This window comes from Streptomyces sp. NPDC024632 (genome assembly GCF_055559175.1).
The window spans coordinates 20,535-77,080 of sequence record NZ_JBVHLD010000026.1; the positions used below are offsets into that span (position 1 = coordinate 20,535).

The 56,546-nt window shown below is 71.8% G+C and carries 49 protein-coding genes and 2 pseudogenes (1 of these 51 only partly in view); 18 read left to right on the top strand and 33 right to left on the bottom strand.

What is annotated here, in order from left to right; all coding sequences use genetic code 11:
- On the top strand, positions 1-491 hold a 491-nt coding region (locus ACZ37P_RS36210; protein ID WP_467350679.1), incomplete at its 5' end, for an FG-GAP repeat domain-containing protein.
- Between the two features lie 916 nt (positions 492-1,407).
- Here ACZ37P_RS36210 and ACZ37P_RS36215 read toward each other — a convergent pair.
- From ACZ37P_RS36215 to ACZ37P_RS36225, 3 genes are all read right to left on the bottom strand, one after another.
- Entirely contained in the window at positions 1,408-2,448 is a 1,041-nt protein-coding gene (locus ACZ37P_RS36215) for an SGNH/GDSL hydrolase family protein (protein WP_467350681.1), read from the bottom strand.
- Between the two features lie 884 nt (positions 2,449-3,332).
- Positions 3,333-3,575: a hypothetical protein gene (locus ACZ37P_RS36220; RefSeq protein WP_355343450.1), complete on the bottom strand. Its 243-nt coding sequence runs from the start codon at positions 3,573-3,575 to the stop codon at positions 3,333-3,335.
- A gap of 848 nt (positions 3,576-4,423) precedes the next feature.
- The gene (locus tag ACZ37P_RS36225; RefSeq protein WP_467350683.1) at positions 4,424-5,005 is read right to left on the bottom strand and encodes a dihydrofolate reductase family protein; all 582 of its coding nucleotides are present in this window, start codon (positions 5,003-5,005) and stop codon (positions 4,424-4,426) included.
- Between the two features lie 240 nt (positions 5,006-5,245).
- Between ACZ37P_RS36225 and ACZ37P_RS36230 the strand changes: the two genes are divergently transcribed.
- Together ACZ37P_RS36230 and ACZ37P_RS36235 are read left to right on the top strand one after the other, a co-directional pair.
- Complete coding sequence (locus tag ACZ37P_RS36230) at positions 5,246-5,746, top strand: hypothetical protein (protein ID WP_467350685.1); 501 nt, start codon at positions 5,246-5,248, stop codon at positions 5,744-5,746.
- 98 nt (positions 5,747-5,844) lie between these two features.
- Positions 5,845-7,312, top strand: a pseudogene (locus ACZ37P_RS36235) (NF041680 family putative transposase).
- A 51-nt stretch (positions 7,313-7,363) separates the two neighbouring features.
- Here ACZ37P_RS36235 and ACZ37P_RS36240 read toward each other — a convergent pair.
- From ACZ37P_RS36240 to ACZ37P_RS36275, 8 genes are all read right to left on the bottom strand, one after another.
- On the bottom strand, positions 7,364-7,897 hold the full coding sequence (locus ACZ37P_RS36240) for a P-loop nucleotide/nucleoside kinase family protein (RefSeq protein ID WP_467350686.1): 534 nt from the start codon (positions 7,895-7,897) through the stop codon (positions 7,364-7,366).
- 910 nt (positions 7,898-8,807) lie between these two features.
- Positions 8,808-9,176, bottom strand: coding sequence for a VOC family protein (locus tag ACZ37P_RS36245; RefSeq protein ID WP_467350688.1), 369 nt, complete (start codon positions 9,174-9,176; stop codon positions 8,808-8,810).
- A 116-nt stretch (positions 9,177-9,292) separates the two neighbouring features.
- Complete coding sequence (nagA, locus tag ACZ37P_RS36250; RefSeq protein ID WP_467350690.1) at positions 9,293-10,465, bottom strand: N-acetylglucosamine-6-phosphate deacetylase; 1,173 nt, start codon at positions 10,463-10,465, stop codon at positions 9,293-9,295.
- On the bottom strand, positions 10,462-11,931 hold the full coding sequence (locus ACZ37P_RS36255; RefSeq protein WP_355343465.1) for a glycoside hydrolase family 3 protein: 1,470 nt from the start codon (positions 11,929-11,931) through the stop codon (positions 10,462-10,464). The genes nagA and ACZ37P_RS36255 overlap by 4 nt, the downstream gene beginning before the upstream one ends.
- A 65-nt stretch (positions 11,932-11,996) precedes the next feature.
- Positions 11,997-12,839, bottom strand: a complete 843-nt coding sequence (locus ACZ37P_RS36260; protein WP_467350693.1) for a carbohydrate ABC transporter permease — start codon at positions 12,837-12,839, stop codon at positions 11,997-11,999.
- Positions 12,836-13,816 carry a carbohydrate ABC transporter permease gene (locus ACZ37P_RS36265; RefSeq protein WP_355343472.1) on the bottom strand — a complete coding sequence of 327 codons (981 nt, stop codon included), beginning with the start codon at positions 13,814-13,816 and terminating at the stop codon, positions 12,836-12,838. Before ACZ37P_RS36265 ends, ACZ37P_RS36260 begins: the two co-directional genes overlap by 4 nt.
- A gap of 16 nt (positions 13,817-13,832) precedes the next feature.
- Positions 13,833-15,119: an extracellular solute-binding protein gene (locus ACZ37P_RS36270; protein ID WP_391051737.1), complete on the bottom strand. Its 1,287-nt coding sequence runs from the start codon at positions 15,117-15,119 to the stop codon at positions 13,833-13,835.
- Positions 15,120-15,124: 5 nt separating this feature from the next.
- Positions 15,125-16,357 carry an ROK family protein gene (locus ACZ37P_RS36275; RefSeq protein ID WP_467350695.1) on the bottom strand — a complete coding sequence of 411 codons (1,233 nt, stop codon included), beginning with the start codon at positions 16,355-16,357 and terminating at the stop codon, positions 15,125-15,127.
- 487 nt (positions 16,358-16,844) lie between these two features.
- Here ACZ37P_RS36275 and ACZ37P_RS36280 point away from each other — a divergent pair, with 487 nt between their 5' ends.
- Positions 16,845-17,678 carry a tat (twin-arginine translocation) pathway signal sequence gene (locus tag ACZ37P_RS36280; RefSeq protein WP_467350697.1) on the top strand — a complete coding sequence of 278 codons (834 nt, stop codon included), beginning with the start codon at positions 16,845-16,847 and terminating at the stop codon, positions 17,676-17,678.
- A gap of 48 nt (positions 17,679-17,726) precedes the next feature.
- Here ACZ37P_RS36280 and ACZ37P_RS36285 read toward each other — a convergent pair whose 3' ends face one another.
- A complete protein-coding gene (locus ACZ37P_RS36285; protein ID WP_467350699.1) occupies positions 17,727-19,229 on the bottom strand; it encodes a SulP family inorganic anion transporter in 1,503 nt (500 codons plus the stop codon).
- Between the two features lie 431 nt (positions 19,230-19,660).
- Between ACZ37P_RS36285 and ACZ37P_RS36290 the strand changes: the two genes are divergently transcribed.
- From ACZ37P_RS36290 to ACZ37P_RS36300, 3 genes are all read left to right on the top strand, one after another.
- Entirely contained in the window at positions 19,661-20,065 is a 405-nt protein-coding gene (locus ACZ37P_RS36290; protein ID WP_355343487.1) for a MerR family transcriptional regulator, read from the top strand.
- Positions 20,066-20,246: 181 nt separating this feature from the next.
- Positions 20,247-20,570 (top strand): DMT family transporter, encoded by a 324-nt coding sequence (locus tag ACZ37P_RS36295; protein ID WP_188282846.1) that lies wholly within the window; start codon positions 20,247-20,249, stop codon positions 20,568-20,570.
- Positions 20,567-21,103, top strand: a complete 537-nt coding sequence (locus ACZ37P_RS36300) for a TetR/AcrR family transcriptional regulator (RefSeq protein ID WP_467350702.1) — start codon at positions 20,567-20,569, stop codon at positions 21,101-21,103. Before ACZ37P_RS36295 ends, ACZ37P_RS36300 begins: the two co-directional genes overlap by 4 nt.
- Positions 21,104-21,113: 10 nt before the next feature.
- On the opposite strand, the gene ACZ37P_RS36305 is transcribed toward ACZ37P_RS36300, so the two are convergent.
- The 7 genes from ACZ37P_RS36305 to ACZ37P_RS36335 form a co-directional block, all read right to left on the bottom strand.
- Positions 21,114-21,791 carry a GntR family transcriptional regulator gene (locus tag ACZ37P_RS36305; RefSeq protein WP_355343494.1) on the bottom strand — a complete coding sequence of 226 codons (678 nt, stop codon included), beginning with the start codon at positions 21,789-21,791 and terminating at the stop codon, positions 21,114-21,116.
- A gap of 323 nt (positions 21,792-22,114) precedes the next feature.
- Positions 22,115-23,563: an aldehyde dehydrogenase (NADP(+)) gene (locus ACZ37P_RS36310; RefSeq protein WP_467350705.1), complete on the bottom strand. Its 1,449-nt coding sequence runs from the start codon at positions 23,561-23,563 to the stop codon at positions 22,115-22,117.
- A 75-nt stretch (positions 23,564-23,638) separates the two neighbouring features.
- A complete protein-coding gene (locus tag ACZ37P_RS36315; protein WP_355343503.1) occupies positions 23,639-24,568 on the bottom strand; it encodes a dihydrodipicolinate synthase family protein in 930 nt (309 codons plus the stop codon).
- Between the two features lie 10 nt (positions 24,569-24,578).
- Positions 24,579-26,120, bottom strand: a complete 1,542-nt coding sequence (locus ACZ37P_RS36320; RefSeq protein ID WP_467350706.1) for an FAD-dependent oxidoreductase — start codon at positions 26,118-26,120, stop codon at positions 24,579-24,581.
- Positions 26,107-26,367 (bottom strand): (2Fe-2S)-binding protein, encoded by a 261-nt coding sequence (locus ACZ37P_RS36325; protein WP_401314159.1) that lies wholly within the window; start codon positions 26,365-26,367, stop codon positions 26,107-26,109. Before ACZ37P_RS36325 ends, ACZ37P_RS36320 begins: the two co-directional genes overlap by 14 nt.
- Positions 26,364-27,548: an NAD(P)/FAD-dependent oxidoreductase gene (locus ACZ37P_RS36330; protein ID WP_467350708.1), complete on the bottom strand. Its 1,185-nt coding sequence runs from the start codon at positions 27,546-27,548 to the stop codon at positions 26,364-26,366. The genes ACZ37P_RS36325 and ACZ37P_RS36330 overlap by 4 nt, the downstream gene beginning before the upstream one ends.
- Positions 27,549-27,591: 43 nt before the next feature.
- Positions 27,592-28,791 (bottom strand): MFS transporter, encoded by a 1,200-nt coding sequence (locus ACZ37P_RS36335; RefSeq protein WP_467350710.1) that lies wholly within the window; start codon positions 28,789-28,791, stop codon positions 27,592-27,594.
- 56 nt (positions 28,792-28,847) lie between these two features.
- On the opposite strand from ACZ37P_RS36335, the gene ACZ37P_RS36340 reads away from it, so the two are divergent.
- From ACZ37P_RS36340 to ACZ37P_RS36350, 3 genes are all read left to right on the top strand, one after another.
- Positions 28,848-29,426, top strand: coding sequence for a CGNR zinc finger domain-containing protein (locus tag ACZ37P_RS36340; RefSeq protein ID WP_467350712.1), 579 nt, complete (start codon positions 28,848-28,850; stop codon positions 29,424-29,426).
- 140 nt (positions 29,427-29,566) lie between these two features.
- Positions 29,567-29,977, top strand: a complete 411-nt coding sequence (locus ACZ37P_RS36345; protein ID WP_467350714.1) for a pyrophosphohydrolase domain-containing protein — start codon at positions 29,567-29,569, stop codon at positions 29,975-29,977.
- A gap of 23 nt (positions 29,978-30,000) precedes the next feature.
- Entirely contained in the window at positions 30,001-30,801 is an 801-nt protein-coding gene (locus ACZ37P_RS36350; RefSeq protein ID WP_467350716.1) for an SAM-dependent methyltransferase, read from the top strand.
- Here ACZ37P_RS36350 and ACZ37P_RS36355 read toward each other — a convergent pair.
- The 5 genes from ACZ37P_RS36355 to ACZ37P_RS36375 form a co-directional block, all read right to left on the bottom strand.
- Complete coding sequence (locus ACZ37P_RS36355; protein WP_467350717.1) at positions 30,781-31,941, bottom strand: isocitrate lyase/PEP mutase family protein; 1,161 nt, start codon at positions 31,939-31,941, stop codon at positions 30,781-30,783. The genes ACZ37P_RS36350 and ACZ37P_RS36355 overlap by 21 nt on opposite strands.
- Positions 31,942-32,129: 188 nt before the next feature.
- Entirely contained in the window at positions 32,130-33,047 is a 918-nt protein-coding gene (locus ACZ37P_RS36360; protein ID WP_355343530.1) for a carbohydrate ABC transporter permease, read from the bottom strand.
- A complete protein-coding gene (locus ACZ37P_RS36365) occupies positions 33,044-34,261 on the bottom strand; it encodes a carbohydrate ABC transporter permease (RefSeq protein WP_391164310.1) in 1,218 nt (405 codons plus the stop codon). The genes ACZ37P_RS36360 and ACZ37P_RS36365 overlap by 4 nt, the downstream gene beginning before the upstream one ends.
- A 49-nt stretch (positions 34,262-34,310) precedes the next feature.
- The gene (locus ACZ37P_RS36370) at positions 34,311-35,552 is read right to left on the bottom strand and encodes a sugar ABC transporter substrate-binding protein (protein WP_391051784.1); all 1,242 of its coding nucleotides are present in this window, start codon (positions 35,550-35,552) and stop codon (positions 34,311-34,313) included.
- Positions 35,553-35,774: 222 nt separating this feature from the next.
- Positions 35,775-36,860 carry a LacI family DNA-binding transcriptional regulator gene (locus tag ACZ37P_RS36375; protein WP_467350720.1) on the bottom strand — a complete coding sequence of 362 codons (1,086 nt, stop codon included), beginning with the start codon at positions 36,858-36,860 and terminating at the stop codon, positions 35,775-35,777.
- 165 nt (positions 36,861-37,025) lie between these two features.
- On the opposite strand from ACZ37P_RS36375, the gene ACZ37P_RS36380 reads away from it, so the two are divergent.
- The gene (locus tag ACZ37P_RS36380) at positions 37,026-39,254 is read left to right on the top strand and encodes an amylo-alpha-1,6-glucosidase (RefSeq protein WP_467350721.1); all 2,229 of its coding nucleotides are present in this window, start codon (positions 37,026-37,028) and stop codon (positions 39,252-39,254) included.
- Between the two features lie 42 nt (positions 39,255-39,296).
- Here the strand turns inward: ACZ37P_RS36380 and ACZ37P_RS36385 are convergent, their stop codons facing one another.
- The 6 genes from ACZ37P_RS36385 to ACZ37P_RS36410 form a co-directional block, all read right to left on the bottom strand.
- Positions 39,297-40,505 (bottom strand): Gfo/Idh/MocA family protein, encoded by a 1,209-nt coding sequence (locus ACZ37P_RS36385; RefSeq protein WP_467350723.1) that lies wholly within the window; start codon positions 40,503-40,505, stop codon positions 39,297-39,299.
- A gap of 68 nt (positions 40,506-40,573) precedes the next feature.
- The gene (locus ACZ37P_RS36390; protein WP_467350724.1) at positions 40,574-41,635 is read right to left on the bottom strand and encodes a substrate-binding domain-containing protein; all 1,062 of its coding nucleotides are present in this window, start codon (positions 41,633-41,635) and stop codon (positions 40,574-40,576) included.
- 89 nt (positions 41,636-41,724) lie between these two features.
- On the bottom strand, positions 41,725-42,744 hold the full coding sequence (locus ACZ37P_RS36395; RefSeq protein WP_467350725.1) for an ABC transporter permease: 1,020 nt from the start codon (positions 42,742-42,744) through the stop codon (positions 41,725-41,727).
- Positions 42,741-44,351 carry a sugar ABC transporter ATP-binding protein gene (locus ACZ37P_RS36400; protein WP_467350727.1) on the bottom strand — a complete coding sequence of 537 codons (1,611 nt, stop codon included), beginning with the start codon at positions 44,349-44,351 and terminating at the stop codon, positions 42,741-42,743. The genes ACZ37P_RS36395 and ACZ37P_RS36400 overlap by 4 nt, the downstream gene beginning before the upstream one ends.
- Positions 44,348-45,514, bottom strand: a complete 1,167-nt coding sequence (locus ACZ37P_RS36405; protein ID WP_355343557.1) for an ROK family transcriptional regulator — start codon at positions 45,512-45,514, stop codon at positions 44,348-44,350. Before ACZ37P_RS36405 ends, ACZ37P_RS36400 begins: the two co-directional genes overlap by 4 nt.
- Before the next feature lie 264 nt (positions 45,515-45,778).
- Positions 45,779-47,215 carry a cation:dicarboxylate symporter family transporter gene (locus ACZ37P_RS36410; protein WP_467350728.1) on the bottom strand — a complete coding sequence of 479 codons (1,437 nt, stop codon included), beginning with the start codon at positions 47,213-47,215 and terminating at the stop codon, positions 45,779-45,781.
- Between the two features lie 136 nt (positions 47,216-47,351).
- Here ACZ37P_RS36410 and ACZ37P_RS36415 point away from each other — a divergent pair, with 136 nt between their 5' ends.
- The 3 genes from ACZ37P_RS36415 to ACZ37P_RS36425 all read left to right on the top strand — a co-directional run bounded on the left by ACZ37P_RS36415 (position 47,352) and on the right by ACZ37P_RS36425 (position 50,990).
- A complete protein-coding gene (locus tag ACZ37P_RS36415; RefSeq protein ID WP_467350730.1) occupies positions 47,352-49,067 on the top strand; it encodes a sensor histidine kinase in 1,716 nt (571 codons plus the stop codon).
- Entirely contained in the window at positions 49,064-49,750 is a 687-nt protein-coding gene (locus ACZ37P_RS36420) for a response regulator (RefSeq protein ID WP_467350732.1), read from the top strand. Before ACZ37P_RS36415 ends, ACZ37P_RS36420 begins: the two co-directional genes overlap by 4 nt.
- A 259-nt stretch (positions 49,751-50,009) precedes the next feature.
- Complete coding sequence (locus ACZ37P_RS36425) at positions 50,010-50,990, top strand: aldo/keto reductase (RefSeq protein WP_391051819.1); 981 nt, start codon at positions 50,010-50,012, stop codon at positions 50,988-50,990.
- A gap of 16 nt (positions 50,991-51,006) precedes the next feature.
- On the opposite strand, the pseudogene ACZ37P_RS36430 reads toward ACZ37P_RS36425, so the two are convergent.
- Positions 51,007-52,344, bottom strand: a pseudogene (locus ACZ37P_RS36430) (sensor histidine kinase); the annotation flags it as partial.
- Between the two features lie 263 nt (positions 52,345-52,607).
- Positions 52,608-53,270, bottom strand: coding sequence for a response regulator transcription factor (locus tag ACZ37P_RS36435; RefSeq protein ID WP_391051825.1), 663 nt, complete (start codon positions 53,268-53,270; stop codon positions 52,608-52,610).
- 135 nt (positions 53,271-53,405) lie between these two features.
- Between ACZ37P_RS36435 and ACZ37P_RS36440 the strand changes: the two genes are divergently transcribed.
- On the top strand, positions 53,406-54,056 hold the full coding sequence (locus tag ACZ37P_RS36440) for a PepSY domain-containing protein (RefSeq protein WP_467350733.1): 651 nt from the start codon (positions 53,406-53,408) through the stop codon (positions 54,054-54,056).
- Here the strand turns inward: ACZ37P_RS36440 and ACZ37P_RS36445 are convergent.
- On the bottom strand, positions 54,023-54,472 hold the full coding sequence (locus ACZ37P_RS36445) for a type 1 periplasmic-binding domain-containing protein (RefSeq protein ID WP_467350735.1): 450 nt from the start codon (positions 54,470-54,472) through the stop codon (positions 54,023-54,025). The genes ACZ37P_RS36440 and ACZ37P_RS36445 overlap by 34 nt on opposite strands.
- Positions 54,473-54,507: 35 nt before the next feature.
- Here ACZ37P_RS36445 and ACZ37P_RS36450 point away from each other — a divergent pair, with 35 nt between their 5' ends.
- The 3 genes from ACZ37P_RS36450 to ACZ37P_RS36460 form a co-directional block, all read left to right on the top strand.
- The gene (locus ACZ37P_RS36450) at positions 54,508-54,948 is read left to right on the top strand and encodes a protein-tyrosine phosphatase family protein (RefSeq protein WP_467350737.1); all 441 of its coding nucleotides are present in this window, start codon (positions 54,508-54,510) and stop codon (positions 54,946-54,948) included.
- A gap of 232 nt (positions 54,949-55,180) precedes the next feature.
- Positions 55,181-55,798, top strand: coding sequence for a hypothetical protein (locus ACZ37P_RS36455; protein WP_401720802.1), 618 nt, complete (start codon positions 55,181-55,183; stop codon positions 55,796-55,798).
- A 126-nt stretch (positions 55,799-55,924) separates the two neighbouring features.
- Positions 55,925-56,546, top strand: partial view of a GNAT family N-acetyltransferase gene (locus ACZ37P_RS36460; protein ID WP_391051837.1) — the 5' portion only. The gene runs 332 nt beyond the window's last position; only the first 622 of its 954 coding nucleotides appear in the window; the start codon lies at positions 55,925-55,927; the stop codon falls past the right edge of the window.

Below are 56,546 nucleotides of genomic sequence, written 5' to 3' on the forward strand. Positions count from 1 at the left end.
ACACCTACACCACCATCGTCGGCGCAGGTGACGTCAACGGCGACGGACACCCCGACCTCATCGCCCGCGACCACAACGGAACCCTCTGGTACTACCGCAGCACGGGCGATGCCAAGGCGCCCTTCGCACGGCGGACCCTGGTCGGACCCGGCTGGAACACCTACACCACCATCGTCGGCGCAGGTGACGTCAACGGCGACGGACACCCCGACCTCATCGCCCGCGACCACAACGGAACCCTCTGGTACTACGGCGGCACCGGCAGGACCTCGGACCCGTACACGCGCCGCACGCAGGTCGGTCCCGGCTGGAACACCTACAGCCGCATCGTCGGCGTCGGCGACATGACCGGCGACGGACACCCCGATCTGCTGGCCGCCGACTCCGCAGGGAAACTCTGGTACTACCGCGGCACCGGCGACCCCAAGGCGCCCTACGCGCGCCGGGTCCAGGTCGGCACCGGCTGGAACATGTACTCCGTCCTGCTCTGACCGCGTCGTCCAACCGGACCTCGTACCCGCGGGTTCCTCTTGGCGTCCTGACAAGGACGCCAAGAGGAACCCGCCGACCGGATCTTTGCTTGGGCTCCCGCCCCGCAAGAAGGCCCTCGTCAGTCAGCATGGCACGCGCCACGTTCATTCATCGCGCCTCACGCCGATGGCCTCATGCCGAGACCGTCGGCGTGAGGCGCAGTCCTTCAGCTACGTACTGGAGATCTTCACTGCCCATAGCGCTCACCATTGCCGTCGCCACACCCGACCAGGCAGATGAGCAACGGGCGGATGTGCTCGCGGATCGTCATCATGATTGCGGCCGTGTGCGCGGGCGCTAGTACATCCGCGTATCCACGATTCACCGTTGAATCTCATGCATAGCGGCTGCGATGAGCTGGTTGGCCTCTTGCTGGTAGCCCTGGAGCGGTTTGGCGTAGACGCGGTAGAGAACGGTGAGGCTGTGCCCGGCACGCCGGGCGGCTTCGGCGGGTGGGATCCCGGCGGTGATCCACAAAGAGATGCCCGCGTGGCGTAGGCGGTAGTGGACCTCGGCAAAAAGGCTTTCTACATCCTGTGCGTGCAGTGTGTCCTGTCAGGCGTCTTGCCAGATGCCGCAGTATTCGGTGGAGCGGACGCGTCCGCCGCGTACTGCGCGGAAGAGTCTGCCGTCGGGTGCGGTGCCGCAGCGCTCTTGACGTCCGGCAGGCGTCAAGGAGGCCGGCGTCGGCGCTGACGCCGGCCCTGGGGAAGGGCCGGGCCGCCGCGGCCACCCGGTGCGGAGGCCAGCCGCAGGAACTCCAGGGGCCGCCGGCCGCGGGGCGGACCTGGCCGGCGGCGTCGGCGGCGGGGTCCTGCCGGCCGTGCGGCCCCCGCTCGTCACCGGCCGACTGACAGCTGCCGCCCGGGCGCGGTGCTACTCGTGTGCGAGCGTCATCGCTTCGGGGCCCTTGTCGGCGGTGTTGGCGCAGCGGAAGTGTCCTTCGCTCTGCTGTTCGCCGGCGGCCAGGGCCAGGCAGCGGCCCAGGGCGAGCTGGCCGTAGAAGTCCGGGTGCAGGCTCTCCTGGCGCTCGCCCTGTGCGAGCCCGGTGACCAGGAAGCGGACCCACTCACTGGCGGCGGGGGCGGGCGGTTCGCCCGCGGTCGCCTGGCGGGCCTGGTCGGCACAGACCTCCCTGCCCTGGAAGGCCGCTGACAGGTCGAGGAATTCGGTGTGCCGCGCGGTGGCCACCTGTGCGAGTTCCGCGGTCATCTCGGGCACCAGGGTGTCGTGCGCCCAGTCGAGGTCGGTGTCGGAGAACGGGCAGCCGCCCGTGGTGAAGCGCTTGTAGCCCCTGGCCGGGTACCGGTTCCGGGCGGCGTCGGGCAGCGGGGAGGGGTAGGACTGCAGGACGAGCCGGTAGGAGCCGTCCTGCTGTCCCGCCTGGCGCATCACCGCACGGATGCTGTCCACGGCTCTGCCGGCCTCCTCGCGCATCCGGGCGAAGCGGCCTTCCACCGCCTTCTGCTGGGCGGCGGCGCAGGTGTGGCTGCTGCCCGGCTTCAGGAACTCCTTGGCGCACGCGAGGATGACGTCCGAGAAGCCGATGTCGTTGCCGCCGACGGACAACGCGATCAGCCTCACCCGGTGCCCGGCGGCCACCGCGCGCAACTGGTCCGCCTGCGGCTCTTCGCCCTTGAACCGCTCTCCGCCGTCCGCCTTCGCGTACACGGCCCTGGCCAGGGCGCCGGAGCAGGCGAAGTTGACGCGTTCGGGGACGCCGTCGGTGAACGGCGCATTGTCGATCTCCGCCGAGTCGGAACGGTTGCAGTGGTCGGCGTAGCTTGCCCCGTACACCAGCGCGGGCAGGTAGGCCCCGTTCCGGTAGGCCCGGTCGGTGCCGTTCCGGCTGCCGGTCACCGCGGTGCTGTTGCCCTGCCAGCGCCCCGCTTCACCCGAGATGAAGCTGTCACCCATCGAGACCACGAGACCCCGGTCCCCGGCCGTCCCCGGCGCTGTCCCGGCGTGCGCCCGTGCGAGGCCAGCCCCGGCCGTCATCGCGCAGACGGCCGCGGCCAGGCCCACCGTTGTGACTGTTCGTGTGCGTCGTGTCATACCCCGACAGGTACGTCCCGCCCCGCCCGCCCCGGAGACAACACGCCGCGCCCGTGCGGGCCCGGCAGCCGATGGCCCACACGGGCCGGCTACTGGAAGCCGAGCCCGACGGAACCGATGCCTGTGGACTGTGCCTCAGGGTCCGCCGCGCGGCGGACCGCGGACCCCTGAAGCAGACCTCCCGGAAGCCCCCGGAGGCGATGCGCCGAAGCCGCCGCCCCGCGGCACCCCGCAGGCCCGCGCGCACCGGGCGGCCCAGGTTCCCGGGGGGCAGGCGGCCGGCGATCCGGCGGATCGACCCGCCGCCCGACGACGCGGCCATCTTCACCCCGCGCTGTCGCCCCGTCCCGGCGCACCTCGCACACCCGGCGCACGGCGACATCCTTGCCGCGGGGCGCCCACGACACAGGGGCAGCCGCATACCGGACACAGCCCGGAGCAGGACAGCAGCCCACCGCGAGCCGCGTACCAGACATGGCCCGAACAAGCAGGGCACGGCAGGCCGTCCGCGCCCGCACCCCCGCGCGTCGGTGACGGCGGCGCGGCAGCAGAAACTCGACGAAGTTCGGCAAGCGAGCGGCGCAGACCGCTGGGGTCGCGGCCCAGGAGGAAGGCCGCACGGGTGACCGGCCTGCCGCCTCCGGGCGGCCAGAGCGACCACGCGCAGCACGAGGCAGACCCCGCACCCCGCATCACACCAGCCTGCCCCGCCCCCGGGAACACAGGGGGCGGGGCAGGCACGACAGTCAGGAAGAGACGGGGTGGCCTCCGTCGCCTTCGATGACGGTGCGTCCCGCTTCCCCCGCACCGGGCTCTTCAACGATGGTCACGTCCACCGCGCCGTCACCGGTCGTGTCGAACTGGTAGAGGTCGGGCTTGCCGTCACCGGTGGTGTCGGTCATCCATACGTCGGGTTTTCCGTCACCGTTGGTGTCGACGCTGAGGAGGAGGTGGTCTTCGGCGGGTGTTCCAGTCGTCTCATCGGCCATAGCGGCCGGATGCCCCCGCACCTGACCCCCAAACCGCTGGCGAACCCCCGGGAAACCACGGGGAAGGACGCACCGCAGGACTCCGTCACCCTCCACGGCAGCAACGTCAACCCGGTGGACGGCAAGATCCGCTCCGGCACCATCGAAACGGTCTACCCACCACGCTGCCCCCTGCGCCCCGCGGGGAGATCGCCAGCGTGGCCGACGCCGCCGGGCAGGACGTCCACACCCTCAGGACCCGCGACGAGGCCCTCGGGCCGGTCTGACACCGGCACCCACGCCCAGCACGCCCTGGCACCCCAAGCCCGCCGGCCAACAACTCCGCGCACAGCCCCAGACGATCCGCCGACAAAGGGCACCCGCCCCGCACTGCAGAACCCGACAAGGAACGCACAACGGCCACACAGCGGACAGCGGCCGGGCGCGCATACCATGCCCCGGCCACCAGCCAGCCGGGATCCGCCTTGGGAAGCGGCCGGCCACTCGGGGTGTCGGGCCTGCAGGCACCGTCGTTCCTGCTGGAGGGTCACGCGGGCACCGGACAGCGCCGCCGCCTTGGCCCCGAGTCGTTCGACGGACAGTGCCCCGTGCACACCCAGTTCGGCACGCAACGACTCCCAGAGCAGATACACCGCGCCGGACGACGACCCCGCGAACCACCCTTCCCTCGGACAAACCGCGCCTCCGCACAGCAGACAGCCCCCCTCCCAAGAGATTCAGCCGCAGGCACCGGACGAGGCGACAGACTCAACTCCCGGCATTGGGGACCGCATTGTGTCTGGCCACGAGGGGGCGCCCTGTGTGTGTTCGATCGCGGTGGACTTCTTCGCGGAGTCCGGTTAGGTCGGTCAGCGGCGCACCTGATAGCGCAGGTGAAGGACGCGGTTGCCCTGGATCACCACGTCAGGGTCTTCCAACAGGTGCTGCGCGGGGGCCGAACCGAAGTAGCGCTTGCCGGAGCCGAACACGACGGGTACGACGTCCATGCGGACCTCGTCGACCAGGCCGGCGGCGAGCACCTGGCCACCGACGTCGCCGGCGGCGACCTCGACCAGGCGGTCACCCGCGAGCTCCTGTGCCTTGGCCACGGCTGCCTCGACGCCGCCGACGAAGTGGAAGGGCGCCTTGGGGTCCCAGCCCTCGGGCGTCGGCCGGTGGGTCACGACGACCACGTGGTCGATCCCGCTCGGCGGCTTCCCGTCCCAGCCGTCCGTCAGGTCGAAGACGTGGCGGCCGACGACGGTGACTCCGATCTGGTCCCAGTACGGCCGGATGTAGTCGTAGGACGCCTGCGACACCGTCAGCACGCCGCTCTCGTCCAGCGGGACGTCACCGCTGGACAGCCAGTCGAACAGCGGTCCGGGCTGGTCTTTGTCGTCGGCGACGAAGCCGTCCACCGACACCGAGCTGTACATGACCACCTTGCCCACGGGGCTCTCCTCTGCTGTTGGGGTGCCGCAAAATTAGCGTGTCGTGAACTGTCGCTTCCGGGCTCGCCGTGGCTTGATCCCGGTCAATCCACAGCCAGGAAGCCCGACCTGCGGCGGCCCACACTCGCCGTACGCTTGTTGTTCAACCTTCGCGTGGCTCTCGGCGGGGATGGCAGGGGGTCGCACACGAGGCGTCGAATCGGGGTGCGCTAGCTCCGTGGGCAGTTGCATACTCACTGCATGGCCTCGTCCTCCGGTCGGTTCCGAGATCCGCGCAGCACCAAGTACGACTTCCTTAGCTCGATCATGGTGCGATGCCCTGCCTGCGCGAAAGCCGCCCTTGTCATTCCAGCGGCCGACAGCTCTGGCTGCGGAGGTCGGACCCTGTTCAGGCCAAGGCGTCTGATCTGCCGTAGCTGCGGCTTGTCACGGCTGTGGAGCGGCCGTGCTGTCGCCCTCTCCCGGGGCACCGCCGCGCCAGCGACGGATCCATACTTCGGCGTGCCGTTGTGGCTCCAAATTGAGACTCGACACGGGTGGTTGTGGGCCTACGACCTGGAACACCTCGACTTGCTGCGGCGCTTCGTCCAAGCGTCGCTGCGCGAACGAGCGCCCTGGTACGACACAGGGAAGAAGATGACGTTGGTCGCCCGTCTGCCACTGTGGATCAAGCGCGCGAAGAATCGGGACGAGATCCTGCGCGGCATCGCTCGAATCCGCGCATCACTGGTCTGTGCCTGACGGTCTCCTGCCAGCGCCAGGAGCGTTTCCACCTTTTCCGGAAAGTGGCGCAGCCTTGGTGTGATCATGTGCGTTGTCGATCATGCCAAGGCCGCGAGGTGAGGCTGCTGCACGACGCTGTCCGCGTCGAGTCCCTGGCTGGGTTGTCCCGGTTCCGGACGGACTTCCAGGACTGCCTGACCGCCCGTGCCGACGCGCTGTTCGACCTGGCCGACGCGGTGCTGTGCACCGACGGACCGGTGCGGTCGCTGATCGATCTCGCCATGGCGCCGGAGCATCGCCGGGGTCCCGCTTCCCTCTACGCCGGGCTGAACCGCGGCGGGCTCGATGTCGCCCGGCTGCGGGCTCTGGCCGGGGTGCCGTTGCCGCGAGCGGCCGGCGGGCGGCTGGTCCTGGCCGTCGACGTTTCACCGTGGCTGCGGCCGGACGCCGGCACCGTGCCGGACCGCTCGTTCTGCCACGCCTACGGCCGCGGCGGCGCGATGCATCAGATGATGCCCGGTTGGCCGTACTCGGTCATCGTCGCGCTGGAGACCGGCTGCACCTCCTGGTCCGCCCTCCTGGACGCGGTCCGTCCCACCCCCCGGCGTCGACCTTGCCGCCACTACCGCCGCCCAGGTCCGTGAGGTCATCGAGCGCCTCATCGCCGCAGGTCAGTGGGGTGAAGGGGATCCGGACATCCTGATCGTTCCGGACGCCGGCTAGACGCGCCGCGCATCGCCTACCCGCTGTCCGGTCTGCCGGTCGAGATCCTGGGCCGACCCCGTTCGGACCGGGTGATGCGTCGGCCGGCACCCTCGTGGGAGGAGTTCTACCGGGCACACCCGAAGGGCGACCGGCTGCCCAAGCACGGCGGGGAGTTCGTCTTCGGCGACCCCGCCACCTGGGGCCAGAAGTAGGCCGTCACCGACACCCGGCACCACGGCACGGCAGCCGCCCAGGCGTGGGACCGGCTGCACCCCAGGCTGACCCAGTGGGCCGCATGGCTCGACCACAACGGACCACTGCCGATCATCGAGGGCACCGTCATCCGCCTGACGGTCGAGCAGTTGCCGTCCGGCAGGGTGAACAAGCCTGTCTGGCTGTGGTGGTCACGCACCGGCGCCACCGCGGGCGACGTCGACCGCTACTGGCAGGCGTTCCTCCGCAGATTCGACGTCGAGCACACCTTCCGCGTGCTCAAGCAGACCCTCGGCTGGACCTGGGCCCGACTGCGCGACTCGGCCGCCGCCGACCGCCGGACCTGGCTGATCATCGCCGCCCACACCCAACTCCGCCTCGCCCGACCGCTCGCCACCGACCTGCGCAGGCCGCGGGAGAAGCCAGCACCACCGCACAGGCTCACCCCGGCCCGCGTCCAGGCGAGGGTTCCAAAACTTCCGCACGAGAACCGGTTCGCCGGCCAGCGCACCGAAACCCGTCAGCCCCGGCCCCGGAAGGCCGCCCGGCCCGAAAAACCGCCGGCTCTCGCCGCGCCACGACGTGGGACGAGTCCTCACCGGCAGCGAGGCATACCAACGACCGGCCCACCACAAGGTCGGCACCAAACCCTGGCGAACTGGTTAAAAAACAAGGTAGGAGCCCGTTGCTGAGCCGGTCATGACATAGCGCGGTGCGTCAGCCTTCGGTGGCCTCGGTTGGCATCCCGCCGGAGCGATCAAGATGGTGAAGGAGCAGGGCGAGTGACTGCTGCGGGTCCTGTCCGGCGGTGTCGATGACGAGGTGTTCGCGGTTCCACGGCTCGTAGTCGCGGTTGAGGACCTGCTGCCAGTCGGGCAGGGGCAGGTCGGGGATGTCGATCGATCGTGTGGTCACGCGCTCGCGGTGCTCGGCAGGGTCCGAGCAGATGACTTCCACTTCGACGACGGGGACGGCCGCCCGGGTCCCCGCGCTCTGCCAGCTGTCGCGGGTGACCGCCATGGGGTTCACGGATTCCGCGATCACGGTCAGTCCTTGCCCGAGATGTTCCTCGGCCAGGGCGTATCCGATGACGTAGCCCGCCGGTCCGACGGGGTGCTGTGCCAGACCCGAGCGGACGATGGCCTGTTCGATGGTGTCGATACGCAGGTGGACCGCGCCGATGCGCGCCGCAGCCAGCCGGGCCAGGGTGGTCTTGCCGGTGCCGGGGAGTCCGCCGATCACAATGAGCATGCCCCCATCCTGCCGGAGCCGGAAAGCCACGAAGCAGGCGGTGCCCTGGGAGCGCTGGTGCCGGACCGGGACACTGGCCCGACCCGTCGCGGCCGAGCCTCTCCTCCTCACGGGCGACCTGCCGGGCAACGAACGCCACGGTCGGCGTACGGGGAGACGGCGGCAGGGACCAGGCCCCGGAGTCCGGCCCCTGGCACTCGGCGAGATCCGGGCGGGCGACGCTGCCGCGCCCACCGGGGAAACGGGCCCCTGCTACTTGGGCCGGACCATGTGCACGCCCCCGGCCATCCGGGTGCACCTACCGTTGTTGCCCACGCCCTACCGGACCCAGATCTTGCGCACGCTGGAGGCATAGCTGAAAGACGTGTCCAGGGTGTGGCCGGCCCCCGCGACGTACACCCACTCATCCCGGTCCCACCGTCGCCATACGTGGCGCGGAACTGCACGCAGGCCCCCTTGCCATCGCCCTTGGTGTCCGCGACGGTGACGCCGATCTGGACCCTGCGGCTGCCCCGGGGCGCATTCCTCCCCGTGCGTAGAGGCCCGCGCGACGTCCCCGGCCGTGCCGGTGCTGCCCCAACTCCCGCAGCCCGCGGCGGAAGCGCTCTGTGCGGGACCCACGATGAACGCCCCGCACACCAGAGCGAGCACGCCGATCGCCGCCGACGCGGCCTCGTACATTCAGTGCTGTCATACCCCTTTTCTCCATCAGGAGAATGCTGTCCCGGGACGGTGCCGCAGGGCGGACCGCACCGCCCGGCTTTCTGACACACTCACCGGCCGCCCCATCCCCTGACCCGCACAGATACCGCCCCACATCACGAAGCCACGGGACGCCGCGCACAGCACCACCCACCGCGAATCAAATACGACAACCACCACCACAACAACAACACACCCCACAGCAGCCTCAGCACGCCGGGACCGGCTGGGTGAGATTCACCGGATTACCGTCAGGATCTGAGATATGGGCGACGCGTTGTCCCCACGGCATGTCGGTGGGGCCGCCGCGGACCGAGCCGCCCAGCGCCTCCACCCGCCCGAGCGTCTCATCGACGTCGGCGACACCGATGCTGAGCAGGATCCGCGGCGCCGCAGGTGTACCCGGGTCCGTCTTGGCCACCAGCCCGAGGTCGGTGTCGCCGATGCGCAAGCCGAGGTAGAAGGCCGGGCCTTCCGCCGGCTCCCGGAAGATCTCCGCAGCGCCGAACAACTGCGTATAGAAGCCGAGCAGAACGTCCTGGTTCGCGGTCACGATCACGGGCTGGATGGTGGACATGGCACTCCTGTCGAGAACGGTCGTGTCGCTGGGTAGACCGTTCGACGACGGCGAACTCATCGGACCCAGCACGCGGGCACCCGGACCGGCACCGGGCGCCCGCCCACCGAACTCCCCTACCGGCCCGCGCCGCCGCCGGGCAGGACCGGGCGGCCCCCCAGCCAGACACGGGACGGGGACAGGGACGCGTCCAGCTCGACCAAGTCCGCCCGCAGGCCCGGGCGCAGGGCGCCGCGGTCGGACAGGCCCAGCAGCCGGGCCGGGGTGGTGGACGACATGCGGACGGCGTCCGCGAGCGGCAGACCCACCGTAGTGACCGAGCGACCGAACGCGCGGGAAACGAAGAGCGTCGAACCCGCGAGAGTGTCCGTGCCGCACAGCCGGGCCGCGCCTCCCGACACCGTCACCTCACGGTCCGCGAAACGGTACGTCCCGTCGCCCATGCCCGCCGCCGGCATCGCGTCGCTGACCAGGAGCAGGCGGTCGGCGCCTGCGGTGCGGTGGGCCAGGCGCACCGTGTCGTCGGCCAGGTGGTGGCCGTCGACGATCAGCTCGCAGGACAGCCGGGGGTCCAGGAGCGCCGCCGCGACGGGGCCCGGTTCCCGGTGGTCCAGCGGGGGCATCGCGTTGAACAGGTGGGTCACCGCGCGGGCGCCCGCACCGGCCGCCCGCGCGAAGACCGCCGCGGACGCTTCGGTGTGGCCGAGGCTGATCACGAGACGATCGGCGTACTCCCTGATCAGCTCCAGCGCACCGGGCAGTTCCGGAGCCACCGTCATCGACACCGCGTGGCCCCCGGCCGCGGCCAGCAGTCGCTCGACCACCGCACGGTCCGGCGCCCGCAGCGCGTCCGGGCTCTGCGCGCCGCGGCGGCCCGGCGACAGGAACGGCCCCTCGAAATGGATGCCCACCACGTTGGGCGCGGATCCGTCGTCGATGACCGAGGCGACCGCGCGCGCCGCCGCCTCCATCGCGGGCAGGGCGAGGCTGGCCACCGACGCGAGCATCGACGTGGTGCCGCGGGCGAGGTGCCCGGCCGCGGCGATCCGCACGTCGTCGGCGTTGCCGGTGTAGACCGAACGGCCCGCCCCACCGTGACAGTGCGGATCGACGAATCCCGGCACGACCAGCCGCCCCCGCAGATCCACCACCGGCTCCGGCACCGGGGGCGGACCGCCCTCGCCCATGGCATGGATCAGACCATCGCGGACCAGCAGCCACCCCGGTGTCACACCGCCGTCGGCCCGCACGAAGCGCCCGCCGGTCAGCACCTGCCCGCCGCCGGTCACCCGGCCGCCAGCAGCACGTCCACCGCAGCCCGCGCACACACCCCGGAGGCGCCGAACGTCCGCACCCAGCCGCGGAATCCGCCGAAGTCGTCGCCCGGCACGCCCATGTCGACCACGACGCACTCCGGCCACCGGGCCAGGACCTCGTCCAGGACCGGCCGCTGCCAGGGGAAGCGGTGCGGGCTGCGGACCAGCAGCACGACGTCGGCGTCCGGCCCGAACTCGTCCAGGTACAGGCCGATCTCGGCCCTGATCACTCCCTCCGCGTTGTACGTGTCACCGGCCACCGCCACCGACTCCACCTCAAGACCCGCCGCCCGCAACGGCTCCGCGATGCCCCACGACGCACCGCCCTGAGCGGGCGAATGCGTCGGGTCCAGCCGGACAACCATCACCTTCCGGCCGCGCAGCACCGGGTCGCCGTGGACCTCGACCACCTCGCGCGCCAGCCGCGCGCCCACCGCGTCGTCGTGCACGGCGCCGGTCGCCCTGGGGCGCGTGCCGAGCTTGGCGATACGGGCGTTGGCCTCGCGCAGCCGCTCCTCCGGGAGCCTGCCGTCCTCGACCGCCGCGACCAGGGCCGCGGCTGCCGCGTCCACGTCGTCGCCGAACGCCCACGCGCCCAGGCACAGCGCGTCCGCGCCCGCCGCGATCGCCCGGACCGACGCCTCCGGCAGCCCCGCCACATCGCTGATGCCGCGCATCTCCAGCGCGTCGGTAATCACGACCCCGTCGTACCCGAGCTCACCGCGCAGCAGACCCGTCAGAACCGCCGGGCTGATCGTGGCGGGCACCGTGTCGAGCTGCGTCAGCAGCACGTGGGAGACCATGATGCTGTCGACGCCCGCCGCGATCGCCGCTCGGAACGGGTCCAGATAGTGGTCGACCAGCTCCTGGCGGGAGAGGTCGACGGTGGGCGTGCCCAGGTGGGCGTCGGTGGAGCTCAGCCCGTGGCCGGGGAAGTGCTTGGCGCACGCGCTCACCCCCGCCGCCTGGAGACCCTCCACCCACGCGGCGGCGTGCCGGGCCACCAGGGTCCGGTCTGCGCCGAAACAGCGGATGCCGTTCGGGCTCAGGGGATTGACCGCCGTGTCGACGGCTGGCGCCAGGTCCCAGTCGATACCGGCCGCCACCAGCGACAGCCCGATCTGGTACGCCGCCTCACGCGTCGACTCCGGATCGTCCAGCCGCCCCAGCGCGTGATTGCCGGGCACCGACGTACCCCCGTACGACTCCAGCCGGTTGACGTCACCGCCCTCCTCGTCGACGGACAGCAGCACATGCTCACGCAGGCCGTGCAGGTCGGACGTCAACTGCCGGATCTGCTCGGCGGAGGCGATGTCCTTGCCGAACAGGACGAAGCCGCCGAGTCCCTCCTCGACACGGGCGCGGGCCCACCGGGGCACGGTCTTGCGCCCCAGCGCGGGGAACAGCACGCCATGGGCAAGGCGTGACAGCTCGGTCATGGAATCCTCACTCCTTCGATCGGTAAGCCCTACAGCGAAAGCCGGTCCGGAACGCGGCACGCGGGTCATCCCTTGACCGCGCCGCTGGTCATACCGCCGACAAGACGGCGCTGCACCAGCAGGAAGAAGACCAGGACCGGCAGCGAGAAAATGGTGGAGGCGGCGATCATCGCGCCGTAATCGACGCTCTCCGACGTCTTGAACGACACCAGCCACACCGGGAGCGTGTAATTGCCCTGCGATTTCATGATCACGTAGGCGAACAGATAGTCGTCCCACGCGTTGACGAACGCGAAGATGGAAGTGGCGACGATGCCCGGCATCAGCAGCGGCAGCAGCACCCGTACGTACATCTGGAACCGGCCGCACCCGTCGACCAGCGCCGCCTCCTCCAGTTCCACCGGGACCCCGTCCACGAAGCCGCGCAGCGTCCAGATCGTGAACGGCAGCACGAACGTCATGTACGTCAGCACCAGGCCGGGTACGTAATCCAGCGCGTTGATCGAGCGCAGCATCAGATACACCGGGATGACCATGGCCGCCGCCGGAATCATCTGCACCAGAACGAGGATCGCCAGCAGCACCTTCCGCCCCGCGAACCGGAAACGGGCTAGGGCGATCGCCGCGAACAGCGCGATGACCAGCGACAGCACCACCGACGACAGGGTCACCGTCAGCGAATTGCGCACGAACACCCAGAAGTGCGGTTTGGCCAGGGCCCGTTGGAAGTTGCCCAGGCTGATCGGCCAAGGAATGAACTGCGGCACCGCGCTGAGGATCTTCCCGCGCGGCTTCAGCGCGGTGGCCACCATCCAGTAGACGGGGAAGAGCATCACCGCGGAGATCACCACGGCGATCGTGTTGTTGACGCTGCGGCGGCGCCGCGCGGGGGTCATGCGCATACTCATGCCGTCTCTCCCTGGTCGTCTCCCTGCTTCGCCGTCCTGCGGACGTAGGCGACGGAGAACACGGCGAGGATCAGTACGGTCACCACCGCGATCGTCGCGCCGCTGCCGTAGTCGTTGCGGCTGAAGGCGGTGATGTACGCGTACACCCCGAGCGTCGTGGTCTGCCCGTCGGGCCCGCCTTGCGTCAGCACCCAGATCGGGGTGAACGAATTCACCGACCAGATGACCTCCAGCAGGGTCAGGATCGCCAGCACCGGCCGCAGCACCGGAATCGTGATGTGCCGGAATGTCTGTAGCGTCCCCGCACCGTCCAGGCGCGCCGCCTCGTACAGCGACTCGGATATCTGGCCGCGCGCCGCGAAGAGCGTCAGCGCGACGAACGGCAGGCCCTTCCAGACCGTGAGCAGGATGACGAGCCCGAGCGCCTGGTGGGGGTGGGAGAACCAGTCGTACGCGGTGAGGTCTCCGAAGACCCGCACCTTGGTCAGCAGCCAGTTCGCGACCCCGTACTGCGGCTGGTACATCCACTGCCACACCAGCGTCGCCGCGACCATCGGCATCGCCCACACCAGGACCAGCGACACGGTCGTGACCACGCGGGCCCACGCCGAGACGCCGGTCAGCAGATGCGCGATCAGGAATCCGAGCACCATCAGCAGTGCCACGCACACCACGGTGAAGACCACCGTGCGCAGCAGGACCGAGCGGAAGTCCGCGTCGGAGAACAGGTGGGTGAAATTGTCGACGCCCACGAAATCGGCGTGCCCGGTGAACAGCGACCGGGGGCCGAAATCCTGCGTGGACAGCACCAGCAGGCGGAGCAGGGGATACCCCTGGATCAACAGCAGCGCGACAGCCGCGGGGGCGATCATCGCCCACGGCAGCAGACGCCGCCGGGCGGCGCCGCCCCGGGCCTGCGGCCGGGGGCGGACACCGGTCGGAGCGCGCCGGGCGCTCCGCTTTTCGGTCATTGCCATCGGGTTCCCCGAGGTCCTAGTGGAGCGAGTTGAATGCGTCGGTGGCGTGCTTGTCGTAGTCGGCGGACGCCTTGGCGATATCGGCGCCGCCCGCGATCTTCGAGAAGAACTGCTCGTTGTACCGCTCGGTCTCCAGCGTCGCCTCGCCCGGACTGCCCGGCAGCGGCTGACTGATCTCCGCCGCCTTCGACGCGACGGTCAACTGCTCGGGAACACCGGTCGGGGTGAAGTCCGGCGAGATCGGCAGCAGATTGAGGGTGAGCGCCATCTTCTGCTGGAACTGCTTGCCGGTGATGATCCGCAGCCAGTCCTGGGCGGCCTTCTTGTCGGGGCTGTTCGCCGCGATGCCGATGGTCGAGCCGGACACGATCACCGGCATGGTCTTGTCCGCGGTGTAGCCCGGCATCGCGAAGAAGCCGATGTCGTCCTTGAGCGCGGGGTTCTTCTCCAGGACCGCCGCGGGCTCCCACGCCTTGACGTAGACCATCGCGGCCTTGCCGTCGGCGAAGAGCTGGTCCTGGTCGGGGCTGTCGGTGTTGACGCCGACCGAGGACTTGGTGGAGCAGGTGTTCTGGAAGGTGCGCCACGCGGCGAGGCCCGCCTGGTTGGCCGGTGAGGACATCTCGGCCTTCCAGGTGCCGTCCTTCTGCGTGGCGATGGTGCCGCCCTTGCCGAACAGGAACGGCATGCCGTTGAACCAGTACTGGCCCGGCAGGTAGAAGCCGGAGAAATTCGCCGTCTTCTTGTTGGCCGCCGCCAGCTTCCCGCAGTTCTCCTGGAGCTCGGCGACCGTCGTCGGCGGCTGCTGGATGCCCGCGTCGGCGAAGAGCTTCTTGTTGTACATGACGACCTTCGTGCCGCCGTAGAGCGGTGTGGCGTAGAGCTTGCCGTCGTACTGGGACGGGCCGGACAGCCCCGCCAGCCACTTCGCCGAGTTCTCGAAGCCGGCCTTCTCGGCGGTGAGGTCGGCGAGGCCCCCGGAGTACGTCTGAAGCGGGGTCTGCGTATTGCCCATCTCCACGATGTCCGGCGGATTCCCGCTGGCCAGCGCCGTGGTGATCTTCGTGGCGATGCCGTCCCACTGCTGGATCTGGACGTCGACCTTCATGTCGGGGTGCTGCTTGGCGAACGCGGCGTTGACGTCCTTGATGAGCGCGTTGTCACCGGGGCCGCCGGTCATCATCCAGACCGTCAGCTTGCCGTCGGAAGCGGCGTCCGCGCCGCCGCTGCCGCCACAGGCCGTCAGCGCGAGCGCCATGACCGGGACCGACGTGACCGCGTACCGCCACCGTGCACGGTTCATCCTTCTCACCTTTCTGCTGCTGGGGTGGGCTGGTCGCCCTGCGTGGTGCTGGTTGTGGGGCACGCGCCGAGCCGTTCGAGCACCAGGTGCCGGTCGACGTCGATGCCCGCGATGTGCTCGGCGCTGATGCCGAGCGACGTGTAGTGCCGGTCGAGGGAGGACGCCATGGCGCCGAGGAGCCCCGCGGAGTCCCCCAGGTCGGAGTGCCTGACCGCGCTGCGCACCCCGACGGTCTCCGCCACCTGGTCGCTGATGGCCGTGAGCGCGTCGGCGCCGAACGACTCGGAGAATCCGCCGGTCAGCACCACGGTCTTCGGCTCGTAGGCGAGCGCGACGATCGACACGAGGTGGGCGAACGAGGCGTGCACCTCGGCGAGGAGATCGGCGTACGTCACCGGGTCGGCGAACAGTTCCTGGGCGCCGCGGACCTGAACGCCGCGGGTGGCGGCGTACGCGACCAGGTCCGCGCCGGACAGCAGATCGCGCAGCCGCTCGGCGCGGCCGGGCAGCGGGAGCCGTCCGAACTCGCCCAGCAGCCCCTGCTCGCCGAGCAGGACGCGCCCGTCGATCGAGACCGCGGAGCCGAGGCCGGTGCCCATCGCCAGCAGGACCGCGGTCTCCCGGTCCGGGAGCGATCCGTACTGGAGCTCACCGAGCATGGCGACATTGGAGTCGTTACCGACAGTAAGCGGAACTCCGACGAAGTCGGAGACCGCGTCGATGAAAGCGGTGCCCTTGATCTGGCCGAGATTGTGCGACGCGAGGACGGTCGTGCCGTCGCCGCTGACCACACCGGGCAGGCCGATCGTGACCGCTCGCAAAGGCGCGTCCTCCCGGTACCGGGCGACCAGGCCGGTGACCCGGTCGGCGACCCACCGGGCCAGCTCCTCGTCGGTCGCGCCGCGCGGAGTCGCGTCCCGGCTCCTGATCACCGCGCGGCCCAGCGCGTCGGCGACCACGACCCGGCAGTTGGTGCCGCCGAGGTCGATTCCGCAGACCAGAGCCGAGTCGGCGTTGAAACCGACCGCGGTGGACTGTCTGCCGGGGCCTTCGCGCACCAGTCTTTCGCCCTCGTGGACGAGCCGGTCCTCCATCAGGTCGTCGACGATCCGGAACACGGTCGCCCGGCTCAGGCCGGTGGTCGCGATCAACTGCTGACGGTCCATCTGGGCACCCGAGAGCAGCGCCGCCAGGACCGCGCTGCGGTTGGACGCTCGGGGTAGCGAGGTAGTTGCCACAATTCCTCTCAGGCTGAGATTAGTTCGATGCGCTTACTGTAGCGACCAATCGGCGAACAGATCCAGACATGCGGATCACATTCCGGTAAAGCACGAGTGGTCACGGATGGTGACGACTCCGGGGTGCGGCGGAGCCGCCGGTGCCGCGGAGGCGTGCGGGGTGCGTGATGGGCCCGGGGCCGGGGCGCGCCGCTGTGCGGGGGGAGTTCGCGGCCGGGTGGGAGCGCGTCGGGGGGCGCGGGGCGTCTGACGCGTGGAGCCAACGCGGGCCTGGCGCACCGCAGTTCGGCGTCGCCATGTACGCACGCGCACCGGGGAGACGTCCGCGCCGCCCGCGGAAGGGGGTTAACCCCACCCCGAGTTGGAGGCTGGCCCCACAGACCGGCGGGGCGCGGTCTCGATAGCTTCCGGTTGCGGGGATCGCGGAGGAGACGCGGCTCCCGGACCTCGCGCGGAACGGCGCTCGCTCCTACTCGGGAAGATCTACATGAACAGCTTGGGACTTCTGCCCCGCTTGACCGCCACGCCGCGACGGCAGGCCGGGGCGCTGACCGCCTTGACCGGGGCGCTTCTGGTCGCCTTCTTCATCGCGCCGAACGCGCTCGCCCGCAGTTCGGTCAACACGGGGAACGTCAGCGACACGTTCCGTCGCGGGATGGTCGCCTACTGGGGCTCGGGCAGGGAGGGCTTTCCGGGCCAACTGGACGCGACGGTGAGCTTCTGGTTCCGCTTTCACGTGGTGAAAGCCGGTGTCTCGGCGCTGCTCCTCGCCACCGTCGTGGCGCTGGGCGTCGTCCTGTGGCGCCAGGCCAGGCAGCGGACCGGCGGGCGCGTGGGACGCCTGTCCGTCGTGGCGCCCGGGGCCGTCGTCACGCTCCTCGGGCTCTTCGCCCTGGTGGCGCTGGTGGCCAACGTGCAGGGCGCGGCGGCGCCGTTCGCCTCGCTGCTTCCCATGCTGACCGGGGGCGGCACGGACCGCGCACTCGACGGAACCCTGACCGACGTACGCAGGCAGCTCGCCGACTATCCCGCCGGTCAGCACTCCCCCGCGCTCACCGTCATGGTCAACGACTTCGCCGTCTACCACGCCGTCCTGGCCGCCATGGCCGCGCTCGTCGCGCTCGCGGCGGCGGTCGGATGCGTCCTGCTGTGGAGGCGGTCCAGGGCGGCGGCCGACGCCCGGTCGAAGCGCACGATGACGTTCGGCGTCGCCGCCGGCGCGGCGATGACGCTCATCGTGCTCGTCATCGCCTTCGCGAACGCCAGCAGCGCGGCGCACTCACCGCAGGCGCTGGCCGACTTCTTCGCCGGCGGGTGGTGACCCGTCCGGGGCGACCGCCGCTGAGGTCGGCCGCCCCGGACACGCGTGTCACGTGCTGGTGAGTTCACCGGTGAGATTGCCGTGCATCTGGGCACTGGCCCGGTTGAGGCCGACGATCTCCACGCTCTTGCCGCGGGCGGCGTACTTGGCGGTGACCGTGTCCAGGGCCGCGACGGAGGAGGCGTCCCAGATGTGCGCGTCGGTCAGGTCGATGACGACGGTACGGGGGTCGGCGGCGTAGTCGAAGCGGGTCACCAGGTCGTTGGCGGAGGCGAAGAAGAGCTCGCCGGTCACGGCGTAGACGACGCTGTCGCCGTCCGGGTCGGTGACGGCGGTGACCTCGGTGAAGCGCGCGACGCGGCGGGCGAAGATCACCATGGCGGTGATCGTGCCGACGACGACGCCGATGGACAGATTGCTGGTCGCGACGACGACCGCGACGGTCACGGCCATCACCACGGTCTCCCCGACCGGCATCCGTTTGAGGGTGGCGGGCTTGATCGAGTGCCAGTCGAACGTGCCGACCGAGACCAGGACCATGACGGCCACGAGGGCGGCCATGGGGATGTGGGAGACGACCGGGCCGAGCACGATGCACAAGATGAGCAGGAAGAACCCGGCCAGGAAGGTGGACAGGCGGGTCCGCGCGCCGTTCTTGACGTTGATCATCGTCTGGCCGATCATCGCGCAGCCGCCCATGCCGCCGAAGAAGCCGGTGACGATGTTGGCGACGCCCTGCCCGATGGACTCACGGGTCTTGTTGGAGTGGGTGTCGGTCATCTCGTCCACGAGCTTGGCGGTCATCAGCGACTCCATCAGCCCCACCAGCGCCATCGCCAGCGCGTAGGGGGCGATGACGGTCAGGGTGTGGACGGTGAAGGGCACGTCAGGCAGTCCTGGCACCGGCAGCGAGGAGGGCAGTTTGCCCTTGTCCCCGACGGTGGGCACCGCGATACCGGCGGCGACGGTGACCACGGTGAGGATCACGATCGAGACCAGCGGCGCGGGCACCGCCCTGGTCAGCCGGGGGAAGAACACCATCATCGCCAGACCGGCCGCGACCAGCGGATAGACCTGCCAGGGCACGTCGTGGAGGTTGGGGATCTGCGCGGCGAACAGCAGGACGCCGAGCGCGTTGACGAAGCCGACCATCACCGCGCGCGGCACGAACCGCATGAGCGTGGCCACGCCGAGCGCGCCCAGCGCGATCTGGATGATCCCGGCGAGGATCACCGTGGCGATGAGGTAGCCAAGGCCGTGCTGGCGGGCCACGGGAGCGACGACGAGCGCGACCGCGCCGGTGGAGGCGGAGATCATCGCGGGCCGGCCGCCGACGAACGCGATGACCATCGCCATGGTGCAGGCGGCGAACAGGCCGACCTTGGGGTCGACGCCCGCGATGACGGAGAACGAGATCGCCTCCGGGATCAGCGCGAGTCCGACGACCAGACCGGCCAGGACCTCGACGCGGAAGACCTTCGGGGACAGCCACGGGGGCGGGGGCAGAGCGCGCAGGCGCGCGGACGGGAACGGGAAGGAGGTCGGCAACACCGGGGTGACCTGTCGTGCTCGGGCGCGGCCGGTCGGGGCAGCGCGGTCGTGGGGCGCAGGGCCGGGACGGCGGTGCGCGGATCGCCCGTCGGCGCGGGCGGACGTCCGGGAGCGCGGCCGAGCCGCACGGCAGTTGGCGGAGGCGACTCAGTACGCTGGTGATGTCACGGCGGGCAGCAGGCGGCGTACGGCTGTGGCATGCGCACGCTTCGTCTCTCCTGCTCGCGAAATGAGCGGGGGCGTCGTCGGCCCCGACACGGCGGTGGGCGGACTCGACGGAGCCGCGCACCGTTGGGGAACGACGCACGTCGTCCTCAACAGCAGCGACTCTACCCTAACGTTAGGGTAGAGATGGGTTCAGGGCCGCACGGGACGCGGCGGTTCACCACCGGGGCGGCGTCCCGCGACGAGAAGGGGCCGAGAAGACGGTCGTGGGCAGCACACACATGCAGATCGGCGAGGTCGCCGAACGAACCGAGCTGTCCCTGCGGACGATCCGGCACTACGAGGAGGCCGGACTGGTCACCCCCTCCGCCCGGTCCCAGGGCGGTTTCCGGCTCTACACCGAGACCGACGTCGCCCGCCTCATGGTCATCCGCCGGATGAAGCCGCTCGGCTTCACCCTGGAGGAGATGCGCGACCTCCTCGACGCCACGGACCGGCTCGACGCGGCGGACCTCGCTCCGGGCGCCGAGCGCGACGCGCTGCTGGAGCGCGTCAGGGCCTACGAGCAGGCCGCCGTCCAGAAGATCCACGATCTGCGCGTCCAGTTGGCGCGCGCCGAGGACTTCGCCGCGACCCTCCGCGTACGCCTGGACCGCGCCCCCCGGCCCTGACCTCCCGTCACCGCCCGTCCGGACCCGGAGCGGTCCTCGCCGTGAGCGGCCCCCAGGAGGGCGCTCGCCTACCTCTGTCCCGCCGTTCGCGCGTCTTCTCGCCGGCGCCCGGGCCACGACGTGAGACCACCGAGTAGTACGTTTGTACTTGTACATCCGTACTACTCGGGAGGCGTCCGGCGTGCCGTACGTATTGCTCGGTCTGGCCATCGTGGCGGAGGTGCTGGGCACCAGCCTGCTCAAGAGCACCGAGGGGTTCACCCGGCTGTGGCCGACGGTGGTGTGCCTGGTCGCGTACGCGGGCGCGTTCGTCGCCCTGGCGGTGGCCGTGCAGAAGGGATTGCAGGTCAGTGTGGGGTACGCCGTGTGGTCGGGGCTGGGGACGACGCTGATCGTCATCATCGGGGCGCTCTTCCTGGGCGAGCCGGTCACGGCGGTGAAGGTCCTCGGGGTGGCCCTGGTGGTCGCCGGGGTAGCGGTGCTGAACCTCAGCGGTGCGCATTGACCGGGCGGCGCGATCCCGAGGGGCGTCGGCGGCGGATCACCGAGGCCGCGTGCCAGGTCATCGCCGAGTCCGGGGTGGACGCCGTCACGCACCGCCTCGTCGCCGCGCGCGCCGGGGTGCCGCTCGGCGCGACCACGTACTACTTCGCGAGCCTGGACGACCTCACCGCCGCCGCGCTCCGCTACGCCGCCGACCTCTCGGCGCAGGAACTGCGCGCCTGGGAGACGGCTCTCCACGACAGCGCCGACGTCCCGGCCGCGCTGGCCGAGCTGACCGCCGCGTATCTCGCCGACCGTCCCCGCGCCCTGACCGAGATGCAGCTCTATCTCGCCGCCGCCTACCGCCCCGAACTCCGCCCCGCCGCCCGCGTCTGGGCCGACGGCCTCACCGACATCCTCACCGCGTATGCCACCCCGCGAGCCGCGCGAGCGGCCGTCACGTACCTCGACGGCGCTCTCCTCCACGCCCTCACCCGCGACGAGCCCCTGAGCGCGGCTTCGCTGTCGGCGACCCTCGCCGCCCTGCTCGGCTAGGGGGAAGGGGTCAGGCTTCGGTGTGGCCGGACCACCAGCCGAGGACGTGGCCGATGTGGCGGACCATGAGGTCTTCGCACGCGTCGGCGGAGCCCGCTTCGAGGAGGTCGAGCATCTCCAGGTGCTCGCGGGCGGATGCCTGGAGTTCTTCGGTGGCGACCAGGTCGGCGAGGCCGGTGAGGCGGGTCTGGGCGCGGAGGTCGGCGACGATGTCGTGCAGGCGCGTGTTGCCGACGAGCTTGAGCAGGGTGAGGTGGAAGGTCGTGTCGGCCTGGAGGTAGCGGGCGAGGTCGCCGTCACGGGCGCCGCGCACGATCTCCTCGGCGAGGCCGCGCAGATGGGCCAGGTCGGTGGGGGTGAGCCGGCCCGACAGGCGGCGGACCGCCGGGGCTTCGAGCAGTTGGCGGACGTCGACGATCGCGCGCAGATCGTCCTCGCTCACGGCGGTGACGCGGAAGCCCTTGTTGCGCAGGATCTCGACCATGCCGCGCTTGGCGAGGTTGAGCATGGCCTCGCGGACCGGGGTGGCCGACACGCCGAAGCGGGCGGCGAGGGTCGGCGCGGAGAACACCTCGCCCGCGGGCATCTGACCGGAGACGATGGCCGCGGCGATCGCCTCCTCGACCCGCTCGCGCAGGCTGGTCGAGGGGGTGAGCAGCCCCAGAGATGTGCTGTCCTCAATCGCCATGATCGTCCCCATCACCAGTCGACAGCCATTCCCTGTCAGTGCAATGGCACATCTTACCGATCGGTCAGGTCCCGCACGCGGCGTGTGTCGGGACGACCGTGTCGAATGCGGCGGCCGTCGGGGCGTGGCGCGCGCACGGTGAGTCCGTCCAATCCGGCCGCTGCCGCGTCCTCGGCGAACCGGCGGTAGGTGTCCCGGTCGTGGAACGGAGGGGTCGCGTCGAGTGCCACCTGGGCGGTGCGCCGGATCTGCTTGCCCGGCGCCATGGCGACGATCGCCGTGTGAAGATTCCGGTGCCGCCCGGTGACCGCCGCCAGCCGCTGTCAGGCGGAGCGGTGTCCCCAGTTCTGCGACGCACCCGCTGCCGCGCGCCGCTGGGGAACCCGCCAGGGGTTGTCGTCGCGCAACGGCGCGGGCAGCAGCTCCGGCGGGCAGTCCTGGAAGACCACTGGGCGCAGGAAGCGCTGGATCGCGGCCGTGCCGACGGACGTCGTCGCCGGGGCGGTGGTGGCAGGAAATGGCCCCCCGTGCTGCATCGCGGGGGTCACCGCGACGCCGGTCGGCCAGCCGTCGAACAGCAGGCGGCCCACCCGTTCCCTCAGCACCGCGACAAGGCCGCGCAGCCACGCGTCGCTCTCCCCCGCGGCGCGGTGCACCGTGGCGGTGAGCGCGCCGGGGAACAGCTCCCCGACCGCCGCCACCAGGAGGTCGAGGCGGTCGGGGTCGTAGCGCACGACGACCGACAGGGGGCCGAACGCCTCGTCGAGCAGTGTGGCGCGGTGCTTCAGTAGATCGCCGAGTCCGACCTCGACCAGGGTCGGTGCGGCCAGGCTCCGGCCGGATGGCTCGGTCTCCACCGATCCCTCTGCCAGTACGGACACGCCCGGGGTCGCGAGCACGGCGGCGCGGCGCGCGGCGTAGGCGGCGGCTATGCCCTCGTGCAGCAGCGGGTGGCCGGGCACCGCGCCCGCCGCCGAGCCGAGCGTGTCGGCGAGGCCGTGGCCGTCCGGAAGGAAGAGGAAGCCGGGTTTGGTGCAGAGCTGTCCCGCCGAGCCGGACACGCTGGCCACGAAGGCGGTCGCGAGGGTGTCGGCCCGCTCGGCCAGCGCGCCCGGTGTCACGACGACCGGGTTCACGCTGCCCAGTTCGCCGTAGAAGGGGATCGGGCGCTCACGTCCGGCGGCGATCGCGGCGAGCAGTCGGCCGACCTTGTAGGAGCCGGTGAACGCCGCCGCGGCGATCCGGTCGTCGTCGCGCAGCAGCCGTACGGCGGCGTCCTGGTCGTGGACCACGTCGAAGGTCTCCGCGGGCAGGCCGGCCGTGGCCACCGCGGCCCGCACCTTCTCGGCGGTCAGCGCCGACAGCCGCGGGTGGCCGGGGTGCGCCTTCAGGATCACCGGACAGCCGGCCGCCAGCGCGGAAGCCGTGTCGCCTCCGGCGACGGAGAACGCGAAGGGGAAGTTGCTCGCGGCGAACACCAGCACCGGCCCCACCGGCAGATTGAACCGCCGCAGGTCGGGACGGGGGCCCAGGACGAAGTCCGGGTCGGCCGCGTCGAGCCGCACGTCGAGGAACTCCCCCTCGGCGCACACGTCGGCGAACATCCGCAGTTGTACGACCGTGCGCTTCAGCTCTCCGGTCAGGCGTGCCTCGGCCAGTCCGGTCTCCGCCATGGCGAGCGGGATCAGGTCGTCGGCCGCGGACGACAGCGCGTCCGCGATCGCGTTGAGCAGCGCCGCGCGCTCGGCCGGGGAGGTCTCGGTCAGATCCATGTCGCCTCCTCGGACGGCGTGAGAGCCGCCGGGCACGGGCCGGCTGCCGGGCGCAGCCGTCGTCGCGCCCGCATGTCAGGCCGCTTCCGCGGACAGCGCTTCGATGCCGGAGATCGCGCGGTCCATCGCGGCGCGCACCTGCTTCTCGTGGTCAGGGGTGAGCGGTCCGCGCGGCGGGCGGCACGGGCCGCCGTATCGGCCGACCATGTCCATTCCCACCTTGATGGCCTGCACGAATTCCGTCCGCGAGTCCCAGCGGAAGACGGTGACCAGTTGCTTGTAGAGCTCCCGGGCCTGGTCGTACCGCCCGGCGACCATGTGCTCGTAGATCGCGACGGACTCGGCGGGGAAGGTGTTGGGGAAGCCCGCGAACCAGCCGACGGCGCCGTCGAGCATCAGCTCCAGGAGGACGTCGTCGGCGCCCGCGATGATGTCGATGTCGCAGAGTTCGCTGATCTCGAAGGCCCGCCGGACGTCGCCGCTGAACTCCTTGACCGCGACCACCCCGTCGATCTCGGCGAGTTCCGCGATCAGGGGCGGCAGGAGGTCGACCTTGGTGTCGACCGGGTTGTTGTAGATCATCGTCGGCAGGCCGACCCCGGCGATGTGCCGGTAGTGCTCGACCACCTGCTCGTCGCTGGCCCGGTAGAGGGTGGGCGGCAGGGCGAGTACGGCGTCCGCGCCGTCTGCCTTGGCCAGTTCGGCCCAGTGCTCGGCCTGGTGCCAGCCCGCGCCGTGCACACCGGCCAGTACCAGTCCGCGCCCGCCGACGGCCTCGACGGCCACCTGCACCACGCGGCGGCGCTCCTCGTCGGTGAGCGACGAGTACTCGCCGAGCGAGCCGTTCGGCCCGACGCCGCGGCAGCCGTTGCTGATCAGCCAGTCGCAGTGCTCCGCGTATCGCTCGTAGTCGACGGCGAGCCCTGCGGGGGCGGAGCTGTCCGGCTTGTAGGGCAGCGCCGTCGCGACGATGACGCCGCCGAGGTCGAAGTGCTCACTGGTCATGGTCTGCCTTTCATCGGTGGGGTGTTCTGAGGTCGGTCGGCGGGAGGGAGGTGGTGGTCGATGGGGCCGCCGCCGGCTGGACCGTGGCGATGTCGCCGAGCCGGACCGGTACGACGATCGGGCGCTGGGCCATACGTCCCTGGTCCAGCGGCGCGGTCGGCAGGAGGTCCTCGACGTTCCGGCCGCAGGTGCGGCCCTGGCACATGCCAAGACCCGCGCGGGAGCTGAGCTTGAGGGAACGCAGCCCGCAGCTCCCGGTGGCGGTGGCCGCGGCGCGCAACCGCTCCGCGGTCACGTCCTCGCAGCGGCACACGACGGTGCTGTCGTCGACCCATGACCGCCAGCCGGGCCGGATGCCGTGTGCGCGGTGCATGCGGTCGGCGAAGGCGCGGTGGCGGGTCACCTCAGCGGTGCCACCGGCCCGGCCCGCAGCGGGCCGACCGGCGGCAGCCCGACCGGCCGCGGCTCGTCCCGCCGCCTCGCCCTCGGCGAGGGCCAGGTCCGCGCCGCCGATACCGGTGATCTCACCGGCCGCGTAGACACCGGGTACGGAGGTGCGCTGTTCGTCGTCCACGCGCACGCTTCCGTCGGCGGTGAGCGCGCAGCCCGCCGAGATGGCGATCTCGGTGCGCGGGACGAACCCGTGGCCGACGCACACCGCGTCGACCTCGATACGCCGCCCGGTGCCCTCGCGCGATGTCCAGTCGTCGGTGATCCGGGCGACGGTGACGGCTGTCACCCGGTCGTCGCCGTGCGCGGCCACGACGGCCGCGCCGGTGCGGTAGGGGACGCGCCGTACGGCCAACGCGCCGACGTATCCGCCGAGTTCGGTGGACTTGGACAGCACGTCCTTCGGCCGCATCTCGTACGGGCGGGGCAGCCAGCCGCGGGCGATCCGCCGCCAGCTGCTCGCCTCGACGACGCCGACCACGCTCGCGCCCACGTGGAGGAGGCCGGTGGCCACGGGAAGCAGGAACGGGCCGGTGCCCGCGACCAGGACCCGCCCGCCCACGGCGACGCCGTCGCCCTTGGCCATCGCCTGCGCGGCGCCCGCCGTGTAGACGCCCGGCAGGTCCCAGCCCGGGAACGGCAGCGTGCGCTCGTGCGCTCCGGTGGCGATCACCAGGGCGCGGGGTTCGAAGACCCGGCGGCGCCGGTCAGCGCCGTCGGCCGGGCCGACCAGCGTGTGGACGACCGGCGGCCCCGCGTCTCGGCGGTCCACCGCCCAGACCTGGGCGCCGGTGACGATCTCGCAGTCGGGGTCCCGCGTCAGCGCGGCGCGCAGCGCGGTGAAGCGGGACCACTTGTGCTGCGGCGCGTGGCTGTCCGGGGCGGAAGTCCCGGCCGCCGCGTGGCTGTCCTCGTCGGGATACCCAGCCACCGCGTGGCCTTCCGGGGCGGAATTCCCGGTCGCCGCGTGTCGCCAGAACTGGCCGCCCAGGACGGCCGACGCGTCGAGCAGGACGACCCGCGCCCCGCTGAGCCGGGCCGCCCGAGCCGCGGCGAGCCCTGCCGGTCCCGCTCCGATCACCAGCACGTCAACGCTCGACATCGCTCGCCCCCGTCTCGACGATGTCGCCGTCGGCCACCAGCCGTTGGCAGGCACGCACGTCACCGAGGCCGTTCACCGTCACCAGGCAGTCGAAGCAGACGCCGATGCCGCAGAACAGGCCGCGGGGCCGACCGGTGCCGGCGGTGGTGCGCCAGGAGACCCGGCCCCGCGTCATCAGCAGTCCTGCGATGGTCTGTCCCTGCGGGGCGGACAGCCGTTCGCCGTCCAGCGTCACGGAGATCTTCATCCGGTGGTCTCCTCCTTCAGTCCCAGCGACGGTCGGGTCACGGCATACGGGGCGGCCGGGATCTCGGGCTCCGCGCCGGTCATCAGCGCGCCGATCAGTTCCGCTGTGCCGGGCGCGAGCCCGATGCCCGCGCCCTCGTGTCCGGTCGCGTGCCACAGGCCGGGCAACCGGGGGTCGGGCCCGATGACCGGGAGGTGGTCGGGTACGAACGGCCGGAAGCCGCCGTACGCGCGCATGACCGGAACGTCGGCCAGAAAGGGGAAGAGCAGCATGGCTTTGGCGGCGAGTTCGCCGACCACCGCGGCCTCGATCCGCTCGTCGAATCCCCGGCGCTCGCGCGAGGAGCCGATGAGTACGGTCCCGGCCGCCGTCGACTCGACGACGCTGGACGTCTGGAGGGCCGCGTCCCCCGACTCGACGGCTCCGACATAATCCGCGTCGTACACCTTGTGCCGGACGCGGTGCGGCATGCGCGCGGTGACCAGGACGGTCCCGCGTCGGGGCAGCACCGGGAGGCGGACGCCGAGGCCGGCCGCGACCTCGGCGGACCAGGGTCCGGCGGCCACGACCGTGTGCCCGGCGGCGAAGCGCCCGGCCGTGGTCTCCACACCGACGAGCCGTCCGCGGTCCACGACGCCGCCGAGAACGGTGACGCCCTGTCGTACCCGCGCGCCGTGCCGACGGGCAGAGGCGAGCAGCGCCTCCGTCGCGACGGCCGGTTGGACCTGGGCGTCGCCGGGATAGAAGACGGCCGCTTCGACGCGCGGCGTCAGGTCGGGTTCCAGCTCGGCGGCCTCCGCCGCCGTCACCGCACGGGCGTCCACGCCCGCCTTCCGCTGGGTGGACGCGAATGCCAGGAGCGCGTCCGCCCCCGCCCCCGTCGTCGCGACCACCAGGCCGCCCTTCGCCTCGAACTCGAGGTCGGGGAAGCCGGGCCCCAACTCCTCCCCCAGTTCGGCGGCGAATTCGGTCCACAGGCGGCCGGACAGCACCGCGAGGTCGAGTTCGGCGCCGGGGCCCTTGTCAGAGACCAGGATGTTGCCCTCCCCGCTGGACGACGTCCCTCCGGCGGACGCGCCGCGGTCCAGGACGGTCACCCGGAATCCGCCCATGGCCAACTTCCTGGCCACGGCGGCCCCGATGATCCCGGCCCCCACGATGACGACGTCCGCACTCCGCATTTCAGTAGCATGTCACATGTCACGCGTCATTGATAGACGTGGCTCAGGGCGATACGCGCAGGCCACCGGACGCGCGGCCCGACGCGGGGATGACGGAGAACGCCAGGGCGGCCAGCAGCGCCGTGATCGCGGCGAGGGCCAGCGAGCAGGAGAGGGACCGGGTCGCCAGTGGTCCGGCGGTGGCCGCCCCCAGGGCGAAGGCGGTGATCTTCAGACTGGCGCCCGTGGTGAAGATCTGGCCTCGCAGGTGCGCGGGGGCCTCGCGGTGGCGGACGGCGAACAGGGCGGCGAGTTGGGGGCCTTCGCCGATTCCCGCCAGGAGGAAGGCCGCGACGAGCGCGGCCGGGTGGCCCCATACGGCCAAGGCCCAGGCGGCGGACTGGACGAGGGCCCCGGACCAGATGATCGCGTCGGGGGCCGCCGCACGCGGAAAGCGCGCGAGCACGGTGGTGGCCAGCAGGGCGGAGACCGCCGCGCAGGACAGCAGGAGGGCGCCGCGGCCGGCGCCGCCCAGGACCCGCTCGCCCAGGAGCGGGAGGCACGCGGTCACCATGCCTTGGGCGACGCAGGAGATCACCGAGGTGAGGGTCGCCCGGGCCAGCGCGGGTCGGCCGAGGATGACCCGGGTTCCGGCGGCGAGGTCGTGGAGCACGGACGTGGCCCGGACACCACGCACCGGACCCGGGCGGTCGGGCAGCGTCCACGCGGCGGGCAGCGCCAGGGCGATGAGCGTGAGGGAGACGACCACGGCTGTCGAGGCGCCGAGCGCCACCGCCACACCGCCCGCGAGAGCCGGACCGGCCAGGCTCGCGGCGCTGAAGGTCATCGCGTCGAGGGCGTTCGCGCGGTGCAGGCGGTCGCCCGTTGCCACGCGCGGGAGTTGGGCCGTCCATCCGCCGGACAGGGCAGGCCCCAGCAGTCCGGTCGCCACGGCGATCACGATGGTGACGGGGAACGGCAGGCGGGCGAGCCCCGCGAGGATCACGCCGAGCCCGGTCGCGTAGAAGGCGAGGGCCCAGGCGAGCAGGCGCCCCGGTCGTACGGCTCGGTCGAGGAATGCGCCGAGCAGCGGCCCGCCGACCGCGGCGGAGACCGTGATGCCCGCGAGCAGCGAGGACGCGGCGGTGGTCGAACCGGCGAGGGCGAAGCCCGCCAGCATCAGGGCCGGTCCCGACATCTCGTCGCCGGTACGGGCGGCGACCGCTCCGGTGAGATAGCGGCGGAGCGCGTAACGGTGACTCATCTCCAGGACGTTACGCAGGTAACTCAAATATCGGCAAGATGCGTTACATTCGACAGATGTCCTCCCACAGCGACGACTGGTCCACCCGGCACTCGGTGCTGGCCACCGCGCGGCGGACGGCCGCCCTGCTCAGCGTCCTCGCCGACGAGCGCCCCGACCCGGCCGGGGTCGCCGACACGCTCCGCGCGTACGGCGAGGCGGAGCCGATCGACCTGACCACCGGCGACGTCGCGGCCATGCGCGCGGCCGCCGCCCTGCTGCGACCCGCCTTCGCCGCCGAGGACGCCGACGCCGCCGCGGCCGTCCTCAACCGCCTGCTCAAGGACCACACGGGACCGCTGCGCCTGTCCTCGCACGGCGGCGGCACGCCGTGGCATCCGCACCTCGACCACGACGACGAAGCCCCCTGGGACGAATGGCTCCTCGCGTCGTCGTGCATGGCCCTGACCGTTCTCGTCTGGGACCGCCAGCGCCCGCCCGGTGGGATCTGCTCCTCCCCCAGTTGCCGGAACGTCTTCCTCGCGCAGGGCAGCGGTCCCGAACGCCGCTACTGCTCACGCCGATGCGCGACCCGCGAACGCGTCGCGGCCCATCGGCGCGCGCACGCCACCGGACAGTCGGGCGAGGTCACGTAGCGCGTCGCGGGCGCCGACCGGCGGACCGTCCGCGCGCTCCGGGGCGCGAGGACCGGCCCCGGACGGGCGGCCGGCGGTGGCGGTGGCGGTGGCGAACACCAACAGCTCGTTTCGACAACGCGGTTGGCTAGAGTCGGCGCATGAGCGCTTCCTCACCCGCCGACCTGGTCCGCGCGTTCCACCGCGCCTTCGGACTCGACGTCCGCGATACGCCGACGGAGGTGTCGCCCGCTCTTGCCGCGCATCGCGGGGAGTTGCTCGCCGAGGAGGCGACGGAGGTCGCCGAGGTCTCGGTGACCGGTCCGCTGGACCGTCTGGCGCACGAACTGGCCGACGTCGTCTACATCGCGTACGGCACGGCCCTGGTGCACGGGATCGACCTCGACGCGGTCATCGCCGAGATCCACCGGTCCAACATGACCAAGCTGGGCCCCGACGGACGGGTCTCGCGCCGGGCCGACGGCAAGGTGCTCAAGGGGGAGCACTACGAAGCCCCGGACGTGTCAGCGGTGCTGCGCCGCCAGGGCTGGGCGCCCGGCGGCGCGAGTTGAGGACTCCGGGATAATCGCCGTCCATGGACGCCGACAGCGCGAGGCCGCACGCGGGACGCATGCTCGACTTCTATCTCGGCGGCACCCTGCACACCGCCGCCGACCGCGCCGCCGCGCGGCGAATGCTGGAAGTCAATCCGCATCTGATCACCAGCGCGCGCGTGAACCGGCGGTTCATCGACCGGTCGGTGCGGTATCTGGTCGGCTCCCGCGGGATCACGCAGTTCCTCGACCTGGGGTCGGGCATCCCGACCCGTACGCCCGAATACCCGAATCTGCACGAGAGCGCGCAGGCCGTCGACCCCGCCTGCCGTGTCGTGTACGTCGACAACGACCCGGCAGTCCGCGCGTACGCGGCCGAGCTGCTGACCAGCACACCGCGGGGCCGGGCCGTGTACGTGGAGGCCGATGTCACCGACGGCGCGGCGCTGTACGAGCGTCCGGAGATCGCCGGCGTCCTCGATCTCACTCGGCCCGTCGCGCTCGGCATGAACGCGCTGCTGCACTTCTTCGCGGACGACGCCCAGGCGCACGGGCTGGTCGAAGCCTTCACCGGGCCGTTGGCGGCGGGCTCGCATCTCACCCTCACGCACATCACGCGCGACTGGGCGCCGGAGGTCATGGACGCCCTCGTCCGGCTGTACCGCGAGGACGTCACGGACGGCGGCGCCCGCTCGCGCGCCGAGATCGAAGCGCTCGTCGGCGGACTCGACGTCGTCTCCCCCGGTGTCGTCAATCCTGCCAACTGGCGCCCCGGCCCCGGCGACGCCCTCGTACCGGCCGAGCAGGTCAACCTCTACGCGCTACTCGCCCGGGTCACTTAGCCCCTGGACCTCGGCGTACGAGGGGGCGGTGAGATCCGTCGGCCGCCCGTCCCGAATGGCCGTCGCGGTGGAGACCGCCGAGGCCAGGGCTCCTCGGTAGAGGAGGGAGCCGAGGCTGACCCTGCGTACGCCCATCGCGGCCAGTTCGGCGAGGGGCGGTCCGCTCGGCGCGTACAGGATGTTCAGCGGTACGACGAGGGACGACGTCAGGGCGGTGATCTCGTCCGGGTCCGACAGTCCGGGGACGAACACCCCGTCCGCACCGGCCTGTTCGTAGACCGCGAGGCGGGACGAGGTCGTGTCCTGCTCGCGGCCGAGCCAGTGGGTGTCGGTGCGTGCGTTCACGAACAGCGCCGGTACGGCGGATTTGACGGCGGCGATCTTCGCGGCGTGCAGGGCGACGGGGGCGAGCGTGCCGTCTGCGCGGCCGTCCTCGAGATTGATCCCGGCCGCGCCCGCCGCGTACAACCGCTCGGCCAGTGCGGCGACTTCGACCACGTCGTCGCTGAAGCCGCCTTCGGCGTCGACGGTGAACAGGAAGGAGCCGCGGCCGAGTCGGCGGGCCAGGGCCACGGTCGCGTCCGCGGTGGCGGCGGCGCCGTCCGGCAGGCCGAGGGCCGCGGCCACGCCCAGGCTGGTGGTGCCGATGGCGGGAAAGCCGCCTGCCGCCAGGGCGGCGGCGCTGGCGTAGTCCCAGGCATTGGGCAGCAGCAGCGGGGCGGCCTGGTGGTGCAGGCGGGCGAAGGGGGTGAGCGGGCGCCGGAGCAGCCCTTCTGCCAGGGCGAGCGCGTGTCGCGATGACTCCTCCGCCACCGCGCCGGGCTCCGGCATCCCCAGGGCTTCGGCCAGGACACGCACCACCCGCACTCGGGTCTCGCTGTCCGAACCTTCCGAGCCGTCGGCGGCTGCCGCATCCCGTAGCGTCACGGGTTCCAGCCGCGCGAGTTCCGCCTCGACCAGAGCGCGCCGTCGGCGGTGCGTCCGCCCGGAGCTGAAGCGGGCGACGGCGGACCGCAGCCACGCCACGCTCGCCCCGGCGGACCCGACGTCCCCGGCCGGCGGTTCCGGTACGAGCGCCGGATCGGCGAGCGCCGCCCGCACGTCCGCCCAGCGGTCGAACTCATGCGTCTGATGCCTCATGGCCCCGACGCTACGACCGGATCGTTTCGGCGCCGGCCGAAGCGTCCCCGCCGCGCCGCCGCACCCTCGGCGGCCCGACGCGGACGCCGGCACACCACACCCGGCGGGCGCCCTGTCAGGTGGGCGCCCGCCGGGGGGACTGAGGGGCCCGGAGGCCGTGGGCGGGGTGCGGAGTGCGGGTCGGGAAGCTACTCCTTGACCGCGCCCGAGTTCGCGCTGCGGACGAAGTGCCGTTGGAAGACGAAGAACAGCAGCGCGACCGGGATCGTCGACAGCAGGGCCGCGGTGAGCTTCAGCGGATACTGCGTACCCGCGCTGAGGCCGCCGGAGACCAGGTGGGCCAGGCCCGTGGTGAGGGTCTCGTACTGCGGGGACTGGGTGGCGACGAGGAAGTGGGTGAACTCGTTCCATGAGCCCTGGAACGACAGGATGGTCAGCGTGATCAGCGCGGGCTTGGCCATCGGCAGGACGACCGACCAGAAGGTGCGGAAGACGCCCGCGCCGTCGATCCGCGCCGCTTCCTCCACTTCCTTGGGCACCGACACGAAGAACTGCCGCATGATGAACACCCCGGCCGCGTCGACCAGCAGCGGCACGATCATTCCGGCGTAGCTGTCGAACATCCCGAGCTGGTTGAGCACCAGGAACTTCGGGATGAGCAGGACCACGCCGGGCACCGACATGATCGTCAGCAGCCCGTTGAACAGCAGGTTGCGGCCCCGGAAGTCCAGCCGGGCCAGGGCGTATCCGGCGAGCGAGTCGAAGAAGACGCGTCCGGCGGTGATGAAGACCGTGACCACGATCGAATTGGCCAGCCAGCGGGTGAACGGCACCGCGTCGCCGGTGCCGCCGAGGCCGAACAGGCGCCGGTAGGAGTCCAGCGAGAACGGGTTCGGCAGCAGCGACAGGGGATGGGCCGCCGCGTCCGGGTCCGTCTTGAGCGAGGTCGCGATCTGGACGAAGAACGGCAGGGCGTACAGCAGTCCCATGCCGATCAGCAGCCCGTACACCACGATCCGCAGCACCCGGCTGCCGGACGACCGGCCGCCGGGACGGCCTTTCGCCGACCGGCCGGATGAGCGTCGTTCCATCGTCCCGGCGCTCATGACGTCCTCCCTCGCACCAGCCGCGCCCGCAGGCGACTGAATCGTGTGACCGCGTCGCGGTCGCGCAGCAGTACGCGCTGCACCAGCGTCATCACCAGGATGATCGCCAGCAGCAGGAAGGCGATGGCCGCCGCGCGCCCGTAGTCGGCGTCCTGGAATCCCGCGGTGTACGACAGGTAGGCGGGGGTGAGGGTCGTGTTGGCGGGTGCGCCCTGGCTCATGACGTACACCGCGTCGAAGACCTGCCAGGTGCCGATCAGTCCGAGGGTGACGACCAGGAAGAGCACCGGGCGCAGCGCGGGCAGCGTCACGTTGCGGAACGACTGCCAGCGGTTTGCGCCGTCGAGCAGTGCGGCCTCCTCCAGCTCCGCGGGTACGTCCTGGAGCGCGGCGAGGAAGATCAGCATGTACGTGCCCGAGCTGGTCCAGATCGCGAGGATGATGATGGTGCACATCGCGATGGAGGGTCCGGCCAGCCAGTCCCACCAGGACAGTCCGAGGAAGCCGTGCGCGGCGAGCGCGGGCACGGGCTTGTCCGGGTCGACGATGCCGAGGCCGCCGAGCACGGTCCACACCAGGCCGTGCGCGTCGGTGAACCACTTCGGTCCGGTGATGCCCACCCACTTCAGCAGCGCGTTGACCGCGCCGCTGCCCTGGAAGAGGAACAGGAACACCGTGGATATGGCGATCGAGCTGGTCACGGACGGGAAGTAGAAGACCGTGCGGAACAGGCTCTTGCCTTTGACTCGGCGGCTGTTGACCGCCACGGCCAGAGCCAGGGCCAGGGCCGTCTGGACGGGGACGACCAGCAGGACGTAGTACAGATTGTTGCGGATCGACGTCATGAAGAGCTGTCGGTCCTGACCCGGCCGGGTCAGCAGATCGGAGTAGTTGCGCACCCCGACGAAGTCGGCGGCGCCGCTGAAGGGGTTCGACTGCCCGTTCCAGTGCAGCAGGCTGACCCACAGCGCCATGCCGATGGGCAGGAGCAGGAAGAGGCCGAGCACGACCACCATCGGGCTGACGAACAGCCAGCCCCACAGGCCCTGATGCCCCTTGATCGCCCGGTCGCGGCGCCCGCCGCCGAAGCGGGGACCGCGGCGCGTACCGGCGCCCGCCGTCCCGCCGCCGCGGGCGCCCCGTGTGCCCGTGCCTCCCGGCGGGGCTCCCGGCCCCGCCGGTGCGGCGACGGCGCCGCTGCCGTGCTGGCTCATCTCTTTCTCCTCCTGCTCCTGCCCCCGCGGTGCTGCCCGGCCGGTACGGTCAGTTGTCGCTCTTGAGTACCTGGTCGCCGTTGGTCTGGAGGCTGGACAGGATCTTCTTGGGATCGCCGGTGGCCAGCCCGGACAGGTCGGTGTCGAACTGGGCCAGGACCTTGGTGAAGCCGGGGACGGTCACCGGACCCTGCGCGAAGGCGGTGCCGTCGGCGAACGCCACGCTCGCCGGGTGCTTCTCCTTGAACGTCGCCAGCGCGCTGTCGCGCGAGGGCAGCACACCGATGGCGTCGGCGAAGGACAACTGCTGGTCGACGGTGGTGAACGCCTTCACCAGATCGACGGCCGCGTCGTGGTGGGCGCTCTTGTTGGCCACGCCCCAGCAGTTGCTGAAGGACAGCGTGCCCTTGCCCTTGGGACCCTCGGGCAGCGGGACGACCTTGTAGCCGACCTTCGGGTAGTCCGCGGTCATCGCGCCGGTCAGCCAGTTGCCCTCGATGGTCATCGCGGCCTTCTGGGTGCCCAGTGCCTCACCGCCCCAGCCCGTGTCGACCTGCTTGGGGAACTTCATCACGCCCTCGTTGAGCAGCTTCTTCACATACGTCAGCGCCTCGACGTTCGCGGGGCTGTCCGCGGTGACCTTGCTCTGGTCGGCGTTGGTGACCCAGCCGCCGGCCTGCTTCATGAAGGGGCCGAGCTGGTTGTACGAGGCGTTCACGACCAGACCGGTGGTCTTCTTCGTCGTGAGCTTCTTGGCGACCTTCTCCAGGTCGTCCCACGTCTTGGGGTAGTCCGCGTCGGTGAGCCCGGCGTCCTTCCACATGGCCGTGTTGACCGCGAGCGCCAGCGTGGAGCTGTCCTTGGGCGCGCAGACGAACTTGTTGTCGTAGGTGAAGGACGCGCGTAGCGCGCTGTTGAAGTCGTCCTTGTCGGAGAGCTGGTCACCGTAGGCGTACAGCGAGTTGCCCTTGGCGTAGTTGGCGAAGACGCTGGAGCCGACGTAGAAGACGTCCGGCGGCTTGCCGCCCGCGAGGGCCTGGCCGAGCTGCTGGTCGAGGTTCTGGGCGGCGATCACCGAGACGGTGTTGCCGGTCTTCTTCGCCCACGCGGTCGCGGCCTGCTTCACGGCGTTGGTCTCGTTGTCGCCCGAGGAGCCGATCATCACCGTGAGGCTCTGCTTGCCGCCCGAGTCCTGCTTGCCGCTGCTGTCGCTGCCGAAGTTGGACGAACACCCGGCGACCAAGAACACCCCGCACACGGCGGTGGCGGTCGCGGCTCTGCGTACTGTCATCGTTTCTCTCCAGGACTGTCCGGATCATCCGGAACCTACGGAACTCCGCGAGCCGGGCGATGAGGGCGCCCGATGCGGTGGGCCAGCGTGGCCGTGCCGCTTTATCGCTTTGTAGCTTTATGGCGTGACAGACGTGTCCGGTCTGCCAGGTCAGGACCGTGGGGCGCGGTCCATGTCACCCCACGGTCCTTCAACCCTTCGGACCAGGCGGTCCGTCGGGAACTAGGGGGCCGACGGCCGGTCGTCGGGCGACGTCGCGGCGGACGGTCCCGCCGCGGAGCTCTCCCGGACGATCAGCTCCGGCGTCAGCAGCACATGCTCGGGATCGGCCTCCGGGTCGCCGATGCGCGCCATGAGCAGCCGGGTGCAGACCCGGCCGACCTCCTCCAGCGGCTGACGGACGCTGCTGAGGCCAGGACTGAGCAGACCGGCCGCCGGGGAGTCGTCGAAGCCGACCACCGCCACGTCCCGGCCGGGGGTCCGGCCGCTGTCCCGCAGCGCCCGGTAGCAGCCCAGTGCCAGGGTGTCGCTGGCCGTGACGACCGCGGTCACGCGGGGCAGGACCCGCGCCACCGCGTCCCGCGCCGCGTTCACGTCACCCACCGAGGAGACCCGCAGGTCACGCACCGGCAGGTCGTGGCGCCGCATCGCCTCTCGCCAGCCCGCGGCCCGGTCGTCGCCGACGCCCGAGCCACGCGGCCAGCCGAGGAAGGCGATCCGGGTGTGTCCGGCGGCCACGAGCTGGTCGACGGCCGCCGACGTACCGTACGCGCCGTCCACGTCGACCCAGTCGCCGGTGTCGCGGGCCGACCAGGACCGGCCGAACGCCACGAAGGGTACGCCACGTTTGTGCAGCCAGGCCGGGCGCCGGTCGCCGCGGTGGGTGTTGCTCAGCACGAACGCGTCGACCGAGTGGTCGCGCAGCAGCGCGTCGTAGCGGTCGACCTCGTCGTCCGCGCCGGACCGCGCCGCGAACAGCAGCACACGGTACCCCGCCTTGTCCGCGGAGTCCGACAGCGCGTGCAGGAAGTCGTCGAGCACGGGGGTGGACTCCCCCGCGAACGTCGGCTGGATGGCATAGCCGATCAGCCGACTGGACCGGGTGCGCAGCGAGCGGGCGGCCTGATGCGGCCGGTAGTCCAGCTCGCTGATCGCCTCACGGACCCGCTCCAGCGTGCGGGGCGCCAGCAGGTCGGGCGAGTTCAGCGCGTTGGACACCGTCTGTACGGACACGCCGGCGCGCTGGGCGACCAGAGCCAGTGTCACCGGCTTGTTGTTGCGCCCGCCTGAGCTGGTCGTACGCGGCACCACGGCCTCCGTTGTCCATGCGCCGCACCACTCGAAATGCGGCGCTGCATCTTCGATGGATCGATAAAACTCCCTTTCACTGCTGGTTGGCAAGGGTTAGAGTGAATTTTGATCGATCCAAATTCTGAGGCACCATCTCGGTCCACCGACGAGAGGCACCACCCTGTGAACACGGCCGTCCAAGGGCACAGCACCGCGAACCCGTCTCCCACGGACGTCGTCACCGAGGGCTTGCAGCCCTTCCTGCACGACGCCTGCACCACGCTCTACGCGCCCAGCCTGGTGCTGTCCCGACCAGGCGGGGACATCTCCGCCGGTGCGGACGGCTTCTTCCACGGCGACCGCCGGGTGCTGTCGAGCCTGGCGGTCCGGGTCGAGGGCGTCCCCCTGATCCCGGTCGGCCACACCCTCGGCCCCGCCGACAGGACCGCCTTCCGCGCGATCCTGCGCGGTGTCGGGGAACACACCGCCGACCCCGCGGTCACGCTGCGCCGGGTCCGCTCGGTGGCGCCGGGCACGCTCCGCGAGGAGCTGGAGATCGTCAACGCGGGGCTGCGGCGGATCCGTCTCGACGTGGTGGTCGCCGCGGCCACGGACCTGGCGCGGATGACCGACGTCAAGTCCGGGCGCACGGTCGCCGCGCTCCCCGCGAGGGCCGAGGACACCGGGCTGACCTGGGGCGACGACGAGCTGACCGTACGGCTGCGGCCGGTGTCGGTGGCCGTGACCGCTCCCGGTGCCGGTGCCGGTACGGTGTCGGGTCCGGCGTCCGGCCGCGCGCCGATGCCGGAACAGGACTCCGGCAACGGTTCAGGACCGCGCGAGCCGCTGGTCGACGCCGACAGCGGTGAGCTGCGTTACACCGTGGAGCTGCCGTCGGGCGGCACCTGGCGGGCGACGGTCGAGTGCGGTGTCAGCGACGCGGAGCCGGACCAGTTCCCGGCCGTCGCGCGGGACGCCGTACCGTGGTCGCCCACCGAGCTGCGCAGCGCCGACGGCCGTCTGGACCGGCTGCTGGCCCGGTCGGTGGGCGACCTGGAGCGGCTGCTCCTGTCGGACCCGCTGCACCCCGAGGACCGTTTCCTGGCCGCCGGGTCGCCGTGGTTCCTGACGCTGTTCGGCCGGGACTCGCTGTGGGCGGCGCGGATGCTGCTGCCGCTGGGCACGGACCTGGCCGCGGGGACGCTGCGCACGCTGGCCCGCCGCCAGGGCACCGTCACCGATCCCCGTACCGAGGAGCAGCCCGGCAAGATCCTGCACGAGGTGCGCCGCGAGACCCTGCACCTGGCCGAGGGCGCGAAGCTCCCGCCGGTGTACTTCGGCACCGTGGACGCCACCCCGCTGTGGGTGATCCTGCTGCACGACGCGTGGCGCTGGGGTCTCGACCCGCAGCAGGTGCGCGAGCTGCTGCCGCACGCCGAGGCCGCCCTGGAGTGGCTGGCCACGTATGGCGACGCGGACGGCGACGGGCTGCTGGAGTACATCGACACCACCGGCCACGGGCTCGCCAACCAGGGCTGGAAGGACTCCGGCGACTCGATCCGCTGGCGCGACGGCCGTCTCGCCAAGGCGCCGATCGCGCTGTGCGAGGTCCAGGCGTACGGCTACGAGGCAGCGATGGCGGGCGCGGCGCTGCTGCGGGCCTTCGACCGGCCGGGCGCCGAGCGCTGGGAGCAGTGGGCGGACCGGCTGCGCAGCCGCTTCCGGGAGAGCTTCTGGGTCGAGGACGAGCAGGGCCGCTACCCGGCCGTCGCCCTCGACGCCGACAAGCGTCCGGTGGACGCCGTGACCTCCGGCTTCGGCCACCTGCTGGGCACCGGGCTGCTGGACCCGCGGGAGAGCGCCCTGCTGGCCGCCCGGATCGCGGGACCCGAACTGGACTGCGGTTTCGGGCTGCGCACGCTGAGCACGGATTCCACCGGTTTCAACCCGTTCGGCTACCACATCGGCTCGGTCTGGCCGCACGACACCGCCATCGCGGTGCACGGCCTGGTCCGCGCCGGATTCCCCCGCGAGGCCGCCAAGCTGGCCGAGGGCCTGATCGCCGCGTCCGCCGGTTTCGACGGACGGCTGCCGGAGCTCTTCGCCGGACACGGCTCCGAGCTGGACAGCGCGCCCGCCCCGTATCCGGCGGCCTGCCGTCCGCAGGCGTGGTCGGCGGCCTCCGCCGTCCTGCTGGTCCAGGCCGCGCTCGGGCTGGAGGCCGATGTGCCCGGCGGGTCGCTGCGGATGTCCCCGCTGGCGGCGGGCCGTCTCGGCCCGCTGACCATGAGCGGTCTGCGGGTCGGCGAACAGCCGCTGGCCGTACGGCTCGACGCGGACGGCCGGGCGGGGGCCGATGCTCCCGACAGCCTGACGGTGGAGGGCGCGGACCGCTTCGGCGCGGCGGGCTGAGCGCCGCCGCGCCCGCGTAGCCGTGAGGGGGTGTTCCTTCGGTCACTGCCCCCGACCGGTGGGCTTCGGTCCCGGTCCGGGGTCGGTGTTCTCGGCGGTACGGGCAGGGAGCGGGGTCCAGGCGGCGTCGTGCTCGGCGCTGCGCTGGACCGCGTCCAGGACGAGCTGGACCTCCAGGGCGTCCGCGAAGGACGGCTCGGGGTCGCGCCCCTCCGCGATGGCGGTGACCAGGTCGCGGGCCTGGTGGGTGAAGGCGTGCTCGTAGCCGAGTCCGTGGCCCGGCGGCCACCAGGCCGACAGGTAGGGGTGGTCGGGTTCGGTGACCAGGATGCGGCGGAAGCCCTGTTCCGCCGGTGGCTGGGCGGCGTCGAGGAACTCCAGTTCGTTGAGGCGTTCCAGGTCGAAGGCGGCGGAGCCGAGGGAGCCGTTGATCTCGATCCGCAGGGCGTTCTTGCGGCCGGTGGCGAAACGGGTCGCCTCGAAGGTGGCCAGCGCGCCGCCGTGGAAACGGCCGAGGAACACCGTCGCGTCGTCCACGGTCACCTCGCCCCGCGCGGCGGGCACGGCGCCGGGCAGCGGTCGTGTCGGCACGAAGGTCTCGCTGAGCGCGGCGACGCCCGACAGCCGGTCGCCCGTCAGGTGCTGGGCGAGGTCGACGATGTGCGAGCCGATGTCGCCCAGCGCGCCCGATCCGGCGTGCTCGCGCCGCAGCCGCCACACCAGCGGGAACCGCGGGTCCACGATCCAGTCCTGGAGATACGCGGCGCGTACGTGCCGGATCCGGCCGAGCCGTCCGTCGGCGACGAGGCGGCGCAGCAGCGCGAGTGCCGGGACCCGCCGGTAGGTGAAGCCGCACATGGCGCGGACGCCCGACTCCCGCGCCCGGTCGGCGGCCCGGCACATCGCGCGGGCCTCGGCCACCGAGTTGGCGAGCGGCTTCTCGCACAGGACGTGCTTGCCCGCCGCGAGCGCGGCGACGGCGATCTCGGCGTGGCTGTCGCCCGGTGTGCAGATGTCGATCAGGTCGATGTCGTCGCGGGCGATCAACTCCCGCCAGTCGGCGGTGCTTTCGGCCCAGCCGAGCCGCTCGGCGGCGGTCGCGGCCCGCTTGGGGTCGCGACCGCACAGCGCCGCCATATGGACACGGGCGGCCAGGTCGAAGACATGGTCGACGGTACGCCAGGCCTGTGAGTGCGCGGCGCCCATGAAGGCGTGCCCGACCATGCCGACGCGTAGCCGCTGAGTGGTCATGTGGTCTCCCTGCTCATCGGGGTTCGGTGCGCGCAGGCGCGCGGTGAAAGGAAGGGGAGCCGCCGGGGTCAGAAGCCCAGCGGCAGGTAGTCCGCCACGTTGGACTGGGTGACGGTCTCCGAGGCGAGCCGCAGTTCCTTGGGCACGCCCAGCTCCGTCAGGTCGGCCATGCCGCGGTTGTTGGCCAGCAGCCGGGCGAGCGAGACGGCCGAGCCCGCCATCGTCGGGCTGTAGGTGACGGTGGCCTTGAGCACCGTGTTGTCGTCGCGGATCTGCTCCATGACCTTGCGCGAGCCCGCCCCGCCGACCATGAAGAACTCGTCCCGCCCGGCCTGCTTGACCGCGGCGAGCACGCCGACGCCCTGGTCGTCGTCGTGGTTCCACACCGCGTCCAGCTTCGGCGCCGCCTGGAGCAGGTCGGAGGTGACCTGGTGGCCCGAATCGATGGTGAACTGCGCCGAGACGCGGTGCTTGACGCTCATGCCGTACGTGGCCAGGGCCTCCTTGAAGCCGCGGCTGCGGTCCTGGGTCAGCGGCAGATTGTCGATCCCGGCGATCTCGGCGATCGTCGCGTTGGTCTTCCCGTCCGCCTTGAGGCGGCTGCCGATGAAGTGACCCGCGGCCACGCCCATGCCGTAGTTGTCGCCTTTGATCAGGACCCGGAACGCCTGTTCGTCGGAGAACTGCCGGTCGAGGTTGACCACCGGGATACCGGCCTGCATGGCCTTGCGTCCGGTGGCCGTGAGCTGGGCGCCGTCGAAGGGCAGCACCACGATGACGTCGGGCTTGGACTGGATCAGCGTCTCCATCGCGGCGCGCTGGGCGGTGGCGTCCTCGCCCGCCTCCACGGCCTTGAAGGTGACCTCGGAGAACTGCTTGGCGCGGCGCTGCGCGTTGGTGGTGATGGCCGCGAGCCAGCCGTGGTCGGCGGCGGGGGCGGAGAAGCCGATGGTGATGGCCTTGCCGGGTGCGCCGCTGTCCACGGGCGCGGCCGGGGCGGAGGTCTGCGCGGACGGCTTGTCCTCGCTGTTGGAGGTGCAGGAGGCGACCAGGGCGGTGGCACCGACGGCCGCGCCGCTGAAGAGGATGTTTCTGCGGGAGACACGGGAGCTTCTTGACTTTTCAGACATTTCGTCCTCCGCGAGGGTGGGTGGTGCCGTGCCCGTGGCATACGGCGAGCGGCTGGGAGAGACCGGAAGGAGGAGAGCGCCGGTGGCGGTCAGAGACGGCGGCGCAGCAGCAGCTTGCTCGGCTGGAACTGCTGGACCAGGACGGCGCCCGCGATGATGGCGCCCTTGACGATGTTCTGCACTTCGGCCGGCAGATTGTTGAGGATGAACAGATTGGTGATGGTGGTGAAGACCACCACGCCGAGCAGCGAGCCGACGACGGTGCCCCGGCCGCCGGTCAGTACGGTCCCGCCGATGATGACGGCGGCGATGGCGTCGAGTTCGTACAGGTCGCCCTGGCCCGAGGAGCCCGCGTTGGCCTGGGCGACGACCATGATCGCGGCGATGCCGCAGCACACGCCGGACAGCGCGTACAGATAGACCGTCTGGCGGCGGACGTTGATGCCCGCCAGGCGGGCCGCCTCCGCGTTGCCGCCGACGGCGACGGTGCGGCGGCCGAAGGCGGTGCGGTTGAGCAGCACCCAGCCGACGGCGGCGACGGCCGCGAACAGCCAGACCAGCAGCGGAATGCCGAGAAACTTGTTCTCCGCGAAGCGGTTGACGGCCCCGACGTCGACCTCCTGGGTCTTCTTGTCGGAGATCTTGGCGGCCAGACCGCGGGCGCTGACCATCATGGCGAGGGTGGCGATGAAGGGGACGAGGCGGCCGTACGCGATCAGCAGGCCGTTGACCGTACCGGCGACGGCGCCGACGATCACGGCGGTGAAGACCATGCCGGGCACGCCGAAGTCCTGGGTGGCGACCGTCGTGCACCACACGGCGGCCAGCGCGGTGAGCGCCCCGACGGACAGGTCGATGCCGCCGCCGATGATGACGAAGGTCATCCCGATGGCGATCACGCCGATCGCCGACGCCTGGGTGAGCACATTGAGGATGTTGCCGCTGGTCAGGAAGCGGTCGTTGGCGCTGATCAGGCCGATCACCACGAGCGCGGCCAGGACCGCGGTGAGTCCGAGATTGCGCCGTACGGGCTCGGCCGCGTCCCGTCTCCACCAACTCGTCGGTTCGGTCTTCGCCGCCGGCGGCGGCGAGGTGAGGTCGGTCGTCACTGGTCCGTCCCTTCCAGCAGTGCCCCCGCCATGACCAGGTCGAGGACCAGGTGTTCGTCCAGCTCGCGCGCCGGGGCCTCCCGTACGATCCGGCCCTCGCGCATCACCAGGACCCGGTCGGCCAGGCCCAGCACCTCGGGGACCTCGCTGGAGACCAGCAGCACCCCCACGCCTTCGTCGGCCAGGTCCCTGATCACCCGGTACAGCTCGGCGCGGGCTCCGACGTCGACGCCTCGGGTGGGTTCGTCGAGCAGCAGCAGGCTGGTGCCGCCGAGCAGCCAGCGGCCGACGACGACCTTCTGCTGATTGCCGCCGGACAGGGTGCCGGCCTTGCGTCCGACATCGCGCGGGCGCAGGTCGAGCCGGTCGGCGATGCCGCGCGCGGCGGTGCGTTCGGCGCCGCCGCGTACGAACCCCGCGGTGGTGTGCCGGGTCAACGAGGCCAGGCCGATGTTGCGTTGGACGGCCTCGTCCAGCAGCAGCGCCTGGCTCTTGCGCTCCTCCGGCGCCAGGCCGAGCCCTGCGCGCACGGCGGCGGGGACGCTGCCGGGCCGCAACCGCCGCCCCCGTACGAGGACATGGCCGTGGTCCGGGCGGCGCGCGCCGAAGACCGTCTCCAGCAGTTCCGAGCGGCCGGAGCCGACGAGTCCCGCGATGCCGACGATCTCGCCGGGCGCGACGGTGAGCGAGACGTCGCTGAACTCGCCCTGGCGACTGAGGTGTTCCACCCGCAGCAGTTCGGTCTCCGGCTCCTGGCGGTCGGCGCGCTCGGCGGCCGCCCGCTTGGAGAAGGTGGGGCGGCGCGGGAAGACGTACTCCAGGGAGCGGCCGGTCATCAGGCCGACGAGTTCCTTGGTGGGGGTCGAGGCGGGCAGGTCGGCGGCCGTGGTGCGGCCGTCCTTGAGCACGGTGACGCGGTCGCAGATCTCGCGGATCTCGTCGAGCCGGTGCGAGATGTAGATGACGGCGATGCCCTGGCCGCGCAGTTCGCGGATGATCCGGAAGAGGTTGGCGACCTCGTCGTGGGCGAGGACCGCGCTCGGTTCGTCCATGACCAGCAGCCTGGCCTCGCGGGACAGGGCGCGGCCCATGCTGACGATCTGCCGTGCGGCGGCGGGCAGTTTGTCGATCGTGCGGTTGACGGGGATCTCGGCGTGGCCGAGGCGGCCGAGCACAGCGCGGGCCTGCTCGCGCATGCCGGGCCTGCGGACGAACCCCGCGGTGCGCGGTTCGTGGCCGAGCAGCACGTTCTCCGCGACGGTCATGTGCGGGACGAGGTCGAGTTCCTGGTAGATGGTGGCGATCCCGGCGCGCATGGCCGCCTGGGGGTCGGCGAAGGTGACCGGTCTGCCCCGCCACTCGATACGGCCGGAGTCGGGCCGGTGCACTCCGGAGAGCACTTTGATCAAGGTGGACTTGCCCGCGCCGTTCTGGCCCAGCAGGCAGTGCACCTCCCCCGGCCGGACCGCCAACTCGACGCCGTCCAGGGCCCGGACGCCGGGGAAGGTCTTGACGACCCGGTCCAGGCGGAGGATCGGCTCCCGGACGAGGTGGCGGCCCGTGGACGCGGGGGAACGGGCGGGTGGGCTGGGAGGGTTGGCGGTCATAGCTGTCTCCCGTAGTGGAGTTCGCTGGCCAGCAGCGCGGCGCCGACGACCCCGGCCCGCGGGCCGAGTTCCGACAGGACGATCGCCAGATTGCCGGTGGCCAGCGGCGGCGAACGTTTGTAGACCACGCTGCGGATCTCGGCGAGCAGGAGGTGGCCGAGTCCGGCCAGGCCGCCGCCGATGACGATCATCGACGGGTTCATGAGGCTGACGAGGTGGGTGAGGACCTGTCCGACGCGGTGGCCGCCGTCCCGGACGAGGTTGAGGCAGACGAGGTCGCCGCCCGCCGCGCACTGGGCGACGTCCGCGGCGGTCACCGCGCCGTGGGCGGCGAGCCGTTCGGCCAGCGCCTCGGAGCGTCCGGCGCGGGCGGCGGCGGTGGCGTCCCTGGCGAGGGCGACACCGCCGAAGTGCGCCTCGAGACAGCCGGTGTTGCCGCAGGAGCAGGGCAGGCCCGCCGCCTCGACCTGGATGTGTCCGATGTCGCCCGCCGAGCCTTCCGAGCCCCGGTAGATCTGGCCGTGCACCTGGACACCGCAGCCGATGCCGCTGCCGATCTTCACGAACAGAAGGTTGTCGACGGAGCGGGCGACGCCGCTGTGGTGTTCGCCGAGCGCCATCAGATTCACGTCGTTGTCGACGACGACCGGGCAGCCGTGCTCGCTGGTCAGAGTGGAACGCACCGGGAAGCGGTCCCAGCCGGGCATGATCGGCGGGGAGACGGAGACGCCGTCCCGGAAACTGACCGGTCCCGGCAGGCCGATGCCGATGGTGTCGAGCCGGGCGCTGCGGCTCTGCGCGCCCAGTTTGCGCAGGAGTTCGCTGACCCGGTCGAGCACGGGTCCGGGTCCCTGGCGGATGTCGGCGCTCTCGGAGTACGAGGCGACCGCCGCCAGGCGCCCATCGGTGATCTCGATGTCGATGGAGCTCGCGCCCAGGTCGACCGCGGCGAAGCGCAGTTCCGGGTCGAGTTGAACGAGGGTGGAGCGACGACCGCCGCGCGAGGCCGCGGGTCCCGCCTCCAGGATCGTGCCGCTCGCGATCATCCGGTCGAGTTCGGCCACCAGCCGTGGGCGCGGCATCTCGAGCTCGTCGGAGAGCTGCGCCCGGGACAGCGGCCCGAGGTCACGCAGTCGGCTCAGTACGCGGTACTGGATGCTCACAGGCCCACACTTCCTCTGACGGCATCAGAAGTTGTGACGGAACGTTAGGACCGCACCAAGGGTCGGTCTAGAGCTTTCACAGAGATTGCTAAAAGTTATTATAGAGATGACAAAAAGAGTGGACGGTCCGAACTGAAGGTGGATCACTTCCGGCCACTCGTCGAGCAGTTGATCCGGTGGCGGGCGTTCCGGGGTGCCGGGCACACACGCGGGCCCCGCCGGAAGGGGGAGTTCCGACGGGGCCGTTCGGGAGGGCGCGGGAGGTCAGAGGGCGGCGGTCTCCTTCTTGACCAGGGCTCCCTCGGGCGCGGACCGATCGGGCGCGGACTGATCAGGCGCGGGCCGGCCGGGAACGGGCTGGCCGGGCGTGGCCGACGGCGCGGAGGCGTCGTCCTCGTCGGACAGGGTCGACTCGTCGAAGGGCAGCTCTCCCGCGAAGACCCGCCGCGCGCGGTCGCGGTCGAACTCCTTCGTCCAGGTGCCGATCAGGACGGTGGCGACGGCGTTGCCCGCGAAGTTGGTCACGGCGCGGGCCTCGCTCATGAAGCGGTCGATGCCGACGATCAGACCGATGCCGTCGACCAGCGCGGGACGGTGTGACTGGAGTCCGCTGGCGAGCACGGCCATGCCGGAGCCCGAGACCCCGGCGGCGCCCTTGGAGGCGATCATCATGAACAGCAGCAGCGAGATCTGCTGGCCGAGGGAGAGCGGCTGGTCCATCGCGTCGGCGATGAACAGCGACGCCATCGTCAGATAGATCATCGTGCCGTCGAGGTTGAAGGAGTAGCCGGTCGGGACCGTGATGCCGACGACGGGCCGGCTCACCCCGAGGTGTTCCATCTTGGCGATCAGCCGCGGCAGCGCCGACTCCGACGACGACGTGGAGACGATCAGCAGGAATTCCCTGGCGAGGTAGCGCAGCAGGTGGAAGAGGTTGACCTTGGCGAACAGCCACAGCACCGCGCCGAGGACGGCCACGACGAAGATCAGGCAGGTCACGTAGAAGCCGATCATGATCGTGGCCAGCGCCTTGAGCGCGTCCACACCCGCGGAGCCGACGACGGCGGCGATCGCGCCGAACGCGCCGACGGGGGCCGCCCACATGATCATCGACAGGACGCGGAAGACCAGTTTCTGGATGTGCCCGACGCCGCGCAGCACGGGCGCCCCGACCGGCCCCATGGCCTGGAGGGCGAAGCCGACGAGCAGCGCCACCAGCAGCGTTTGCAGCACCTGGCCTTGCGTGAAGGCGGAGACCAGGGTGGTCGGGACGATGCCGAGGACGAAGTCCACGCCTTCGGTGGGGGCGTCGGTGGCCTGGGCCTGGCCCGCGTTCTTCAGCGCCTCGGTCAGGTGCAGCCCGCTGCCGGGGTGCAGGATGTTGCCGACCAGCAGGCCGACGGCGAGCGCGGCGAACGACATGGTGACGAAGTAGCCGAGCGCGAGGCCCCCGACCTTGCCGACCTTGGCGGCGTTGCGGACGGATCCGATGCCGAGCACGAGTGTGCAGAAGATGATGGGCGAGATCATCATCTTGATGAGATTGACGAAGCCGGTGCCGATCGGCTTCAGCTCGACGGCCACACCGGGCGCGAGGAGGCCCAGCACGGCGCCCGCGATCGTCGCCAGGATGACGGCGGTGTAGAGGTAGTGGGTATGGTCTCGACGGCTCGTGACGTCGCTGGGGGCCTGGGCTGACACCTTCGTCTCCCTCGGTCCGCGGGCGCCGTCCCGAGCGCCCGCGATCGGACAGGTCCCGGTGACTATGCGCTCGGGGCGTGAGCCAGGTCACGTTTGCGTTCATTGAGTTCGCGGGTTGGCGTGCACACTGTTGTGCATGCCCGCCATACCCCCCACGTCGAGCACGGCGGCCGGACCGACGCACCAGGCCGGCGCGGCGAGCCCGGCCGCCCGGTTCACCGTGCCCGGACTGAGCCGCTTCCGCCGCACTCGGACCCGGCCGCGCAGCCTGGCCGGTCAGCTCTTCGCCGTGCAGGTGGTGATCGTGGCCCTGGTGGTCGGCGGCTGCGCCGTGCTGGCGTACGTCAACGCGGGCAGCCGGGCCGAGGACGCGGCCCGTGACCGGGTCTCCGCCGCGGCCACCGCCGTCGCGGACTCCGACACCGTGGTGCGGGCGGCGCGCTCCGCCGATCCCACCGCGGCCCTCCAGCCGTACGCCGACCGCGTCACCGCGGACGCGGGCGTGGACTTCGTGACCATCATGGACACCCACGGCATCCGCTGGACCCATCCCGACAGGTCGCTGATCGGAAAGCACTTCCTCGGCCACATCGGCCCCGCCCTGCGCGGGCAGACGTTCACCGAGACGTACACAGGTTCGCTCGGCGCCTCGGTACGCGTCGTGACGCCGGTCCGCTCCGGCGACCGGATCGTCGCGCTGGTGAGCGTCGGCATCAAGGTCGACACCATCAGCCAGCAGGTCCGCAAGCAGCTCACCGCCCTGGTCGCGGTGGCGCTGGCCGCGCTCGTCGTCGGCGGCCTCGGCACGTATGCGGCCAACCGACGGCTGCGCACGCACACCCACGGGATGGCCGCGACGGAGCTGAGCCGGATGTACGACTATCACCAGGCGACGCTGCACGCGCTGCGCGAGGGCCTGATCCTGCTCGACGCCGACCGCAGGGTCGCGCTGTGCAACGACGCGGCGCGCGAGCTGCTGAGCCTCGGCGAGCAGGAGGTCGTCGGCCGGTACGTGGACACGCTCGGCCTGCCGGTGTCGCTGACCGGCGCGTTGCTGGCCGCCGAGCCGCGGGTCGACGAGGTGCACCTGACGTCCGAGCAGGTCCTGGTCGTGAACACCTCGCCGGTACGCGGCGGCGAGCGCCGCGGCACCGTGGTCACCCTGCGCGACCACACCGATCTCCAGGCGCTGACCGGGGAGTTGGACTCGGTGCGCGGCTTCGCCGAGGCGCTGCGCTCCCAGGCCCACGAGTCGTCCAACCGGCTGCACACCGTCGTGTCGCTGATCGAACTGGGCCGCGCGCAGGAGGCGGTGGACTTCGCCACCTCCGAGCTGGAACTCGCCCAGGCGCTCACCGACCGGGTGGTGGCGGCGGTCGGCGAACCGGTGCTCGCGGCGCTGCTGCTCGGCAAGGCCGCCGAGAGCCACGAGCGCGGGGTTGAGTTGACCGTCACCGAGGACAGCCGGATCGACGACGGGGTCCTGCCGCCCGCGCTCACCGCCCGCGACCTGGTCACCGTGCTGGGAAACCTGATAGACAACGCGATCGACGCGGCCATCGAGGGCGCCGCGCGCGGCGGCGGCCGGCCGTCGGTCACCGTACGGGCCAAGGTCGAGGAGGACGAGCTGCTGCTGAAGGTCACCGACTCCGGGCGCGGCGTCGACCCCGCCACCATCCGCGAGGTGTTCCGGCGCGGCTGGACCACCAAGAGCGAGGGCCACGGTCTCGGCCTCGCCCTGGTCGAGCAGGCCGCGCGCCGCGCGGGCGGCACGGTCGGCCTCGACCGCGCCGAGGGCGGCGGCGCGGAGTTCACCGTACGGCTGCCGCTGGGGCAGGAGGCACGCGCGTGATCAGGGTCCTGGTCGTCGAGGACGATCCCGTGGCGGCCGACGCGCACCGGATGTACGTCGAGCGGCTGCCCGGCTTCGCGGTGGCGGCCGTCGTCCACACCGGCGGCGCCGCGCTGCGCCTGCTGGACCGGCAGCCGGTGGACCTGGTGCTGCTCGACCTCCATCTGCCCGACGGCCACGGTCTCGACCTGGTACGACGGATGCGCAGCGCGGGGCAGAGCGCCGATGTGGTGGCGGTGACCTCGGCGCGGGATCTCGCGGTCGTACGGCAGGCCGTCTCGCTCGGGGTCGTGCAGTACCTGCTCAAGCCGTTCACCTTCCCCTCGCTGCGGGACCGGCTGGAGCGCTGGGCGCGCTACCGCAGTGACGCGGCGGGCGGTGAGGCGTCCGGGCAGGACGAGGTGGACCGGGTGGTGGGGGCGCTGCGCAGTCCGCAGGCCACCGTGCTGCCGAAGGGGCTGAGCGGTGCGACCCTCGAAGCGGTGACCTCGGCCTTGCGGGCGGCGGCGGACGGCGGTTTGTCGGCGGCTTCGGCGGCGCAGGCGGCGGGGGTCTCGCGCATCACGGCCCGCCGCTATCTGGAGCACCTGGTCGACACCGGGCTCGCGGTCCGCAGCCCGCAGTACGGGCAGGTCGGCCGCCCGGAGCTGTGTTACCGCTGGTCGGACGGGGCGAAGCCGTAGGGCGGTACGCCGGGGCGGTACGCTCCGGGCCGGTCAAGGACGGTGCGGGCCGGTGCGGGCCCGGCCGGTGCGGGCCCGGCCGGTGCGGGCCCGGCCGGTGCGGCGGGTGACGGGCGCGGCGGCGGGCGACGTACGGTGATCATGCGGGTGGGCGGGACATCGCGGGTGTACGCCCGCGCCGCACGGCCGCAGCCGTCCTCGTCGTCAAAGTCGCACTCGCAGTCGCAGTCGCAGTCGCCCCACGGTCAGGAGCCGTCGCATGGTCACGCAGCCGCCGCCGTCGCTCGCCGACGTACCCCACCGGATCGGCCTCGGCCTGGCCGCTCTCGGGCGGCCCGGATACATCAATCTCGGCCGGGAGCGGGATCTGCCGCCGGGCCGGGACGTGGCGGCGATGCGACGGCGGACGCACGAGGTGCTGGACTTCGCGTACGCGCGCGGCGTGCGCTACTTCGACGCGGCGCGCTCGTACGGCCGGGCCGAGGAGTTCCTGGCCGAGTGGCTGGAGGCGGGCGGTGACCGGCCTGGGGTCATGGTCGGCAGCAAGTGGGGTTACACCTATACGGCGGACTGGCGGGTCGACGCGGAGACCCATGAGGTCAAGGACCACAGCGTCGGGGTCTACGACCGTCAACTCGCCGAGACGCGCGGGCTGTTCGGCGACCGGCTCGACCTCTACCAGGTGCATTCGGTGACACCGGACAGCCCGGCTCTCACCGATCCCGTCCTGCACCGGCGGCTGGTCGCGCTCGCCGATCAGGGGGTGGCCGTGGGCATCTCGACCAGCGGGCCCCGGCAGGGTGACGCGATCCGCGCCGCCCTCGATGTCGGCGTCGACGGGCGTCCGGTGTTCGGCAGCGTCCAGTCCACCTGGAATGTCCTGGAGCCGTCGGCGGGCCCCGCCTTGGCGGAGGCGCACGAGGCGGGTCGTACCGTCATCATCAAGGAAGGTCTCGCCAACGGGCGTCTCGCAGAACGCGACCCGCGACTGGACGCGGTGCTGGCTCCGGTCGCCGAGGCGACGGGAGCCTCCTACGACGCTCTGGCGCTGGCCGCCGCGCTGCGTCAGCCGTGGGTCGACGTGGTGCTGTCGGGAGCGGCGACCGAGGACCAACTGGCCTCGAATCTGCGCGCGACCGACGTCCGTCTCGACGACGCGCAACTCGGCCGTCTCGTCACCGAGTTGGCGCAGACACCGGCCGCGTACTGGGATCACCGCTCGCGCATGCCGTGGAACTGACCCGGAACTGACGGGGTCACACATCGGCGTCCGGCAGCCGGAGTTCGAAGCGGGCGCCGCCGCTCGGCGCTGCGCCGCCGGTGAGCGTGCCGCCGTGCCGGTGCGCCACGTCGCGCGCGATGGCCAGGCCGAGTCCGGCCCCGCCGTCGTCCCGGCTGCGGGCCTCGTCGAGCCGTACGAACCGCTCGAATATCCGCTCGCGCTCGGCCTCCGGTACGCCCGCGCCGTCGTCGGCGACCGCGAGCACGATCCGGCCGTCCCCGCGGCGTACGGACACGGTGACCTCGGTGCGGGCGTGCCGTTGGGCGTTGTCGAGCAGATTGCGCACGAGCCGGGCCAACTGGCCCCGTGACCCGTTGACTTCCGCTCTCAAGGCGGCGTCCTGACCGATGTCGACGGCGACCGGCGTACGGTCGGCGGCCCGCCCCTCGGCCTCCTCGCGCACCAACGCGGCCAGATCGACCGGCCGTTGCGTCGGCGTCTCCCCCGCGTCGAGGCGGGCGAGCAGCAGCAGGTCGGCCGCGAGTTGCTGGAGTCGCACGGTGTCCTTGACGGCGCCGGGGACGTCGAGCAACTGCGGGTGCGCGGAGCCCACTTCGAGCTGCGTGCGCAGGGAGGCAATCGGGCTGCGCAGTTCGTGCGAGGCGTCGGCGACGAAGCGGCGCTGCCGTTCGACGGACGCTTCGAGGGCGGTGAGCGTTTCGTTGGTGGTACGGGCCAGCCGGGCCACCTCGTCGTGCGCCGCGGGCTCCGGCACGCGCCGCGAGAGGTCTTCCGAGGCCGTGATGGCGGCCATCTCGCGGCGGATGCCCGCGACCGGGGCCAGTGCGCGGCGGGTGACCAGCCAGGTCACGCCGCCGACGACCGCCAGCAGGACGGGCAGTCCAGCCAGCATGACCACGGTGGTGGTACGCACGGCGCTCTCGCGCGCCGCGAGCGAGGCGCCCGCGTGGACCAGGACCGTCTGCCCCGCGAGGTCGGTGGCCTTGACCGTCGCGAACCGGTAGGCGGCGCCGCGGCCGTCCAACGTGGCGTGTCCCGCGCCCTCTTGGACGGTGCCGCTGATCTCGCCGACGACGGGGTCGGCGGTGCCGGTGGGCGTGGCGTGGTCGTCGCTCCCCCGGCCGCTGGGGGTCGTCTCCTGCGCGTCGCCGTCGCGCCCGCCCTTGCCCCGGCCACGGCCGCCGCCTGCGCCGCCGTGGTCGTCGGCGGTCCCGCTCGGCGACACGGTCGGTGGCGGCGCCGGTGCCGAGGTCGGACTGACGGTGGGTGTCGGCTCGGGCGCAGACCCACGCGGCCTGACGTCCGGCACGCCCGTGCCGCTGATCTTCTCCAGGGTCCTGCTCGCGGCGAGCAACCGCCCGTCGGTGGTGGTCACTTGGACGGGCGCGTCGTCGGGGAGGGCGAGCCCTGAGTAGAGCGCGGCGTCCGCCTTGCGGGTCGCGACGGTCACGGCGACGCGGCGTGCGGTGTCGTTGGCCTGGCTCTGGGCCTGCTCGGTGAGGTTGGCGCCGAGCGAGAGGAGGACCGCGATCCCGGCGGCCACCATCGCCACGGTCACGACGGCGGTCGCGCCCAGCACCGTCTTGGCCTGCACGGAGCCGAGCGGGCGGCGCCTCATGACGTGACCAGGCGGTAACCCGCGCCGCGTACCGTCTGGATGGTGGTTGCGCCCAGCTTGCGGCGCAGCGCGCTGATGTAGACCTCGATGATGTTGGGGTCGCCGTCGTAGGCGAAGTCCCAGACGTGCTCCAGGATCTCCGGCTTGCCGACCACCTGGCCCGCCCGGACGGCGAGTTGTTCGAGGACCGCGAACTCCTTGGCGGTGAGCGCCACTTCGTCCTCGCCGCGGAACACCCGCCGGGCGGAGGTGTCGACGGCGAGGCCGCCGACCCGCAGGACCGGCGAGGCACCGGGAGAGGCCCGGCGGCGCAGCAGTGCCTTCACCCGTGCGACGAGCACGACGTAGGAGAACGGCTTGGTCAGATAGTCGTCCGCGCCGGTGTCCAGGCCCTCGGCCTCGTCGTACTCGCCGTCCTTGGCCGTGAGCATCAGGATCGGTACGTCGTTGCCCGCGGCGCGCAGCGCGGCGCACACGCGGTAGCCGTTCATGCCGGGCAGCATGATGTCGAGGACGACGAGGTCGTAGGCGCGGTCTCCGGCCAGGTGCAGTCCCGAGAGCCCGTCGTGGACGACGTCCACGGCGAAGCCCTCGGCCGTCAGTCCCTTGGCCAGGGAGACGGCGAGTCTCTTCTCGTCCTCCACGATCAGCAAGCGCATGGGCCCACCCTCCCAAATCGAACCTGAAGCGATCTTCAGGTCGCTTCAGGCTGCCTTCAGCTTGCTCCGGCCATCGTGTTGGCACGGACACAGCAACGACACAGGCCGGGTACAGCCCGGCCGGGGAGGCTCCTCATGAAGCGCAACATCAGCGTCGCCGCCGTCGCCGCGGCGGCCCTGCTCGCCGGTGGCGGCTACACCGCCTTCGCCGCGGGTGACGACCACGGCGGCCGTCCGACGGCAGTCCCGAGCGCCACGTCCCCGCACGACGCGGGCGACGACCACGGCGGCGACCGCCGTACGCCGTCGACGGGTGCCCCGACGGGCGTCCCGCGCACCGGCGCCCCGACTCCCAGCAGCACCGGCCTCACGGCGGCCGAGGCCGTGACCGCCGCGCTCACGCTGTATCCGGGGACGGTCGTCTCCGTCGAGCGTTCCGGCGCGGATTTCTGGGAGGTCAGGGTGCTTGGAAAGGACGGCGTGCTACGCGAGTTGAGGGTGAACGCGACCTCCGGCACCGTCAGCCTGGACGGTCACCGTGGCGGCGGCCGGGGCGCGGCGACTCCCCGCCCGACGCGTTCGCCCGGGGCCGACGACCACGGCGCGGGCACCCCGAGCCCGACCCGCTCCCCCGGAGCCGACGACCACGGCGCGGGCACCCCGAGCCCGACCCGCTCCCCCGGAGCCGACGACCACAGAGGTGACCGGTCGGGCGACGGTCATGGGAGCGGGCACGGCGCGGACGACGGCGGTCAGCACCGGGGCCGGGGCGGCGACGACTCCTGAGCCGTGGGCGCGGCGGCGAAGCCGCCCTCGGGGGTCGGTTCCGGGGCGAGGAAGACGGCGGTGTCGGGTACGGCGAGGCCGGCGGCGGCGAAGGCGCGGCGGAAGCCCGCGATCCGGACGGTGTGCGCGGGGCTGGCGACGGCGGCGACCCGCTCGTGGCCGAGGCCGCGCGGGTGCCGTCCCGCGAGGTGACCGGCGCCCTCGTAGTCGATGGTGACGACGGGGAACAGCTCAGGGCCGCGTTCTCCCAGGCGCAGAGCACGACGGGGAAGCACGTCCACCAGCAGCGGGAGGTGGTCGATGAGGTCGCGGTCGCCCGCTATCAGCAGGGCGTCGACCGAGCGGCCGGACAGACCGGCCATGATCGCCTGTCCGCGCGCGCTCGCCGCGCCCGGTGTGACGGCGGGTCCGCGCACGGGTCGCGACCGGCGGGTCTCGGTAGGGTGCCGGGATGACCGAGAGCTGGGACCCGTCGGGCGACGGGATCGTACGGTTTCCGTCCGGTGCGCTGGTGCGCGGGCGCGGTCTGCGCCGACCGCTTCCGGCGGGCCCGACGCCGTCCTTCGGCGTCTATCTGCTGGGCGGCGAGCCGCCGTTGACGCGGTGGGAGGCGCGGTGGGTGCGCTGGCCGGATTTCCGGCTGCCCGCCGATCGACGGCAGGCGCGGGCGGCCTTCGAGGAAGCGCTGGCCCGGGCGGCGGACGAGCGGGTGGAGGTCGCGTGCGGCGGCGGCATCGGGCGGACCGGAACGGCCCTCGCCTGCATGGCCGTTCTGGACGGGGTCCCAGCGGAAGAGGCCGTCGCCTTCATCCGCCGGCACTATCACCACCGCGCCGTGGAGACGCCGTGGCAGCGCCGCTTCATCCGCCGCTTCGACCGCGCGGAGCGCTGAGCGCGCGCCTGCGGCGATCCCCAACGCGCCAGACAGGTACGGGAATCCGTCATCGCTTGTTCGCTGATCGTAACGCGGGCGAAATGCCGGTTTGATGTCCTGTCGAGTCACAGAACGGCCCGGTCCCCGGCCTCTTCGTGAGAGCCGTACCGGAGGCGCTCAGGGCTCGGGGGCTCGGCGGACCCAGCGGTTCCGACGGGTCCAGCGGGTGAGCGGGGGGAGGACGGCCCGGATGGCGATGGACAGCGGGTCGGCGGCATGGGCGGACGGACCTCAACCGCCGAGCGGCCGATGTCTGGTCAGTGTCGAACTCGGTATGGACCTCGGCGTCGAACTCGCCGTCACGCAAAGGGACATGCCCACGGCCTCGGTGGCCGACCGACCGGCGCCCGCGCTCTCGCTGGCCGTACGGACGCCGGGGCGGCAGGCCGTCCTGTCGGCCGCGCCCGGCGCGGCCCTGCCGGGTGAACACCGCGTCCTGGACGAGCACTTCGTGGTCGACGCGGACACCCACGAGGCGCCGAAGTGGCGGCAGCTCGCCGATGTGCTCTACGGGAGCAGGTCGCGCTCGGCAGGCGACGCGAGCCGCTGGCTGCTGGCCGTCACCGCGGCGCACGACACCTGCCGGATAGCGGCCGTTCCCTTGGTCAGGGACGGCGGTTGGGCGGTGCTCGACACCACGGACCGGCAGATCACCTTCGTACCGGTGACGACCTCGCTGCGGCCGTGGTTACTGCCGTCGTGCCTGCTCGGCTGGCTGACGGCGGGCGGCACACTCCAGGAACTGGCCGCCGCCCGGCTGGACTGCTTCCCCGCCGAATCGGACGCCCCGCGCCCCGGTGAGGGCTGAGCCCGATCCGGCTCTGCCGCCCCCGAATTCGGTGACGACACGCCCGCCCGTGTTCTCGGCCGCCGCGACCGGTGGGCCCGGAAAACCGTTCGACGGCTCCGCCGAGTCCTGACACTGTGGCGGACCATGACCGACTTCGAGCTGCTGACCGCCGCGGACGTACAGCTCATGCAGGACATGGCGCAGCGCGTCACCGCCGTGCGCCCTGACCTGGTGAACACCGACGCGTCGTACGGCGAGCTGGCGTGGAACTGGGGCAAGGGGCACGCCGCCGGCGGCGCGAACTGGCCGCGGCGGCTGTGGTTCTCCGGCGGGGAGCCGGTCGCGTGGGGCTGGGCCCAGCTTCCGCACCGGCTGCGGCGCAGCGACGGTTCTGTGCGGGATGCGACCGGCGCCTATCTGGCGTATCAGGTCCACCCCGACCACGCGGGACTGGTCGACGAGGTGATCGACTGGTTCCACGCCACGACGCCGGACGTCGAGCGGACGGTAGTGCCGAGCGGCGCCGACACGTTCGGCCTGGCGCGGTGGGCGGCGCACGGCTACGAGCCCGATCCGGCCTCGCTCGGCGAGAAGGGGTCCTGGACGCAGCTCAACGAGCGGGAGCTGACCGACGTCGAGGAGCCGCTGCTGCCGGACGGATTCCGGTTCCGCACCGCCGAGGAGGCGGGACCGCAGGCCGCGGTCCGGGCCCATGTGGACGCGTGGGCGCCCTCGACGTACACGGCCGAGAGCTATGAGGGTGTCC

Bases quoted from the DNA above. Each gene is read 5' to 3' on its own strand.
- ACZ37P_RS36215 (WP_467350681.1), bottom strand. From the start codon at position 2,448: ATGGGTGACAGCTTCATCTCGGGTGAAGCGGGGCGCTGGCAGGGCAAC.
- ACZ37P_RS36220 (WP_355343450.1), bottom strand. From the start codon at position 3,575: ATGGCCGATGAGACGACTGGAACACCCGCCGAAGACCACCTCCTCCTC.
- ACZ37P_RS36230 (WP_467350685.1), top strand. From the start codon at position 5,246: ATGGCCTCGTCCTCCGGTCGGTTCCGAGATCCGCGCAGCACCAAGTAC.
- ACZ37P_RS36240 (WP_467350686.1), bottom strand. From the start codon at position 7,897: ATGCTCATTGTGATCGGCGGACTCCCCGGCACCGGCAAGACCACCCTG.
- ACZ37P_RS36245 (WP_467350688.1), bottom strand. From the start codon at position 9,176: ATGTCCACCATCCAGCCCGTGATCGTGACCGCGAACCAGGACGTTCTG.
- ACZ37P_RS36255 (WP_355343465.1), bottom strand. From the start codon at position 11,931: ATGACCGAGCTGTCACGCCTTGCCCATGGCGTGCTGTTCCCCGCGCTG.
- ACZ37P_RS36260 (WP_467350693.1), bottom strand. From the start codon at position 12,839: ATGAGTATGCGCATGACCCCCGCGCGGCGCCGCCGCAGCGTCAACAAC.
- ACZ37P_RS36265 (WP_355343472.1), bottom strand. From the start codon at position 13,816: ATGGCAATGACCGAAAAGCGGAGCGCCCGGCGCGCTCCGACCGGTGTC.
- ACZ37P_RS36270 (WP_391051737.1), bottom strand. From the start codon at position 15,119: ATGAACCGTGCACGGTGGCGGTACGCGGTCACGTCGGTCCCGGTCATG.
- ACZ37P_RS36280 (WP_467350697.1), top strand. From the start codon at position 16,845: ATGAACAGCTTGGGACTTCTGCCCCGCTTGACCGCCACGCCGCGACGG.
- ACZ37P_RS36305 (WP_355343494.1), bottom strand. From the start codon at position 21,791: ATGGCGATTGAGGACAGCACATCTCTGGGGCTGCTCACCCCCTCGACC.
- ACZ37P_RS36310 (WP_467350705.1), bottom strand. From the start codon at position 23,563: ATGGATCTGACCGAGACCTCCCCGGCCGAGCGCGCGGCGCTGCTCAAC.
- ACZ37P_RS36315 (WP_355343503.1), bottom strand. From the start codon at position 24,568: ATGACCAGTGAGCACTTCGACCTCGGCGGCGTCATCGTCGCGACGGCG.
- ACZ37P_RS36320 (WP_467350706.1), bottom strand. From the start codon at position 26,120: ATGTCGAGCGTTGACGTGCTGGTGATCGGAGCGGGACCGGCAGGGCTC.
- ACZ37P_RS36325 (WP_401314159.1), bottom strand. From the start codon at position 26,367: ATGAAGATCTCCGTGACGCTGGACGGCGAACGGCTGTCCGCCCCGCAG.
- ACZ37P_RS36330 (WP_467350708.1), bottom strand. From the start codon at position 27,548: ATGCGGAGTGCGGACGTCGTCATCGTGGGGGCCGGGATCATCGGGGCC.
- ACZ37P_RS36335 (WP_467350710.1), bottom strand. From the start codon at position 28,791: ATGAGTCACCGTTACGCGCTCCGCCGCTATCTCACCGGAGCGGTCGCC.
- ACZ37P_RS36340 (WP_467350712.1), top strand. From the start codon at position 28,848: ATGTCCTCCCACAGCGACGACTGGTCCACCCGGCACTCGGTGCTGGCC.
- ACZ37P_RS36345 (WP_467350714.1), top strand. From the start codon at position 29,567: ATGAGCGCTTCCTCACCCGCCGACCTGGTCCGCGCGTTCCACCGCGCC.
- ACZ37P_RS36350 (WP_467350716.1), top strand. From the start codon at position 30,001: ATGGACGCCGACAGCGCGAGGCCGCACGCGGGACGCATGCTCGACTTC.
- ACZ37P_RS36355 (WP_467350717.1), bottom strand. From the start codon at position 31,941: ATGAGGCATCAGACGCATGAGTTCGACCGCTGGGCGGACGTGCGGGCG.
- ACZ37P_RS36360 (WP_355343530.1), bottom strand. From the start codon at position 33,047: ATGAGCGCCGGGACGATGGAACGACGCTCATCCGGCCGGTCGGCGAAA.
- ACZ37P_RS36365 (WP_391164310.1), bottom strand. From the start codon at position 34,261: ATGAGCCAGCACGGCAGCGGCGCCGTCGCCGCACCGGCGGGGCCGGGA.
- ACZ37P_RS36370 (WP_391051784.1), bottom strand. From the start codon at position 35,552: ATGACAGTACGCAGAGCCGCGACCGCCACCGCCGTGTGCGGGGTGTTC.
- ACZ37P_RS36385 (WP_467350723.1), bottom strand. From the start codon at position 40,505: ATGACCACTCAGCGGCTACGCGTCGGCATGGTCGGGCACGCCTTCATG.
- ACZ37P_RS36390 (WP_467350724.1), bottom strand. From the start codon at position 41,635: ATGTCTGAAAAGTCAAGAAGCTCCCGTGTCTCCCGCAGAAACATCCTC.
- ACZ37P_RS36400 (WP_467350727.1), bottom strand. From the start codon at position 44,351: ATGACCGCCAACCCTCCCAGCCCACCCGCCCGTTCCCCCGCGTCCACG.
- ACZ37P_RS36415 (WP_467350730.1), top strand. From the start codon at position 47,352: ATGCCCGCCATACCCCCCACGTCGAGCACGGCGGCCGGACCGACGCAC.
- ACZ37P_RS36425 (WP_391051819.1), top strand. From the start codon at position 50,010: ATGGTCACGCAGCCGCCGCCGTCGCTCGCCGACGTACCCCACCGGATC.
- ACZ37P_RS36435 (WP_391051825.1), bottom strand. From the start codon at position 53,270: ATGCGCTTGCTGATCGTGGAGGACGAGAAGAGACTCGCCGTCTCCCTG.
- ACZ37P_RS36440 (WP_467350733.1), top strand. From the start codon at position 53,406: ATGAAGCGCAACATCAGCGTCGCCGCCGTCGCCGCGGCGGCCCTGCTC.
- ACZ37P_RS36450 (WP_467350737.1), top strand. From the start codon at position 54,508: ATGACCGAGAGCTGGGACCCGTCGGGCGACGGGATCGTACGGTTTCCG.
- ACZ37P_RS36455 (WP_401720802.1), top strand. From the start codon at position 55,181: ATGGCGATGGACAGCGGGTCGGCGGCATGGGCGGACGGACCTCAACCG.